At 47.3% G+C, this 57,671-nt stretch carries 44 protein-coding genes and 3 pseudogenes (2 of these 47 running past the window's edge); 19 read left to right on the forward strand and 28 right to left on the reverse strand.

Annotated elements, in window-relative coordinates:
* Positions 1 to 727: the 5' portion of a 2-hydroxyacid dehydrogenase gene (locus BGL48_RS01305; RefSeq protein WP_069360958.1), read on the reverse strand. It extends 287 nt beyond the left edge of the window; only the first 727 of its 1,014 coding nucleotides appear in the window; the start codon lies at positions 725 to 727; the stop codon falls past the left edge of the window.
* Positions 728 to 891: 164 nt separating this feature from the next.
* Positions 892 to 3,066 (reverse strand): annotated as a pseudogene (locus tag BGL48_RS01310) (TonB-dependent receptor domain-containing protein).
* Positions 3,067 to 3,218: 152 nt separating this feature from the next.
* On the opposite strand from BGL48_RS01310, the gene BGL48_RS01315 reads away from it, so the two are divergent.
* The 4 genes from BGL48_RS01315 to glpD all read left to right on the forward strand — a co-directional run bounded on the left by BGL48_RS01315 (position 3,219) and on the right by glpD (position 8,556).
* Positions 3,219 to 3,911 (forward strand): riboflavin synthase, encoded by a 693-nt coding sequence (locus tag BGL48_RS01315; protein WP_069360959.1) that lies wholly within the window; start codon positions 3,219 to 3,221, stop codon positions 3,909 to 3,911.
* Between the two features lie 287 nt (positions 3,912 to 4,198).
* Entirely contained in the window at positions 4,199 to 5,062 is an 864-nt protein-coding gene (locus BGL48_RS01320) for an MIP/aquaporin family protein (RefSeq protein ID WP_069360960.1), read from the forward strand.
* A gap of 121 nt (positions 5,063 to 5,183) precedes the next feature.
* Positions 5,184 to 6,707, forward strand: coding sequence for a glycerol kinase GlpK (gene glpK / locus BGL48_RS01325; RefSeq protein WP_069360961.1), 1,524 nt, complete (start codon positions 5,184 to 5,186; stop codon positions 6,705 to 6,707).
* Between the two features lie 307 nt (positions 6,708 to 7,014).
* On the forward strand, positions 7,015 to 8,556 hold the full coding sequence (glpD, locus tag BGL48_RS01330; RefSeq protein WP_069360962.1) for a glycerol-3-phosphate dehydrogenase: 1,542 nt from the start codon (positions 7,015 to 7,017) through the stop codon (positions 8,554 to 8,556).
* 88 nt (positions 8,557 to 8,644) lie between these two features.
* Here the strand turns inward: glpD and BGL48_RS01335 are convergent, their stop codons facing one another.
* From BGL48_RS01335 to BGL48_RS01345, 3 genes are all read right to left on the reverse strand, one after another.
* On the reverse strand, positions 8,645 to 9,496 hold the full coding sequence (locus BGL48_RS01335) for an EamA family transporter (RefSeq protein WP_069360963.1): 852 nt from the start codon (positions 9,494 to 9,496) through the stop codon (positions 8,645 to 8,647).
* Positions 9,497 to 9,666: 170 nt separating this feature from the next.
* Positions 9,667 to 11,304 (reverse strand): diacylglycerol kinase family protein, encoded by a 1,638-nt coding sequence (locus BGL48_RS01340; protein WP_069360964.1) that lies wholly within the window; start codon positions 11,302 to 11,304, stop codon positions 9,667 to 9,669.
* A gap of 126 nt (positions 11,305 to 11,430) precedes the next feature.
* Entirely contained in the window at positions 11,431 to 12,411 is a 981-nt protein-coding gene (locus BGL48_RS01345) for a rhodanese-related sulfurtransferase (RefSeq protein ID WP_069360965.1), read from the reverse strand.
* A gap of 402 nt (positions 12,412 to 12,813) precedes the next feature.
* Here BGL48_RS01345 and BGL48_RS01350 point away from each other — a divergent pair, with 402 nt between their 5' ends.
* Positions 12,814 to 14,196, forward strand: coding sequence for an alanine/glycine:cation symporter family protein (locus BGL48_RS01350; protein ID WP_201258644.1), 1,383 nt, complete (start codon positions 12,814 to 12,816; stop codon positions 14,194 to 14,196).
* A gap of 110 nt (positions 14,197 to 14,306) precedes the next feature.
* Here the strand turns inward: BGL48_RS01350 and BGL48_RS01355 are convergent, their stop codons facing one another.
* Complete coding sequence (locus tag BGL48_RS01355; RefSeq protein WP_069360967.1) at positions 14,307 to 15,302, reverse strand: chemotaxis protein CheV; 996 nt, start codon at positions 15,300 to 15,302, stop codon at positions 14,307 to 14,309.
* A 321-nt stretch (positions 15,303 to 15,623) separates the two neighbouring features.
* Here BGL48_RS01355 and BGL48_RS01360 point away from each other — a divergent pair, with 321 nt between their 5' ends.
* From BGL48_RS01360 to BGL48_RS01380, 5 genes are all read left to right on the forward strand, one after another.
* Positions 15,624 to 17,060 carry a coniferyl aldehyde dehydrogenase gene (locus tag BGL48_RS01360; RefSeq protein WP_069360968.1) on the forward strand — a complete coding sequence of 479 codons (1,437 nt, stop codon included), beginning with the start codon at positions 15,624 to 15,626 and terminating at the stop codon, positions 17,058 to 17,060.
* Between the two features lie 108 nt (positions 17,061 to 17,168).
* Entirely contained in the window at positions 17,169 to 18,488 is a 1,320-nt protein-coding gene (locus BGL48_RS01365) for an NAD(P)/FAD-dependent oxidoreductase (protein WP_069360969.1), read from the forward strand.
* Between the two features lie 11 nt (positions 18,489 to 18,499).
* Positions 18,500 to 18,841 (forward strand): hypothetical protein, encoded by a 342-nt coding sequence (locus tag BGL48_RS01370; protein ID WP_131825412.1) that lies wholly within the window; start codon positions 18,500 to 18,502, stop codon positions 18,839 to 18,841.
* Between the two features lie 126 nt (positions 18,842 to 18,967).
* Entirely contained in the window at positions 18,968 to 19,471 is a 504-nt protein-coding gene (locus BGL48_RS01375) for a hypothetical protein (RefSeq protein WP_069360971.1), read from the forward strand.
* A 372-nt stretch (positions 19,472 to 19,843) separates the two neighbouring features.
* Positions 19,844 to 21,427 (forward strand): S8 family peptidase, encoded by a 1,584-nt coding sequence (locus BGL48_RS01380; RefSeq protein ID WP_069360972.1) that lies wholly within the window; start codon positions 19,844 to 19,846, stop codon positions 21,425 to 21,427.
* 87 nt (positions 21,428 to 21,514) lie between these two features.
* On the opposite strand, the gene BGL48_RS01385 is transcribed toward BGL48_RS01380, so the two are convergent.
* Positions 21,515 to 21,718: a nucleoside hydrolase gene (locus tag BGL48_RS01385; RefSeq protein ID WP_369801929.1), complete on the reverse strand. Its 204-nt coding sequence runs from the start codon at positions 21,716 to 21,718 to the stop codon at positions 21,515 to 21,517.
* Positions 21,719 to 22,180: 462 nt separating this feature from the next.
* Here BGL48_RS01385 and BGL48_RS01390 point away from each other — a divergent pair, with 462 nt between their 5' ends.
* Complete coding sequence (locus BGL48_RS01390) at positions 22,181 to 23,428, forward strand: aromatic amino acid transport family protein (RefSeq protein ID WP_069360974.1); 1,248 nt, start codon at positions 22,181 to 22,183, stop codon at positions 23,426 to 23,428.
* Positions 23,429 to 23,715: 287 nt separating this feature from the next.
* Complete coding sequence (locus tag BGL48_RS01395) at positions 23,716 to 23,901, forward strand: DUF2798 domain-containing protein (protein ID WP_227486448.1); 186 nt, start codon at positions 23,716 to 23,718, stop codon at positions 23,899 to 23,901.
* Positions 23,902 to 23,904: 3 nt separating this feature from the next.
* Here the strand turns inward: BGL48_RS01395 and BGL48_RS01400 are convergent, their stop codons facing one another.
* From BGL48_RS01400 to BGL48_RS01415, 4 genes are all read right to left on the reverse strand, one after another.
* A complete protein-coding gene (locus BGL48_RS01400) occupies positions 23,905 to 25,308 on the reverse strand; it encodes a transporter substrate-binding domain-containing diguanylate cyclase (RefSeq protein ID WP_069360976.1) in 1,404 nt (467 codons plus the stop codon).
* A 249-nt stretch (positions 25,309 to 25,557) separates the two neighbouring features.
* On the reverse strand, positions 25,558 to 27,483 hold the full coding sequence (locus tag BGL48_RS01405; protein ID WP_069360977.1) for a RecQ family ATP-dependent DNA helicase: 1,926 nt from the start codon (positions 27,481 to 27,483) through the stop codon (positions 25,558 to 25,560).
* A gap of 159 nt (positions 27,484 to 27,642) precedes the next feature.
* Positions 27,643 to 28,251 carry a bifunctional 4-hydroxy-2-oxoglutarate aldolase/2-dehydro-3-deoxy-phosphogluconate aldolase gene (locus BGL48_RS01410; RefSeq protein WP_069360978.1) on the reverse strand — a complete coding sequence of 203 codons (609 nt, stop codon included), beginning with the start codon at positions 28,249 to 28,251 and terminating at the stop codon, positions 27,643 to 27,645.
* Positions 28,252 to 28,260: 9 nt separating this feature from the next.
* The gene (locus BGL48_RS01415) at positions 28,261 to 29,640 is read right to left on the reverse strand and encodes a GntP family permease (protein WP_069360979.1); all 1,380 of its coding nucleotides are present in this window, start codon (positions 29,638 to 29,640) and stop codon (positions 28,261 to 28,263) included.
* A 153-nt stretch (positions 29,641 to 29,793) separates the two neighbouring features.
* On the opposite strand from BGL48_RS01415, the gene BGL48_RS01420 reads away from it, so the two are divergent.
* Positions 29,794 to 30,315, forward strand: a complete 522-nt coding sequence (locus tag BGL48_RS01420) for a gluconokinase (RefSeq protein ID WP_069360980.1) — start codon at positions 29,794 to 29,796, stop codon at positions 30,313 to 30,315.
* Positions 30,315 to 32,120, forward strand: coding sequence for a phosphogluconate dehydratase (gene edd / locus BGL48_RS01425; protein WP_069360981.1), 1,806 nt, complete (start codon positions 30,315 to 30,317; stop codon positions 32,118 to 32,120). The genes BGL48_RS01420 and edd overlap by 1 nt, the downstream gene beginning before the upstream one ends.
* Before the next feature lie 161 nt (positions 32,121 to 32,281).
* Here the strand turns inward: edd and arfB are convergent, their stop codons facing one another.
* The 5 genes from arfB to hmpA form a co-directional block, all read right to left on the reverse strand.
* On the reverse strand, positions 32,282 to 32,695 hold the full coding sequence (gene arfB, locus BGL48_RS01430) for an alternative ribosome rescue aminoacyl-tRNA hydrolase ArfB (protein WP_069360982.1): 414 nt from the start codon (positions 32,693 to 32,695) through the stop codon (positions 32,282 to 32,284).
* A 101-nt stretch (positions 32,696 to 32,796) separates the two neighbouring features.
* Positions 32,797 to 33,492, reverse strand: coding sequence for a pirin family protein (locus BGL48_RS01435; RefSeq protein WP_069360983.1), 696 nt, complete (start codon positions 33,490 to 33,492; stop codon positions 32,797 to 32,799).
* A 152-nt stretch (positions 33,493 to 33,644) separates the two neighbouring features.
* The gene (locus BGL48_RS01440) at positions 33,645 to 35,513 is read right to left on the reverse strand and encodes a DUF4105 domain-containing protein (protein ID WP_069360984.1); all 1,869 of its coding nucleotides are present in this window, start codon (positions 35,511 to 35,513) and stop codon (positions 33,645 to 33,647) included.
* A 104-nt stretch (positions 35,514 to 35,617) separates the two neighbouring features.
* A complete protein-coding gene (locus tag BGL48_RS01445) occupies positions 35,618 to 36,100 on the reverse strand; it encodes a DUF3015 domain-containing protein (RefSeq protein WP_069360985.1) in 483 nt (160 codons plus the stop codon).
* Between the two features lie 184 nt (positions 36,101 to 36,284).
* Positions 36,285 to 37,466, reverse strand: coding sequence for an NO-inducible flavohemoprotein (hmpA, locus tag BGL48_RS01450; RefSeq protein ID WP_069360986.1), 1,182 nt, complete (start codon positions 37,464 to 37,466; stop codon positions 36,285 to 36,287).
* 108 nt (positions 37,467 to 37,574) lie between these two features.
* On the opposite strand from hmpA, the gene nsrR reads away from it, so the two are divergent.
* The gene (nsrR, locus tag BGL48_RS01455; protein WP_069360987.1) at positions 37,575 to 38,000 is read left to right on the forward strand and encodes a nitric oxide-sensing transcriptional repressor NsrR; all 426 of its coding nucleotides are present in this window, start codon (positions 37,575 to 37,577) and stop codon (positions 37,998 to 38,000) included.
* Positions 38,001 to 38,029: 29 nt separating this feature from the next.
* Positions 38,030 to 39,841 (forward strand): ABC transporter transmembrane domain-containing protein, encoded by a 1,812-nt coding sequence (locus tag BGL48_RS01460; protein WP_069360988.1) that lies wholly within the window; start codon positions 38,030 to 38,032, stop codon positions 39,839 to 39,841.
* Here BGL48_RS01460 and BGL48_RS16090 read toward each other — a convergent pair.
* The 4 genes from BGL48_RS16090 to BGL48_RS01475 all read right to left on the reverse strand — a co-directional run bounded on the left by BGL48_RS16090 (position 39,838) and on the right by BGL48_RS01475 (position 42,496).
* The gene (locus BGL48_RS16090) at positions 39,838 to 40,011 is read right to left on the reverse strand and encodes a DUF6435 family protein (protein WP_106406585.1); all 174 of its coding nucleotides are present in this window, start codon (positions 40,009 to 40,011) and stop codon (positions 39,838 to 39,840) included. The two genes, BGL48_RS01460 and BGL48_RS16090, sit on opposite strands and share 4 nt — an antisense overlap.
* A gap of 287 nt (positions 40,012 to 40,298) precedes the next feature.
* Complete coding sequence (locus tag BGL48_RS01465; RefSeq protein ID WP_218089789.1) at positions 40,299 to 41,234, reverse strand: LysR family transcriptional regulator; 936 nt, start codon at positions 41,232 to 41,234, stop codon at positions 40,299 to 40,301.
* 110 nt (positions 41,235 to 41,344) lie between these two features.
* Positions 41,345 to 41,947, reverse strand: coding sequence for a nitroreductase family protein (locus BGL48_RS01470; protein ID WP_069360989.1), 603 nt, complete (start codon positions 41,945 to 41,947; stop codon positions 41,345 to 41,347).
* Positions 41,948 to 41,956: 9 nt separating this feature from the next.
* The gene (locus BGL48_RS01475) at positions 41,957 to 42,496 is read right to left on the reverse strand and encodes a DMT family transporter (RefSeq protein WP_069360990.1); all 540 of its coding nucleotides are present in this window, start codon (positions 42,494 to 42,496) and stop codon (positions 41,957 to 41,959) included.
* 172 nt (positions 42,497 to 42,668) lie between these two features.
* On the opposite strand from BGL48_RS01475, the pseudogene BGL48_RS16430 reads away from it, so the two are divergent.
* Positions 42,669 to 42,845, forward strand: a pseudogene (locus BGL48_RS16430) (ISAs1 family transposase); the annotation flags it as partial.
* Positions 42,846 to 42,858: 13 nt separating this feature from the next.
* Positions 42,859 to 43,556 (forward strand): annotated as a pseudogene (locus tag BGL48_RS01480) (phosphoethanolamine transferase); the annotation flags it as partial.
* A 134-nt stretch (positions 43,557 to 43,690) separates the two neighbouring features.
* On the opposite strand, the gene BGL48_RS01485 reads toward BGL48_RS01480, so the two are convergent.
* The 6 genes from BGL48_RS01485 to BGL48_RS01510 form a co-directional block, all read right to left on the reverse strand.
* Positions 43,691 to 45,940 carry a TonB-dependent receptor gene (locus BGL48_RS01485; RefSeq protein ID WP_069360992.1) on the reverse strand — a complete coding sequence of 750 codons (2,250 nt, stop codon included), beginning with the start codon at positions 45,938 to 45,940 and terminating at the stop codon, positions 43,691 to 43,693.
* A 113-nt stretch (positions 45,941 to 46,053) separates the two neighbouring features.
* Entirely contained in the window at positions 46,054 to 47,013 is a 960-nt protein-coding gene (locus tag BGL48_RS01490; protein ID WP_069360993.1) for a siderophore ABC transporter substrate-binding protein, read from the reverse strand.
* 52 nt (positions 47,014 to 47,065) lie between these two features.
* Entirely contained in the window at positions 47,066 to 48,013 is a 948-nt protein-coding gene (locus tag BGL48_RS01495; protein WP_069360994.1) for an iron chelate uptake ABC transporter family permease subunit, read from the reverse strand.
* Complete coding sequence (locus BGL48_RS01500; RefSeq protein ID WP_069360995.1) at positions 48,010 to 48,951, reverse strand: ABC transporter permease; 942 nt, start codon at positions 48,949 to 48,951, stop codon at positions 48,010 to 48,012. The genes BGL48_RS01495 and BGL48_RS01500 overlap by 4 nt, the downstream gene beginning before the upstream one ends.
* A gap of 110 nt (positions 48,952 to 49,061) precedes the next feature.
* Complete coding sequence (gene basC, locus BGL48_RS01505) at positions 49,062 to 50,408, reverse strand: putative histamine N-monooxygenase (protein WP_141698048.1); 1,347 nt, start codon at positions 50,406 to 50,408, stop codon at positions 49,062 to 49,064.
* A 47-nt stretch (positions 50,409 to 50,455) separates the two neighbouring features.
* Positions 50,456 to 53,365, reverse strand: coding sequence for a condensation domain-containing protein (locus BGL48_RS01510; protein WP_069360997.1), 2,910 nt, complete (start codon positions 53,363 to 53,365; stop codon positions 50,456 to 50,458).
* Between the two features lie 261 nt (positions 53,366 to 53,626).
* Here BGL48_RS01510 and BGL48_RS01515 point away from each other — a divergent pair, with 261 nt between their 5' ends.
* On the forward strand, positions 53,627 to 55,507 hold the full coding sequence (locus BGL48_RS01515) for an AMP-binding protein (protein ID WP_083238376.1): 1,881 nt from the start codon (positions 53,627 to 53,629) through the stop codon (positions 55,505 to 55,507).
* A gap of 82 nt (positions 55,508 to 55,589) precedes the next feature.
* Here the strand turns inward: BGL48_RS01515 and BGL48_RS01520 are convergent, their stop codons facing one another.
* Both BGL48_RS01520 and BGL48_RS01525 read right to left on the reverse strand, forming a co-directional pair.
* Positions 55,590 to 57,179 carry an ABC transporter ATP-binding protein gene (locus tag BGL48_RS01520; protein WP_069360999.1) on the reverse strand — a complete coding sequence of 530 codons (1,590 nt, stop codon included), beginning with the start codon at positions 57,177 to 57,179 and terminating at the stop codon, positions 55,590 to 55,592.
* On the reverse strand, positions 57,176 to 57,671 hold the 3' portion of the coding sequence (locus BGL48_RS01525) for an ATP-binding cassette domain-containing protein (RefSeq protein WP_069361026.1). Its footprint extends 1,115 nt past the window's final position; only the last 496 of its 1,611 coding nucleotides appear in the window; its start codon lies beyond the right edge, outside the window — the gene reads right to left on this strand; its stop codon occupies positions 57,176 to 57,178. Before BGL48_RS01525 ends, BGL48_RS01520 begins: the two co-directional genes overlap by 4 nt.

Here is a 57,671-nt window from a genome sequence, read left to right on the forward strand (position 1 = left end):
CAACCGAGTCGAGTAGCTCGCCCCGACTGGTATTAATCACCATCACGCCATCTTTCATTTGCGCAAAGGCGTCGGCGCTAAGCAAGTGGTAGTTATCCTGAGACATCGGGCAGTGCAGGGAAATAATGTCGCTTTGGGCATACAGTGTTTCTTTCGAGACATATTCAGCACCAAGCGCCATTGCTTCGGGGTTTTCATAGGGGTCGTGGCAGAGAATACGCATGCCTAGCCCATTAAGAATGCGCATGGTAGCAATACCGATTTTGCCCGTGCCGATGATCCCAGCTGTCTTGCCATGGAAATTAAACCCAACTAAACCCTCCAGCTCAAAGTTAGCGTCTCGGGTGCGCTGGTATGCTTTATGGAAGCGGCGGTTGAGGCACATCATCATGCCAACCGTGTGTTCGGCGACCGATTCAGGCGAGTAAGCGGGGACTCGTACCACGGTGATGCCCAGCGATTTGGCGGCATCTAAATCGACGCGATCGTATCCCGCGCAGCGCAATGCAACTAAATAAACGCCTGAATCTGCGAGAATTTCTAAAACGGGCCGAGAAAGATCGTCGTTCACGAAAGCACAAATGGCTTGTGCACCTTGCGCCATCTTGGCGGTTTTTTCAGTGAGTAAGAAATCATGGAACTCAAACGTATAATCAAACGCCGCATTCACATGGGAGAAGGCGGATTTATCATACGATTTGGCACTAAATACGGCTATGGTCGTCATTAACTGGCCTCCGAAGCTGTCGAGGAGGAAATGTGATGTGTATCAATAACGTGATTTCCATCAAAAATAAACCCTTAAATTTGTCAGGATAATCGTGCCTGCTATGTATCAACGAACAAAGCCGAACCTATGTCCGGCTCTGACAATTGGGCTTTCCCGCTGGGTTAGAAACGCATCGTGGCATTAATACGGATATCTCGGCCAGCGGCTGGCACACCGGCAGACAGGTAGGGCGTGTAATACTGATCGGTAAGATTAACGATGGTCGCGCGAAGCACAAGATCATCGCTGGGTTTCCATTCACCGTACAGGTTTTGAAAAAAGTAGGCGTCACTGGCTACGTTGGCTGTATGCAAAGAAGGCTCGTCGGGAACTCGGTCCTGCTCATCCCAGTATTGGCCTTGCCATCCGAGTTGGACGGTATCCGTCAATTGGTGTCCAATCCCTAACTTGGCATTGAGTGGTGGGTTTTCATACCAGTATTCGTCCTCGCCGGTGCTATCGCGCAATGAACCTTTGTGTTTACCTCTCACCATGGAAACAGACGCGTCGGTAAACCACTCGCGAAGACGATATTGCAGTTGTGCGTCGAAGCCGTAAGTATAGCGCCCGTCCAGGTTGGTGTAATAGCCCTGTTTTTGTTTGGTCGCATTGACCCCCCGGCGCTGGGCAACATCATGAATAATATCATTCCAGAATAGTGTGACTTCGGAAGCGAGATGATCGCCTTCAGTCAACACATTTTGACGTGTATCAGACAGACCCAATAGATACGCGTTGATACGCGTGACGGAAAGATCGCGACTCGATTATGCCCGTTTTGAGGCCTTGGCATATTGCACCGTATATAACTCATCGATGGTTGGCGCTTTCATGCCGTAGGCATACGCGGCTTTGAGCTGCGTCGATGCGCTGACATCATAAGTTAAGGCAACACGCGGCTCCCAACCCTGATGACTTATCGCGCTATAATCATGACCTACCGATGGATCGTTATAATCAGGCGCCGGATTTGGCACACCTTGTGAACGAATATGGTTATAGCGCAGCGAGGCGGTAAGTTCGAGATCTGGGGTAATAAAGTACTTATCTTGTACAAACACACTGGCGGTTTGTTGCTCCCCTGATGGCTCAAAGTTGGGCGTGTAGTAGCCGTTGTTTTTCGCCGGCCTGTTACGATAAGTGTGATTGTAAACGTGCGAGTTTCTGTCCTGGTTCTGGTACTGCGCCCCCACCATGATTTCATGATCACCGATGTGACTGGTGTTGGTTAGCTCGGCAAACCAACGCTCATAGGACAACCAAACTTGGTGGCCGTATTGGCCTGATGTGATGTAAGACTGATAGGTACTATCTGGGCGCTCCCAATAGCGATGGTTTTGTGAATGCGCGATCACGACACGGGTGTCGATATTGTCGTTAAACGGTTGATAGTGATAATTCAACGTACTGGTGTATTCGCGATAATGATTATCTACTGAAGTGGCAAACACTGCCGCTTGGTAGCTACCATATTTATTGATTTTATAATCACTGATTGAAGGCATGGCACCGCGACGATTCGCCCATGGCTTTCTTCCCTTATCGTCATAGCGGGTGTGGCTGAGCATCATACTGTGCGCGTCTGACTGGTAGCGAATCTTACCCAACAAACTGTGCTGACGGTAACCAGAGAACGTAAAAACATCACCGTTGCCCAGTTCGATATCATCGGCATCACGTCGAGAGCCGTGCAACAGCACTGACCAGCCAGAGTCAGAGGCACCATAGGTGGTCACACTGCGTTTCCATTGTTCGTTGACACTGTTGAAGCCGGCTTGCGCCATCGCGCCAATCGACGAATCAGGATCAAGAAAGTCAGCCGCTTCTTTGGTTTCCATGATAAAGCTGCCACCAAAGGCCCCCACACTGGCACGTACATTATGATCGCCTCTGACCACGCGCACGGACCGCAGTAACTGAGGATCAAGGAAGAAGCTACCGTAGCGATACTGTTGAAAACCGACGGGGGCACCATCGACCCGGACAGAGAGTGCCGAAGGATGAGAAAAGCCCCACACATTGATACGTTCACTGCCTGGCCGTGCGCCAGCGTCGAGTGAGACGCCGGGCATCTTCATGACCAACTCACCGATGTTATGCGCCTGTTCACGTTGGATATCGTCCAGCTCTAACGTCGACTGTCCGGGGGATATAAGGGTGATAGGGTGGTTTAACTGCTCTCCTTGTATCTCAATGGTTTCAATGCTGTTGGATGAGGGGTTTGTGGCTGCACCGGCGGTATGGGCGCCCACGGCAAAGGCTGCCAAAACGGTAAAGCGTAGAGAGTGATACGGCATACTGATAATACTTTACTGACGTATAAAAGTGCGCACTATACGCCAGCGCTTGATAACTAGCAATGCTAATGAGATTGATTATCAGTTATGTGTGTTGGCCATTTTTGTTGCCAAGCAGTATGATACTGGGAAATGCTCAATAGGATATGCCCATGTTTACCGGAATTATTCAAGCGGTGGCAAATATTGAAGTTTGTCGCGATCATCAAGGTATTCGAACATTCGATATTCGTTTCCCTGATGGCTTTTGTGAGGGGTTGGCGGTAGGAGCCAGCGTTGCTATTGATGGTGTGTGCTTGACAGTGACTGAGCAGCTTGAACAGACGCTGGTTCGCTTCGATGTGATGGTACAAAGCCTCGCGATTACGACGCTAAACAGCATCAAAGCTGGGGATACGGTGAATGCTGAACGTGCCGCGAAAGATGGCGCTGAAATTGGCGGGCATCCGTTATCGGGGCATGTCGATTGCCGTGCGACCTTATCGGATGTGCTGGTACAAGAAGAAAATTATCGTTTGCGCTTTTCGGTACAGCCCGAATGGATGCGCTATGTCTTTTCCAAAGGCTATATTGCCATCAATGGTGCGAGTTTGACCATCGCCGAGGTGAACAAAGACCAAGGCTGGTTTGATGTTTGGCTTATTCCTGAAACGCGTCGCATGACAACGTTCGAGCGAAAGTCGGAAGGGGATCAAGTCAATATCGAAATTGAACGCCAGACGCAAGTCATGGTAGATACGGTGCGCGAAACGCTCAATGAGCAACTGGGCCCTTTACTTCCTGTCCTTGAATCGCTTGCGAAAGAGCAGGGAATTGACCTAGATGCAATCGGTATCTCTAAATAACGATGAGTTAACAAATAAGAAACACCCTCTCAAGTTGACTCATACCATAACAGACGGGGCGAACGACGCGCTGCCTGCCTTCCAAGCTGCTTAAACTCTCCTTGCTCACTTTGTGCGCGAACTTGCTCAAATGATGATGTGGTTAACAAAAATGTCAGTATTGCGACACAAAATTATGCTCGAACGCTCATTTTTGTTGTGAGTTTGTTTTCGAGATGCTGTGATTATGCAAAATGACAGTGTGGTTTTGAACGTGTAACCCTACTAACAGTGACAAGGATAATCATATGAAAAAAGCATCGTCGACTCTATTAGGAGAGTGCGTGTCCGAGTTTATCGGCACGGGCTTACTCATTTTCTTTGGTGTGGGCTGCGTGGCCGCTTTAGTGCTCACCGGTGCTGACTTTGGTCAGTGGGAAATCAGTATTGTATGGGGCTTTGGTGTCGCCATCGCCATTTACTGCACCGCAGGGGTGTCCGGCGCGCATATTAATCCAGCTGTTACCATTGCGCTTGCGGCTTTCCATGGCTTTGAGAAAAGTAAAGTTGTTCCTTATATCATCTCGCAAATGCTCGGCGCGTTTGCCTCGGCTGCACTCGTGTATAGCCTTTATAGTAACCTTTTTGTCGAGTGGGAAATGGCCAATAATGTTGTGCGGAGCAGTCCTGAAGCCTTAGCAACCGCAGGTATCTTCTCAACCTATCCGCATCAAGCCTTGTCTTTCATGGGGGCTATGGCGGTTGAGTTTGTGATCACGGCAGTATTGATGTTCGGGATTCTCGCACTGGGTGATGAAAACAATGGTGCGGCTCGTGGCCCAATGAATCCACTGCTAATTGGTATTCTTATTGCCGTCATTGGTGGCTCTTTGGGTCCATTGACTGGGTTTGCGATGAACCCAGCGCGTGACTTTGGTCCGAAACTGTTCGCCTACTTCGCTGGATGGGACTACGCCCTGACGGGTGCGCGTGACATTCCATACTTCATTGTCCCTATCGTCGCCCCTATTTTGGGTGCCTGCTTTGGCGGTTGGTTGTATCCGAAAGCGATTGCCCCGTATCTGCCACAGGCAGGCCATGGTTGTACGATTCCCAACCAGTGTGACGATGATGAGCTGGCTGAGACGGAAACGCGAGAAGTCAACGCATAACTCAGCACTGTACGCAACATGAAATCAAGCAATGCGCGACATTGAGCCTCGTCCAAAATGACACATGACGCGAAATGTCGCGATACAGACTAAAATAAGAGAGATAGAAGGAAACCCTATTATGTCAGCGAACAAGTATATTGTTGCTCTCGACCAAGGCACCACCAGCTCCCGTGCAGTAGTGATGGATCACGATGCTAATATCGTCGGTGTGTCTCAGCGCGAGTTTACGCAAATTTATCCGCAAGCGGGTTGGGTTGAGCACGATCCCATGGAAATTTATGCCACCCAAAGCTCAACGCTGGTGGAAGTGCTGGGCAAAACCGGCATTCGTAGCGATGAGATTGCTGGGCTCGGGATTACCAACCAACGTGAAACCACGATTGTGTGGAACAAAGAAACCGGTAAGCCGGTTTACAATGCCATTGTGTGGCAATGTCGCCGTACTGCCGACATTTGTCATGACTTGCGTGAGCGTGGGTTAGCATCTTACGTGCGTGATAATACTGGGTTAGTCCTTGACCCTTACTTCTCTGGTACCAAGGTCAAATGGATTTTGGACAACGTAGAAGGAGCGCGCGAAGACGCAGAAGCGGGCAAGCTGTTATTCGGTACCGTTGATACCTGGCTGGTATGGAAGATGACCCAAGGGCGTGTGCATGTGACCGATTATACTAACGCCTCGCGCACCATGCTGTTCAATATCAATGATATGTGTTGGGATCAAAAAATGCTCGATGAGCTTGGGATCCCTGCTTCAATGCTCCCTGAAGTGCGTCGCTCTTCCGAAGTCTATGGACAAACGAACATCGGTGGTAAAGGCGGTACGCGTATTCCTATCGCGGGGATCGCGGGTGACCAACAGGCCGCTCTATTCGGACAAATGTGTGTGGAAGCAGGCCAAGCGAAAAACACCTATGGAACCGGCTGCTTTTTGCTAATGAACACGGGGCAAGAAAAGGTCACATCGAGCCATGGCTTGTTGACGACTATTGGTTGTGGCCCGCAGGGTGAACCGTCCTATGCGCTCGAGGGCGCGGTCTTTATGGGTGGGGCCTCGATTCAATGGTTACGTGACGAGCTTAAGGTACTCGAAGATGCGCATGACTCCGAATACTTTGCCACCAAAGTTGATACATCGAATGGCGTGTATGTTGTCCCAGCGTTCACCGGTTTGGGGGCTCCCTACTGGGATGCCTACGCTCGCGGTACCATTGTGGGGCTGACCCGTGGTGTGAACTCTAACCATATCATTCGCGCAACCCTAGAAGGCATTGCCTATCAAACACGTGATGTATTGGATGCCATGCAGGCGGATTCAGGTATCAAACTTGAAGCCTTGCGTGTTGATGGCGGCGCGGTTGCCAATAACTTCTTGATGCAGTTCCAAGCCGATGTGCTCGACACCGACGTTCATCGTCCGGAAGTGACAGAAGTCACCGCGTTAGGCGCGGCATACCTTGCGGGTATGGCTGTCGGTTTCTGGGATGGCCTAGATGAGCTAAAAGATAAAGCCAAACTGAACCGAAGCTTTGAACCACATCGAGACGAAGAAAAACGTAATCGTCGCTATCGTGGTTGGAAGCGTGCCGTAAAATGTGCGCAAGCGTGGGCCGAGCTGCATAATGAAGAAGAAGATGTGTAAGCCTGGTATCATTCTTTCTTAATGAAAGGCGCGTTTTCGCGCCTTTTTTTCATATTACTCTTTCACCGGTCTATGGATCGTATCCCTCTCTCTTACTGCGCCTTTTCTCTGCCTATCACCGTGTCACGCTACTCGCTAGACGGCTTTTTAGTTCACATGAAGGCTTTTTTATTAACACTTATTCTACACTTGTCACACTCAATAATAATTTTTCGAACATAGATAGTGACCGAAAACGAAAGTTGATATACAGTTATACCCATCAGTAAATGTTCGTTCGCTCATATTTGAACAAGGTCGGCTAAAAATGACTACGCATAATTCTCATCAAGACGTACTTCTCGACATCCTCGTGGTTGGGGGCGGGATTAACGGTGCCGGTATCGCTGCCGATGCGGCGGGTCGTGGACTCAATGTGGGTCTGTACGATGCCAAAGATTTCGCATCAGCAACGTCATCCGCGAGCTCGAAGCTTATTCATGGTGGGTTGCGCTATCTCGAGCATTATGAGTTTCGTTTGGTCTCGGAAGCACTGGCCGAACGCGAGGTATTGATCAACAAGGCCCCCCATATTGCCTTTCCGATGCGTTTCCGCTTACCTCATCGCTCGTATCTGCGCCCAGCCTGGATGATCCGTTGTGGGCTCTTTTTATATGATCACCTAGGCAAGCGCTCAACGTTACCGAGCAGCCACAAGGTTGATTTACGCAAAACCGGCTACATGAACAAAGACATGAAAGTCGGGTTTGAGTACTCGGATGCATGGGTTGATGATGCGCGTTTAACCCTGTTAAACGCCCAGTACACGCGCGAGAAAGGCGGGGAAGTCCGTAATTACTGTCAAGTGGTGGCGGCAGAGCGTGAAAACACCATATGGCGGGTGACACTAGAGGATGCGCAGACAGGCGAGCGTTTTGAGCGCAAGGCCAAGGCGTTGGTGAATGCGACCGGTCCTTGGGTGAAGCAATTCTACGATGACAGCCTCCACGAAAAATCGCCGCGCGGGATCAAAATGATCAAAGGCTCTCACATTGTTGTGCCACGCATTCATCAAGATCCACAAGCGTATATTTTGCAGAATAACGATGGCCGTATCGTCTTCGTGATCCCGTATCTCGACAAGTTTTCATTGATTGGTACCACGGACGTGGAGCATAAAGCCGATCCCCGCGAAGCAAAAATTGATGAAGCTGAGATTGATTACTTAGTTGATGTCGTCAATCAGCACTTTACTCACCAAATTCAGCCGCAGGATGTGGTTTGGAGTTACAGTGGCGTGCGACCATTGTGTGATGATGAATCGGACTCGCCACAGGCGATGACACGCGACTACACCATAGAGTTGGAACAACAAGGCAATCAAGCGCCGTTGGTTTCCATCTTTGGCGGTAAGCTCACGACTTATCGTAAGCTGGCGGAGTCCGCGATGCGTAAACTCGAGCCATTCTTTGACAAAATGGGTCAGCCTTGGACAGCTGACGGCACACTGCCCGGCGGAGACTTTAGCTGTACACGTGAAGAATTAGCCCTGTCGATTAAGCAGCGCTATCCATGGTTGAGTGCCGAGACGGCGCAGCGATTTGTCGATACTTATGGCACTCGCACGCATCTGCTGTTGAAAGGTTGCCAGAGCGAGGCGGATATGGGCCACCCATTTGCCGAGGGTGTCTATCAAGTAGAAATCAACTATTTGGTACAGCATGAGTTTGTTCAACATGCGGAAGATGCGTTATGGCGACGTACTAAGCTTGGTCTCTATTTGACTGAAGAACAGGCTGATGCGATTAGCCAGTACATCGAGCAACAGCGCGTCAAGGTACATGCACTGCCATTGAGTGAAGCGAGCTAACACTCGGTAAAGTGAGCCCGTGTCGCTAACACAATGGGATGACAAACAAGAGCGCCGATGGTCGGCGCTCTTTTCGATCGACTGTCTTTTAACGCCTTTTGGCCGATAACGTGCTGCCTAGTGATGCGCTGATCACCATGCCAATGGCGAGCCATTGACGCAGGGCCAGTTGTTCATCGAGCACGAGCAGCCCTGCCATGGCGGCAACAGCAGGCTCTAAACTCATCATCACACTAAAGGTTTGTTTGGGCATGTTGCGTAACGCTATCATTTCCAGAGAATAGGGAATCGCACTTGAGATGAGTGCGACGGCGATTCCCAAGGGTATCAACTGCCATTGAAAAATCGCACCGTCAGTCGCAATATAGCCCGCGGGCACGAGATAGAGGGCCGCAACGCTCATTCCCAGAGCAACCGTCCCGCCGCCTGGCGCCAAATTCCCTGCCTTTTGCCCAAATAGAATATAGCCAGCCCAACAGCCGCCCGCTGCTAGCGCGTAAGCCACTCCTCGCGGGTCGAGCGCATCCACACCCGACAAATCGGGGAGAAGGGTAATAACACCGCCAACGGCGAGCACGATCCAAAGACTGTCTCTGGCGCGACGAATCGAGATTAAGGCCACCAGTAAAGGGCCGGTAAACTCAAGTGCGACGGCAATCCCCAACGGAATGGTCTCGATAGACAAATAAAGCAGCATCATCATGCCACCCAGGCACCCACCATATACCGTAATCGCTCGCCAATGTCGCGCGCGTGGCCACTGACGCCAAGGGCGAAAGACCAGCCACAAAATGAGGGCGGAAAAACCGACACGTAGGGCAGTGGTCCCAATAGGTCCCACCAGAGGGAAAAGCTGTTTGGCAAAGGAGGCGCCAAATTGAATGGCGCACATGGCACCAAAAACACTCAATATCGCCACCAAAAGCGCACGAGCCTGCATAATCCCTCCTTTTAGTAAAATAGGGTTATTACCTTAACATAGAGACAAAAAAAAGCCGCTCCGATGAGAGAGCGGCGAAGATTTTGGAGCGAATTGTCTCAATCCTATCGTATTCGCTAGAATTTTTGTTTGGCTGAATCGTAGGCATCTTTGAGGGATGTGAGTGCCGGTTAGTCGGTCTGATGAGCGTCGGGGAGAGAAGGTGAGAGAATCGCCAGTGATTGAGGCTGCGCGTCAATCGTCAACTTTCGGTCGCGATATAGCTCGCCGTCAATGACATAGTCAATGCCCGATGCGGCCCTTATCGAGACGCGCGTGACCTGTTGATGGTGTGTAAAGCGCCCTAGCCGTGTTTCAAACAGGCTTGCCAGTGCTAGTTCTATCAGGGACAGTGCGGTATCTGTTTTGGTGGAACTCGCAGTGAGCCATGTGACGTCGAGTTTGCCGTCGGCATAATTGGGTTGGCCTTGCCCTTGTGCTAATAAGGTTGTCATTGGCGCGGCATTGGCGACCACCATACTGGTGGTGCGGATCAGCTGAGGCGGGTGCTGGTCGAATTGAACGGTGAGATCGATGGCTTGATTTTGACTGGCGGCCCCCAATAAACCCTGCAAATACGCCCACTGGCCTAGTTGATTTTTTTGCTCTCGAGCGGCGTGGCGAATCATTTGTTGCTCAAAGCCAACGCCCACGACTAACAACGCCACTTTGCCGTTACAGCGTGCAGTATCGATGGTTTTGGGCGTGCCATCCAAAATCACATCGCAAGCGGCATCAATATTTAAAAACTTGGTTTTTATTCCCCACAGTGCATGGCACAAGGCGTTTGCGGTACCAAGCGGCAATACGCCTAAAGGGGTTGAGGTGTTGATCAGTGCTCGCGCAACGGCGTTCACTGTGCCATCTCCACCGGCGGCGATCACCACATCAGCCTGTTGTGAAACCGCGCGGCAAGCGAGTTGATAACTGCGACGATTATGGCGTGTCTGATGGACCACTAACCGATACCCATCACCTAAATAGGACTGAATATAGTCGCGGTGCTTACGCCATTTCTTTCCCCCTGCGGCAGGATTAGCAATGATCCAGGCAATGGGACGCGCCAACCTCAACGCACCGCTTTGCTGGAAACGCACTAAAGCGAGGCGCTGGCGTCGGTTTAAGTGTGCTTTAGGGCGTATCGTTTTGATGGCATCCAGCATCTCATCAAGCGTTTTTTGAGGGGAAAGCGCCCAAAGATAGGCGGCCACCACCATCACGGATCGCCCGCGTCCGAGTGCACAATGTACCACCACCTTGTGTTCGGCTTGTCGCTGTTGATGCAGCCATTGTAACGCGCGCATCAGTTGGCTACGCGAGGGATAGGCGTGATCCAGAACGGGTACTGAGAGATAGGAAACAGCCTGTGATTGGGTGAAGCGATCGATGCTTTCGAACTCAGCGGTAACATCTAATATCCCGTCAATACCTTGCGCTTGTAGATCGGGTATGTCTTTGTCGGTCAGACGGGCACCAACATAGAGCCCAGGCGCGACTTGCTGGACGGGCGGTGTGATATCACGTTTTCTCGCCCAACGGTTATACAGGTGGGTAAAGGCGAAAAATGGCGCAAACATCCACTGGCTGATGCGAGGCAACTGTCCGGATTGGCGCTTGCGAAAAAGGCGAGGCTGATTGCGCCAATAAGCGATGCTAACGGCGAAAAACGCTGCCGCGCACCATGCGAAAAGCAAGCTAAGAAGGAGGTTGGGCATCCACCAGCTGGCGGTGAATAAACACGCGGCGACCAAGCTATAAAAGGGACCCATCAACACGCTTATTCACTCCTTTTTATTCAGCACAGACGCCAGCGGTAAAACAATCCAGTTTTTACTATACGTTAGCCCTGCCCAATATCATAAAAAACGGCACGTCTGGCGTGCCGTTTTGTATTATTATTTATCTTGATTTTGACGTTGGCGCCGGAATTTTTTCATGGCGCGACGGTGTTCAATGATTTTTCTCGCCTCACCGCCGACGTGCTGTTCACCCCGTTCTCGTGCAAGACGGACTTGGTACTCTCGCTCTCGAAACGCTGCCTTTTGGGCGTCGGTGTGTTTGTCGATGCATTTAGGGCAAGAGACGCCTTGCTCATAGTGTTCGCTTTCCATGTCCGCTTGCGTGATGGGTAGGCGACAGGCATTACACATTGCGTAAGACCCTCGCTCCAAATCGTGATTAACAGCTACACGGCTGTCGAAGACATAACACTCACCGTTCCACAAGCTTTCACTCTCAGGCACTTCTTCGAGGTACTTCAGGATCCCGCCTTCTAGGTGATACACCTCATCGAAACCTTTCTCTTTCAAAAAAGCGGTCGATTTTTCACAGCGGATCCCACCAGTACAAAACATAGCCACTTTTTTATGCTTCGTCGGATCAAGCTGCTGTTCGACATAGTCAGGGAATTCACGGAAGCTATCTGTATGTGGGTTAACAGCCCGCTCAAAGGTACCAATCTCGATTTCGTAATCATTACGTGTATCGATCACTAAAACGTCTGGATCGCTGATTAATTGGTTCCATTCTGTTGGCTTGACATAGGTGCCCACGCTTTGGCGCGGATCAATGCCTTCAACCCCCATGGTCACAATTTCTTTTTTGAGTTTTACCTTGGTGCGACTAAATGGCTGGCTGTCTTCGAACGACTCTTTATAGTCAATATCCGCTAGGCGTGGGTCTTTTCTAAACCACGCAAATAGCGCATCCATGTTTTCTCTTGTCGCAGCTACCGTGCCATTTATGCCTTCTTGGGCGAGAAGGAGTGTGCCGCCGATTTGGTTGGCTTCCATGACTTCAAGCAGTGGTGCTTGCAAAGACTGATAGTCGTCGAGTGTGACAAATTTATATAAGGCACAAATGACATATTTAGACATCTTGTTTCCTCTTGCTGGCTGGAGCGTAAATCCAGTGCATGGGTGGTGTGTATACGTGAGCGCGGAGTATAGCGAATGCCACTGACGCAAAACACCGGATAAAAGTAAGGTTAAATGTCACGCTCGCTGATAGTAGAGCACGTCAAACACGCTACTTCGTGTTCAAATCAAATTGCATTGATAGTTATTCATTATTGTCTGGTTTTTGTGAGATCAGCATCACGTATAAACGGTGTTTTTATCGCCTGAAACCTCATTTGGACTTAATTTGAATGGGTTTTTAGTCACGCCAGAATGGTTTATTGCTTTATGGTCTAATTATTTTGTTAGTTGGCGTGTACCGGCTAGGCAGTGGTCTAGCAAGCAAAGTAATTAGCCAAGCATCAAGAAAGGATGCAAAACATGATTGAAGAATGGATTAATGCCTTTGTCGGCTTTATTTGGGGTAAGCCGATGTTGATCTTACTGGTTGGCGGTGGGGTCTTCTTTACCCTTTATGGTAAGTTCACCCCGTTTCGTTATATGGCACACAGCATCAAGCTGTTAACCGGTAAGGTGGACGATGGTAGTGGCCATGGTGATTTATCTCATCGCAAAGCACTTGCTGCCGCGCTCTCCGGCACTTTGGGTCTCGGTAATATTGCCGGTGTGGCTCTGGCGCTAAGTGCCGGTGGACCGGGTGCGGTGTTTTGGATGTGGCTCACCGCATTATTGGGGGTGTCGACCAAGTTTTATACCTGCACACTGGGGGTCATGTATCGTCACAAAGATGCAAATGGCAATGTTCATGGCGGACCGATGTACACGGTACGGCATGGTCTAGGGCCAAAATTTAAATGGCTAGCGGTGATGTTTGCCATTGCTGGTCTAATGGGGTTTGTGCCGTCTTTCCAAATTAACCAACTCGGCGCAGTGGTACAAACTCAGCTCTTTCCTGGGGTCGCTTGGCTAGAAAGCAGCGCGTTCTCTTGGGCGCTGGGTATTGTACTGGCGGTCTTCGTCGGTATGGTGATTTGGGGTGGTTTGAAGCGTGTGGCTGATGTTGCCGGTGCGCTAGTGCCCTTGATGGCGGGCAGCTATATGGTGATGGCGATCGCCGCCTTGGCGCTCAATGCCGAGCGCGTGCCTGGCGTCTTTCAGTCGATTTTCGCCAGCGCTTTTTCACCGGATGCCATGTTCGGTGGCCTGATCAGTGTGATTATTGTGGGGGTGAGTCGTGGTGCTTTCTCTAATGAGGCTGGGATTGGCACCGAAGTCATGGCGCACAGTGCGGCAAAAACCAATGAGCCCGTTCGTGAGGGCTTAGTCGCGAGCCTGGGTCCCATCATTGATACCTTGATTGTTTGTAGTTGCACCGCGCTGGTGATCTTGGTGACCGGTGTGCTTGATCAAGCCGAGGGCATGCAAGGCGTCAGCCTGACCATGGCCGCTTTCAAAGCTGCTTTTGGCGCTCCTGGTGCATGGTTATTGGCGGCACAAGTGTTAGTGTTATCTTTCACCACGGTATTTACATTCTGGTATTACGGCTATAAATGCTTTGTGTATTTATTTGGCGAGCAAGCGGGTCAGTATTATAAGTACCTATACTTATCGCTCGTGGTACTGGGGGCGGTATTATCGCTGGATGTGGTGTTCTTATTCCTCATTGGTGCGTATGGACTGATGGCGGTTCCCACCATGGTCTCAGCGCTGTTGCTGGCGCCTAAGGTAAACCAAGCGGCGAAAACGTATTTCGCCAGTCACCGCTACCGTGAAAGCCATCGTTCACAGGTAGCCGATAGCTAATGAACCGACAGTTAATGGCTTGACGACCCACCTTGGCGTCACGCTAAAACCCACAAAGGCTGCCAATGTGCAGCCTTTGTTGTATTCACCTTGCTCGTTTTTATCGTTGATCAATCGTCGAGCGGTGTGCCGAATACATAGGTATCCGCCAGGCTTACCATGCGACCGATCTCGGGTTTGGTGATGGTATCATTGGCACCCAATTGGAGGGCCTTAGCACGGTTATCCTCGCTCATGATCGACGAGAACATGATAATAGGCATGGTTTTATAGGTATCCATCTCTCTGAGGCGTTTGACCAAGTGCATGCCGTCCATGCGTGGCATCTCGACATCTGACACAATTGCATCGACAAACTCATTAATCGACACACCTTCTTCTTTGGAAATGCGTTCAAATTCGGTGAGTTTGTCAAAGGCCTCGCCACCATCTTTGGCCGATATAATATTAAAGCCGGCTGAGCGTAGCGTGTTTTCAATTAAGCTACGGATGAAAGCGGAATCGTCCACCACTAGGATAGTTTTTGCCTCGCGTTTTTTTGCGCTGGATTCGGAAATGTTGACGTTTCTATCCTGAGTGACATCGTATTTTTCCATGCTCAATTCAGGATTGATATCAGCGATGATTTTTTCGAAGTCTAAGATCATGATCAGGTTTTTGTCTTTGCGGACGACTGCGACCACACAATCTTGCTCGCCTGCCTCTAGGAATTGGCTCGGTGACTCAACGGCTTCCCAGGAAATACGATGGATACGACTAATGCTGTCAATCAAAAAGCCATTAGTCATGTTGTTAAAATCGGTGACAATCACAAATTTATTGTCTTTCTCTGGCCGCGTCGGGACGCCTAACCAGCCCGCCAGATCAATCAGAGGCGTTAGCTTGTCGCGTGACGAAAACACCCCAATCATGTGTGCCTGGGCGTTTGGATAGTCAGTGGTTTCCGGCACTTGGATAACTTCGCGAACCTTGGCAACGTTAATACCGTAATAGCAGGTTTTGGTACTGCCGTCAGGAAGTTGCTTGATTAAGTGAAACTCAATGATCTCTAGCTCATTCGTACCACTTTCCGTCAGTATTTCGTTCTTTGTTGGCTCGTCGTTCATGCCTACCACATTTCCTTTCGATATCAGCGAATAAAGCTGGCGTTAAACTGAGTTTGTTTCAGTATAAGCCTGAGATCAATAAAGCGACAATATTTGCTCAACAACCAAGCTGCTTTCTGTGGGCTATGGCGCTAAAAACGTGATGAATAACAGGGATGAATATACAAGGCTTTAACATGTCAAGACTCAGACGGGCAGCGTAAGCCTTGGTCGCTATACCCGCACAACGACGTGAAGCATGCCCAGTTGCGTTGTTGGTGAGACTATGTCATCAATGAAGAAGTGGTGTGTCGCGATCTTGTATCGACAGAGGAGGCAAGGATGACGGAGCCAGGCTCACAGTGGTTGGAAACGGTTAAAGAGATGCGTGAGACATTCGACGCACAAAAAGAGCAGGTGTCTCGGTGTCCTTTTTTAGAGTACAGCTATCGCCGTGACGCGCTGCTGCGCTTGCGTCAGGCCATCAAGCAAAAATCGTCTGCGTTACAACAAGCCTTGAGTGATGATTACGGCTATCGTGCGCCCGTTGATACTGAAATTGCCGACATCTTGCCCTTGCTGCACCAGATTGATTACACCCGTCGTCGATTAAAGCGATGGATGCAGCCGCAAAAACGGCGTCCAGGCATTACCCTGCTAGGCACCAAATTGGTCGTGCACTTTCAGCCAAAAGGGGTGGTTGGGATTATCGTCCCTTGGAACTTCCCGATTATGCTGGCCCTGAGTCCCTTGATTTGCGCGTTGGCCGCGGGCAATCGGGTGATGCTTAAGCTTTCGGAGTTCACCCCCAACACCAATCGGGTATTACGCGCGTTAATCGCTGAGGTATTTAGCCCAAACGAAGTCGCCGTGGTAGAGGGCGAAGTCGAAGTGTCGCGCCGTTTTAGCGAGTTAGAGTTCGACCACCTCTTTTTTACTGGCTCAACCCAAGTCGGACGCCAAGTCATGCTGGCGGCGGCCGATAATTTAACACCGGTGACCCTCGAATTGGGAGGCAAATCGCCGGTGATCATTGATGATCAAATTGATATGGATGTGGCCGTGTCGCGGCTCATTTACGGCAAGTGTTTAAACGCTGGGCAGATATGTGTCGCGCCCGATTATGTGCTTTGTCCTGAACATCGGCAAGAAGCCTTTATCCACGCCTATCAACGCGCGTTTCGTGCTATGTATCCTGACTTTGAAGCCAACCCAGATTACAGCCAGATCATTAACCAAACGCAAGCGACGCGGCTTGAAGAAACACTCAAAGATTCGCTCGATAAAGGTGCGCGCCGCTGGTGTGCACTCGACCAGCAAACCGTGCCAACCGCCGAAAATCAGCGCTGGCCGACCCAGCTGCTAACCCAGGTCACCGATGACATGCGGGTGATGCAAGAAGAAATTTTTGGCCCGCTCCTACCTATTGTCACCTATCAAGATCTCTCTGAGGCGCTGAGTTATATTCAAGCGCGACCACGGCCGCTCGCGTTGTATTTGATGAGCAATGACGCTGAGATACGCACGCAGGTTACCACACAGCTTCACGCAGGCGGCATGGGGATTAATGAAACCTTGTTTCATGTCGCTGCCGAAGATGCGCCTTTCGGTGGCATTGGTGACTCTGGCATGGGGCATTACCACGGAGTCGAGGGTTTTTATACCTTTAGCCACAGCAAAACCGTCCTCACCCGTGATCAATGGGACACCAGCTTTTTAGTCAAACCTCCGTACAACCGCTGGTACAAACGCTTAATGCGCTGGTGGCTGATGCGATAGTTACTCTTGATTGAATTGTGAATAAAACCACAAAAGCTATCCGGTAACGTTGCGCCCATTTTAATTCACTACTACTAATTAAGCATTATCTTAATTAGTGGGGTGGTCATGCCATATCAAAATTCGAACCAAGAGCGACGCCGTTTTTTAAAACTACTGGCAGGTGCGAGCGCGATAGGCTTGATGCCGGCAAGCTTACCCTCACGTGCTCAGACGCGCGCTAAGGTGGTTATTGTGGGTAATGGTGCTGCCGGTATTGCGTTAGCTAATCGCCTTGTGCAACACCTTTCCGCTGATCAGATAGCATTAGTGGGTTCACGTCAGCGTCACCTGTATCAGCCTGGACAAACTTTGGTGGCATCTGGGTTATGGAAAGTATCCCAAGTCCTATCAACAACAGAACAATGGTTACCTGCTGGTATAAAATGGCACCAACAAAATGCCAATGCGTTTTTACCTGCACAACAACAAGTTGTACTCGAGGATGGCACCAAGCTTAGCTATGACGTACTGGTCGTTGCCATGGGCACCCAACTTAATTACACCCTCATTGAGGGAATGGAGGAACGCCTTATTGGTCAGCATGGTATTGGTAGCGTTTATCCGGGGCCAGAGGGTGCATTAGCAACGGATACGGCGTTCAAACAGTTTATGAATAAAGGCGAAGGCAAAGCCATATTTACTCTTGCTGAAACACCAATCAAGTGCGCGGGCGCACCACTTAAAATGACCTTTACCTCGCTTGCACGTCTTGAGCAGACTGGCCATCGTCAAGCATATGATGTGAACTTCGCCACGCCGTTTAAAGACCGATTATTTTCGATTCCCGTTTATAACGACTTTGTCATGGAACGCTTTGGTGACCAAGGGGTAGACATTGCTGATCAGAAAACGTTGATTGGCATCGACCCGACCAATAAAAAAGCACACTTCTCACTCACAGCAACGGGGAAAACACGGGTCGAAGAGTATGATTATATCCACGTCGTGCCTCCAATGAGTGCGCCCGATGTGATCAAGCATAGTGATCTGGTTTGGAACCAAGGTCCTCATAAGGCTGAATGGATGGCAGCGGACCAATATACGCTACAACATCCCACTTTCCCCAATGTATTTGGTATCGGTGATGTGACTGGGATTCCGCTATCGAAAACGGCTGCAAGTGTAAAAAAACAAGTTCCCATCGTTGAGGCAAACCTCTTAAGTTATCTGAACGACAAGCCTTTAGAGGCTGAGTTCAATGGATATACCTCTTGCCCATTGATCACTGGGTTTGGCAAAGCGATTCTGGCTGAGTTCGGTTACGGTGGCAAATTACTCCCTTCTTTCCCGTTTATTAGTCCAACAGAAGAAACGTGGATGGCTTGGGTAATGAAAGAACAAATGTTGTTACCAGCCTATCAAGCGATGTTGGATGGAAAAATTTAATGGAGGCGGACATGACTCTTGACGCAATTTTTACCGTACTACTGTACTCAGCCGCTCCTTACTGGGGATGGTTATTATTTTTAGTGGGTGTGCCTATAGTGTCGTTAGTGATTTTTCGTCGCTTTTCTTTGCGCAGCGCCAAGCGCGCTTTTGTATTCAGTATTGTAGTCGGCCTTGTCTGTGCACTTTCAGCACCACCGTTAACGGGCTCCAAACTTGCGATGCTTAATGGTGTCGCAGACTGGGGGATGTTAATCATGGTTGCGATAGGTGCGACACTCTACACTATGATCGTGGCGGCGATCGTTTTGAAGCCACAATCAACGTCGTTGTTCGGCCAACGGGCACAATGATCGTATCGAGCGATTCATCAACATAGTGTGCGATCAAATCACTAAACTTTTCCGAAAAATTGATCTATATCTTTGGTTGTTACATAACTGTTAAAAATGGTGCAAAGCAACCAAAGGAGCGACACAATGGCGTTTTCAGTACAACCCGATTCCATGTTGCCAGACATTGGCGATCATGAGCGCGCGATGGTTGAGCAAGAGGTAAAGCTCTCGGTCACCGATGCCAATGGCAAATCACTGGGGTATTTAGCGATGGTGCCAGATGCGCAGCGCTTTATTACCTTAACCCAAGATAACGCAGAGGCGTTGAGTTTTATCAAAACCCCTTGCAGCGTCAATGCGGGCTATTATCAGTGGTCGTTTTTTTATGACGATATTGAGTATGGCCTGGACTGTTTAATTGAACCTGACAGAAACAAGTGTCGGCTATATGCCAATGATCATGCGGCAGCCGCGCCATCGTGGAAGCTTGTTGAGGAAGGGGAGCGTGGTCCTTTGATGATGGCAGCCCCCATCTCAGCGATTGGGCCGGGCACGCGTATTGCTGTTACCTCTGATGAAGCTGACGTTCCGAATGTATTAATTGGAGCGCTTGAAGGCGGCGTGTTGGTGCATGAGCAGCCAAGTTAAATTGGGTTGAACACCGAGTATCTTACCGGCCAGTGCTCTGTCACTGGCTTTTTTTGCCAATCAATCTCACGCTCTAACTGCATGTGTTAATTCACTTTCATTTTAGCTGTGAGCATTATCAAAGAACTGTTCATCAATCATTTTTAGTAAAAAAGTGTTAAGTGCTCACGGATGGCCTATATAAACACTTTGTAAACAAAAAGTTAAAAGTGATGCTGCTGATGTAATAGTAAATAATGCTGGTAGGTTGGACAAATAAAGCGATTTTCTCTGCGGAAAAAGTTGCTGTTGATGCATAGCTTTATAAACGTGCTTGTTGTTATTTGTAGGCAATCAATCTTTGATACGTTTAACCATTGTAAGGAATACAATATGTTAAAGCATGTTCTTAGCTGCTGTATTGCATCAGCATTAGTCGCTGCATCGCCTGCAGCGCTCGCAAAACAGGAAGAGGGTAAACAAGCGATCTCTCAGCAGCAAACGCTAGCGCCACTCGTTGTCGCGTCAGACAAGCAGGGGATTGAAGACCAATACATTGTGGTATTCAAACAACCGATGACGCTCAGCGACGATCCACAAGCGCGACAAACCTTCACGCAGCAGACCGTTTCAAGCATGGTCAACCAACACGCGGTTAAAGTTGAGAAAGTGTTTGATCGCTCGCTGAGTGGCTTTGTAGCTAAGCTTACGCCAGAGCAACTGCGCGCGTTGCGTATGGACGAGCAAGTTGATTTTATTGAGCAAGATAAGACGATTTCCTTGGACCCGGTAATCACCCCAAACGCCAACCAGAGTAATCCAGTTTGGGGGTTGGATCGCATTGACCAACGCAACCTGCCTTTGGATAACAATTACAGCACCAATTTTGATGGCACAGGTGTGACGGCGTATGTCATTGATACAGGTGTGACAACGTCACACGTAGAGTTTGGTGGTCGTGCTCGCTCTGGCTATGACTTTGTTGATAACGATAATGACGCGTCAGACTGTAACGGTCACGGCACCCATGTGGCCGGCACTATCGGTGGTAGCCAATATGGCGTCGCTAAAAATGTCGACATTGTTGGGGTGAGAGTGCTGAGCTGTAGTGGTTCGGGCTCGACGTCCGGTGTGATTGGCGGGGTTGATTGGGTGGCTGCTAATGCCAGTGGACCATCGGTGGCAAACATGAGCTTGGGTGGTGGCGTGTCTACAGCACTGGATCGCGCGGTTGCCAGTGCGGTGCAATCGGGCGTGAGCTTTATGCTGGCGGCTGGCAATTCCAATGCCGACGCCTGTAACAGCTCGCCGGCCCGTGAGCCAAGTGGCGTCACCGTGGGCTCAACAACAAGCAGCGATAATCGCTCTAGCTTCTCCAACTGGGGCAGCTGTCTTGATGTATTTGCACCAGGCTCGCAAATCAAATCTGCTTGGTATGACGGTGGTTATCGCACCATCAGTGGCACGTCAATGGCCACACCTCATGTTGCCGGTGTTGCTGCCTTGTATTTACAAGAAAACAATAGCTTATCGCCAGCACAAGTCGAGAGCTTAATTAGCAACCGTGCTAGCGTCAATAAAATCAGTGATCCTCGTGGTTCGGTCAACAAACTCCTCTACAGCCAAGCGGATAGCAGCTGTGAGCCTGATTGTGGCCCGACGCCAGGGCCAAAAAACGAGCTCAAAAATGGCCAGCCAGTCACGGGTATTGCTGGGGCTCAAGGTGCGCAGCGCTTCTTTTACGTTGATGTTGACGCGGGGCAACGTCTAACGGTCAATATTAGCGGTGGTTCAGGCGATGCAGATTTGTATCTACGCTATGGGGCGAAACCAACTTTAAATAGCTGGGACTGCCGTCCATACAACTACGGCAATAGTGAAGTGTGTACGGTACAAAGCACACAAAAGGGTCGCTATCACGTGATGCTTAATGGTTACACTGCTTTTAACGGTGTCAGTGTGACAGCGCGATACTAATGCGCTGTCATTAAGGCGGTCGCGTTATGACCGAAACCGTTTTATGACCCAAGATGACGTTAAAGCGCGGCGAAAGCCGCGCTTTTTCTAGTCGTATTGGCGTAAGCAATCGCATAGCAAGTTGAGAAAGCCCGCTCGATCGACGGCTATGGTCACCTCGGTATTTGCGAGATTGCCTGTGACGTGATAACGGTCAACCACCGTCATTCCAGTAGTCAACGCGCCTTGTGTCTCGACATCCATCCATACGGACTCACACTCAAACAGTTCAGGCATCACTAGCCTCGTCATGGCCGGGATCGCAGTCGATAATAATGGATTCACGCATAAACTGGCCTGTCGCTGAATTGGCGTGCATGCTGCTCAGCACAGGATAAACGCCTTGCCACTTGCAGCGTATGATCGTCCTCGCTAATTGCTCACGCGAGCGAAATGTAACAGGTGAATAATTTATCATCAAAAACTGAGAGATGAGCTGTTACACATTGTCAACATGTTGCGAACGAAAATGTGGTTGTTGCATTATTTTGCAAACAATTCAATCAATCTAACTTCGGTTAATAATTTGGTGTTTAATTCCATTTTATTAGCCATTATATAGTTATATAAACTGCCATTTTGAATTTAAACTAGATTATATGACAAGTTTTTAACAAAACAATTAGGACATATACCTATTACATTTATGTGATACTTTAAGTCGAACTCGATAGTATGCAACCGCACAAAATATTATAACTAAGAGAGTTTGACGTGAACCAGACTATAGATATCTCCTCAAAAAGAGTATCCCACCGTTGGACCCAACATGATACCCATTGGGCACTGAGCTTGTTCGGTACCGCGGTGGGAGCCGGGATCCTGTTCCTTCCGATTAATCTTGGGATGGGGGGCTTTTGGCCACTCCTAATTATGGCCGTACTGGCGTTTCCGATGACGTTTATGGCTCACCGAGGCTTAGCGCGCTTTGTGTTGTCGTCTCGCCACAAAGATGCCGATTTCACCGATGTGGTTGCCGAACACTTCGGCAGCCATGCAGGCCGTTTGATCTCCGTGCTGTATTTTCTTTCTATTTTCCCCATTTTGTTGATATATGGCGTTGGGCTGACTAATACAGTTGATAGTTTTTTGGTTAATCAACTCGGGTGGGCGTCGCCAAACCGTGTCATGCTGTCTGGTGTGCTAGTCGCAGGTATGATTGCGATCATGATGGGGGGCGAGCGCCTGATGCTGCGTGCATTTGCGGCGATGGTTTATCCGCTGGTTGCTATCTTGGCGTTTTTGTCTTTTTACCTAATACCATCATGGCAAGCACCGAACCTCGCTATGCCCGGGATGGGAGAACTGGGCATGAATCTATGGCTAGCGGTGCCTGTGGTGATCTTTTCGTTCAGCCACGCCGCGGCAATTTCGAGTTTTGCTAATATTCAACGCCGTCACTATGGTGATGACGCCCATGGCAAGTCAGAGCAAATTCTTAAACGCGCGGGCGTGATGTTAGTTGCCTTTGTGCTGCTGTTTGTGTTCTCGTGCGTGCTGACGCTCACTCCAGCACAAATGGCGGAAGCGAAAGCGCAAAATGTATCAGTGCTCTCATACCTTGCTAATGTCACCCAAAATCCATTTATTGGCACTTTGGGGCCATTAGTTGCTTTCATTGCGATCACCTCTTCGTTTTTGGGCCACTTCTTGGGCGCGCGTGAGAGCCTCAATGGCCTGGTGACCAAACACAGCACATTGACCTACAAAAAGGCTGATAAACTTGGCGTGATAGTGATGTTCTTTGCCATTTGGTGGTGTGCGGTGATTAACCCCAGCATCCTCGATATGATGGGCGCATTATCTGGGCCTGTGATTGCGATGATCCTATTTATTATGCCAACGGTTGCGGCCTATAAAGTCAAAGCACTGGCACAGTATCGCGGTAAAGCGGGGACGTACTTTATCTTTGTGACTGGCATGTTGGCGATTTCGGCATTGCTTTATAACTTGATAGGCTAATGAAGAACCCGTTATAACCTGTTAAAAGCGTCCAATGGGCGCTTTTAGGCCTCTAAGCGCAAGTAAAAAACGCGATCACGGCTTCATATGGTGAGTCGTCACTACTGAATTTTATGGAGAGTGACTGATAACCCTCCCTTAAACCCTCCCTCAATAATATACTAAGAGACCACTAACAGTACTTGCTATTTTTCTTTTGTATCACTAAAGTCTAAATATTAGCTTTTTCTTATGTAAAGGTCGCTATGCTGCCTAAACGATTTTTTCCTATTGTTGCGCCTTTTTTAATGTCAGTGTTAATGGTGACACTGATGACAGCGGTAATTACGGCTGTGAATACTGGGTTAAGTGATGGGTTTGTTTGGCGTTGGGTTGAGGCTTTTATCGTCGCTTGGCCGATCGCATTCACCATTATTTTTCTCTCGTCAAAGCATGTACAGCGTTTAGCGCAGTGGTTATGCAGTCGCGATTAAAGATCAATCGAACACGTTGAGAACGGCGCAGTTCTTACCTTGCTTTTTAGCTTGATACATAGCTTTATCGGCATCAACAATTTCACTGTGAGGCATACCATTTGGGTAGTAAGCCACGCCCAAACTGATGGTAACGGGCATAGACGGATGGTTAAATAACCCAAGGCTTTGTCTTGATATCTCGTTGCACAGTAGCTTACCTTGCGCGAGGGCGCGTTCAGCGGAGGAAAAATACTGTAGTACGGCAAACTCCTCGCCACCAATCCTCGCCACCACGGCGTCGTTGGTCAATAGACTCCGCGCTGTTTGGGCAACAAAGCAAATGACTTCGTCGCCATGGGCGTGGCCAAAGCCATCGTTAAAGGCTTTGAAATCATCAATATCAAACACCATCAGAGTTACCCCCTTTATGTCGCGCATTTGCCCATATAAGCACTGATAAAAATAACGTCTGTTGTGTAGCAAGGTGAGTGAGTCGGTAATGGCTTGGTCTTGCAATAAGTCGTTGGCGGCTTGTAATGCGCGGGTTTTTTGTTTAACTGTTCTTTTCAGTAACATGATATAGCTGATCGCAATGATCACGCCAAACACGAACAGCGTTGGCAATAAATACGCCGGATAGACGGTCTCGACATCGTAATACACCCAGCGGTTTAAGAGCTGCCGTTTGGTATCTTCGTCGAGCCAAGCAAACTTATTATCAATCTGGTTGAGTAATGCCGTATTCCCTTTTGCAAAACCGGCATACAACATTTCTGTATACAGGTGTCTGACAGGCACAAACAGATTTTGGTTAGTGGTGGTGTAAAGGTAATAATTGGCCACTTGTAGATCGGCGACGAAGGCTTGGATCTCTTCCGATAACGCCGCATCAAGCATGGCTTGGTTATTGCGGAAAAGCTGTAGCGTTACGTTTGGAAATTCCGTTCTCATAAACTCTTCTTCGTACCCACCTTGCACAACACCGACTGTGTGGTCGGTATCACCCGCTAACACATAATCCGCTGATACGCCCGTGAGCGCCTGGCTAAAGAATACTTGCGTATCGATGCTGAACAATGGAGTGCCGAAATCCATAAACGCTAGCCGTTCTGGCGACTGGAGTAAGCCGGCGTGAACATCGGCTTCACCGTTTCGCACAGCGTCAATAGAGTCTTGCCAGTCGGTCAAAACGAATTCAATTTGATAGCCATTGCGTTTGCCAAATTCTTTCCAAAAGTCAATCAAGATCCCTTTCGGTTGTTGATTGTCGTCAAGATAGGAAAATGGCCGCCAAGCGTGTGAGTTAGCGACTTTTAATACAGGGCTTTGTGGCTTGGATTGCTGATTCTGCTCTGCATTAAGCGCTAGGCTGATCGACAGGAGTACGCTGGCGCCCAAAACCACAATGATGTGACGAATCAACATACATAGCACCCCAGAATGACTCATAAACAACCCTTGAATCTGGTAATGAATTCAAATGACGCCGCCCAACGCATCACGTCATTATGATCAGTATATGATTAAAACCTCAGCGGCTGGGGATAAATGTCACTTTTCCCCGATACTGAGAGGATAGTATGTTGACGATGATGCAAAAAATTTCGGTAGTTTAGAGGCATGTGGGGGCGCACCGGGCGTTGCCAAGCTGCCGACGCACCACATTGTTATCCGTTAGTGTTTGGCTCCGTGCTCAGCGAGGACATGAGCGTTGACTGTTTGAAAGGGGTACGACGCGAGGGCGCCAAAACCGGGTATTGTCTTCGCTTTGATTTTGGTATGGAGCGGCGAAGATAGACCGAGTAAAAAGCGCGTGGTCGCCGCGTGGCTTGGCGTTTCATCGCAAGCGGCGGCAAAGTGCTGACACCATGATGATAATGCATGTACATCGATCGCGGGTAACTCTGGACGGGGAAGTAAATGAGCAATATGTCCTTGGCATACCGAGCAGTGACCACAGGTAGTTGGTGCGTCGCGATCTCCAAAGTAGTCGGCAAGGCGCTGACTAATACAGGTTGAAGAGGCCAATAAAGCCAGTAATTGGTTGATGCGGGCTAGTTCGCTCTCTTCCTTTTTAGCAAAAAGATTATGTAATTGTTCGGTCTGCGCTTGAACATCAATCTCATTGGGGCTGACCGAAAAGACTTGCGTAGCTTGTTGAGTGGCAAGTGACAGCCAACCTTGTTCATGAAAATATTCCAGTGCTTTTAACGCGCGCTTTCTTTCTGCCCCAAAGCGTTGCCACAGTTGTTGGAAATCCATCTTGTACCAGGTTTTGGCTTTGACCGCGCATGCAAATAGCTGGGCTACAAATTCGCGCCGCTCACCCTGAAATTTAGCCGTAATGGTGTCTGGCGACGCAACACATTGGAACTTCACATCGGCAAAGTAACTGTATTGGCTGGTGATCACGCCGGCCATTTCTAAATAAACCAGCAAGGTTTTTAGCGGTAAAAGGCGAATATTATACGTCCGTGACAGGCTGTGCAGCATAACTTCCCATTGTTGACCCGCTTGTTTTATTTCTTCCAGTACGCCCTGAATCGCTGCCTTGTCGGGTGTATCGCCGTAGATAAAATTTTCCAGCACATTCAGGCTAGATTGGTTGGCGAGCACTGTGCACGTTGCGTTTTCTCCGTCTCGTCCCGCGCGGCCAATTTCTTGGCTATAATTTTCGATTGATTTAGGTAAGTCAAAATGGATGACACGCCGGATGTCCGCCTTATCGACGCCCATCCCAAAAGCGATGGTCGCGACAATACACGGCGCACGGCCCGACATAAATGCCTCTTGTATTGATACACGCGTCTCGTGATTCATGCCGGCATGATAAGCGGTCGCGGGGATATGCTGGGTTTGTAGCCACTCGGCGATATTCTCCGCGGTCTGCTGCTGGGTGACATAAATGACAGTTGGCAAATGGGGGTCGGGCTGCAACTGCTTAATTAGCGCTTGCTGTTTGTGCGCCTCTTCCACGGCGACCACATTCAGGTGTAGGTTAGGACGATAAAAGCCGGTTAACGTGGTGTTATTTGACGGAATCGCAAACTTTCGCTGCATGTCTTCAACCACTGCCGGCGTCGCAGTTGCGGTGAGAAGCAACACCTGTGGAATACTCAACTGCTCTCGGTAGGCGGGGAGTTTGAGATAATCGGGGCGAAAATTGTGGCCCCACTCAGAGATGCAGTGTGCTTCATCTACGACCAATAAAGAGATCGGGATGGGGGCAATAAATTGGCGAAAGCGTTCGTTGTTTAACCGTTCGACCGAAATCATCAGGACTTTGATGTCGCCGCGACGGATCTGCTCCATCACTTGTTTAGTTTGCTCGGGAGTCTGTGTGGAATCAATGGTAGCGGCGGCAATGCCTTTGCGGCGCATAAATGCGATTTGATCATGCATTAATGCAAGCAAAGGTGAAATCACTAGGGTTAAGTGGGGCAGTTGTGTGGCGGGCAGTTGATAGCACAATGACTTACCCGCACCGGTAGGAAAAATCGCACAGGCCGACTCCCCTTGCATTATCTGAGAAATCACCGACTCTTGTCCTGTCCGAAATGATGAAAACCCAAAAACGTCCTCAAGTGCTTGTGCCAACATACCGTCTTTCCCCTATTTTTAACCCAGTGTCTGTTTTTGAACAGGCGGGAAAAGGTATCGGCTATGTGCCGAGGTTGCAAGCACAGGCGGTATGCGTGCGAGCGGCCCCATTATCTTCAATAAGTGGGGCCGATCTTTTCTTAACGGATGCGAGAGCTATCACAGCGCCTCAATCAGTGCCGCGATCTCATCCCACCTTTGCTCATCAATCAACTTGCCGGGCACCATCCAGGTGCCGCCGCATGCGAGCACCGAGGGCAACGCGAGATAATCACTCACATTCGCCTCACTCACGCCGCCGGTTGGCATGAAACTGACGGGGTAGACGGCAGATAACGCTTTTAACATCGCAATGCCGCCCGACGCTTCCGCGGGGAAAAACTTCAACGTATCAAGCCCAATTTCCATGGCTTGCTCGACTAAACTGGGGTTATTGATACCGGGGATGATAGGAATGCCGCGTTGCTGGCAATGTTTCACTGTGGTGGGGTTAAGCCCAGGGCTGACAATAAAATCGGCGCCTGCGTCAATCGCAGCGTCGACTTGGGTAGTAGTGAGTACCGTACCCGCACCTATGAGCATATCGGGATACGCATCGCGCATGAGACGAATAGCACGGGCAGCCGCGTCGGTACGAAAGGTGATTTCGGCGCACGGTAGGCCATTATCCACCAAGGTTTTGGCGAGCGGGACAGCATCATCCGCATTGTTAATCGCAATCACTGGCACGATGCGAATTGCCTTAAGGCGTTGATTCAGTTCAGTCATGGGGGTCCCTTACAGTAAAATGCTTAATAGCGCAACGATAACAAACGCGATGGTTCCGAGCAGGGTTTCCATCACAGTCCAAGTTTTAAGTGTGGTTTTTTCATCCATTTCGAGCAGGCGCGACACCAACCAAAAGCCCGAGTCGTTGAAATGCGATAAAACGGTGGCTCCACCTGCAATCGCGATGACAATAAAACATAAATCCAATTGAGATAAACCCACAGTGTGCGACACCGTAGGCGCGATGAGTGCTGCTGTGGTGGTGAGAGCAACGGTGGCAGAGCCTTGTGCAACGCGCAAGCAGGTAGCAATCACAAATGCTGCCAATATTATCGGCATGCCCGTGTCTGACAGCATGGTGGCGAGTGCTTGACCGATACCGCTCGCGCGCAAGACGCCACCAAACATGCCGCCCGCGCCAGTGACCAAAATCACCGCACAAATTGGCGCTAACGAATCGGTACACAGTTTTTCCATTTTACTCTTACCCAGTTTTTGGCCAAAGACCAACAAACAGGTCAATAGGGTGATGAGCAGTGCAACTGGAGTTTTACCCAGCATACGCAAAAAACCGACCCAAGTGCTTTCCCCGTTAACCATACCCGCGACACTGAGTGCGTTCAGACCCGTATCGAGGAAAATAAGCAGTACAGGGAGCAATAAAATCATCAACACAGTTGAAAAGGCGGGGTAATCCTTTTTGCTTTTAAACATGACCTCGGTGTTTAAAAACGCTTTCGCGAGTGGGATGTTGAATTTCTTGCCGGCATACAGGCCAAACAAGTAGCTACCCAAATACCAAGTAGGAAACGAAACCAGGAGCCCGACCACCAAGAGTAGGCCCATGTCTGCGCCAAGTAAATCTGAGGCAGCAACGGGGCCGGGATGTGGGGGGACAAAGGTATGCATAACCGCAAATGCCCCTGCGACAGGTAGGGCGTATTTTATCGGTGAGCCACCTAAGCGTTTTGCGACGCTAAACATGATTGGCATCATCACAATCAGCCCCGCGTCGAAAAAGATAGGAAAGCCAAACAGTAAAGAGGCAATACCGAGTGCTAGCGGGGCACGGGCTTCGCCAAACCGAGCGATCAGTGTATCGGCCAAGACATTTGCACCGCCGGTGACTTCGAGAATTTTGCCTATCATGGCACCCAGCCCGACGAGTAAGGCAACCGACGCGAGGGTATTGCCAAAACCCGTCATCATGGTTGGCACCACGTTATCGATAGGGATTCCGGTGGTGAGTGCTGTGGCCAAGCTGACCAACGTCAGCGATGCAAAAGCATGTACCTTAAGCTTCATTATTAGGAGTAATAACAACGCGATAGCGCCCAATGCTATCAAGAGTAAGGTGGTGGGTTCAGGGCTTTGTGCGAGTAGTTCCATGGCTCACCTCTTCATACCAAGATGTTTTGTGTTAAACGTCACAAAGTTAAAAGTTACCGGTAACATGTTACCGGTAACCACACTAAGATAAAGACAATTATTGAATGCATGACCAAAAATGAGATCTAGTTAAAATCTCGCTAAGGAGTCGGTATGGAAATGGGTAGTGTGATTGTGATGGGCGTGAGTGGTTGTGGAAAAAGTACCCTAGGTGCGAAGTTGGCACAGCATTTGGGGGCCAAGTTTATCGATGGTGATGACTTACACCCTCGCGCAAATATCGAGAAAATGGCATTAGGACACCCCCTCAACGATAAAGACCGGGAGCCTTGGCTTGAGAGGATCCGTGATGTCGCGTTTAGTTTGGAGCAAAAAAATGAATTCGGTGTCATCGTTTGCTCTGCGCTTAGACGTCAATACCGGGACAGGCTTCGAGAGGGGAATAAGAGCGTCATTTTTCTGTTTCTCGATGGTAGCTATGAGTTAATTCTTGAACGTTTGCGAGCGCGTAAAGGCCACTTCATGAGAACCGAAATGCTTGACAGTCAATTTGCTGCTTTAGAAAAACCGACGGGTATTGAATCAGACGTGATTTCTGTTGATATCAATCGAGACATCGAATCCTTAACAAAGTACGCCGCGTGTCTCATTACTGGTAACCAAGAGGTAGCTTGATGATGCATCCTAAAGTTGAGGCGGTGACTAACGAGCTACGCCAACGCAGCGAATCTGCGCGCACCGCATTTTTACGCCAAACCCAGTGGCAAGTCGAGGCAGGTAAGACGCGAGCAAGCTTGTCTTGTGGCAACATCGCGCATGCGGTCGCCGCATCGTGCCAGCAAGACAAACAGCAGATGCTGGATATGACCACTGCCAATGTGGCGATTATCAGTGCCTATAACGACATGCTTAGCGCTCACGCACCTTATGCTTACTACCCTGATCAGATCAAAGCCGCCTTGCAGCCATTGGGCCACACGGCGCAAGTGGCAGGCTGTGTGCCTGCGATGTGTGATGGGGTGACGCAAGGCCAGCCAGGGATGGAGATGTCGTTGTTTTCACGTGATGTGATTGCTCAGGCAACTGCGATATCGTTAAGTCATAATGTGTACGATGCCACACTGTTGCTTGGCGTATGCGATAAAATTGCGCCGGGGCAACTGATGGGCGCGCTTACCTATGCACACTTACCGACGTTATTTGTGCCCTCTGGCCCGATGCCCACGGGCTCAACCAACGAGGAAAAAGTGGCCGTGCGTCAAGCATATGCAGCCGGTGACATCGGAAAAGAGGCATTATTGGCGATGGAATGTCAGGCTTATCACAGCCAAGGGACCTGCACCTTCTACGGCACGGCCAACACCAATCAACTGGTGCTTGAAGCTATGGGATTAATCCTTCCCGGCGCTGCGTTTGTCGCCCCTAACTCGGCGTTGCGCCAAGCGTTGACTTGCTATGCTGCGACAGCGTTAGCATCCCAGTGTACGGGAAGTGCGACATTCCGAGCCCTCGCCGATGTGGTGACGGAAAAAAGCGTTATTAATGGCGTGGTCGCGTTGTTGGCTTCAGGCGGCAGCACCAACCATACCATCCATTTGGTGGCCATGGCGCGGGCAGCAGGGATTAAACTAACGTGGGAAGATATTGATGCGTTATCCCATGTGGTTCCCTTATTGACTCGAATGTATCCTAACGGCCCGGCTGATATTAATGCTTTTGAAGCGGCCGGAGGCGTCCCCACTCTGATGACTCACTTACATGCGCTAGGGTTATTGCATGCCGATACCTTGCCTGCCGTTGGCCAATTTAGCGACCAATTGACTACTCCACGATTAGATCAGGGGCAGCTTGTTTGGGAAGCCGCCACACCATCAAACGACACAGGGGTGATAGCTGCTCCCGGCTCGCATTTCAGCTCAACCAGTGGATTACGCATGCTATCTGGCAATGTGGGTAATGCCGTGATCAAGGTCTCTGCAGTAGCTCCGGAGCACCGTGTGGTTAGTGCGCCTGCGCGGGTGTTTGATTGTCAGCACGAGGTCGAGCAGGCCTATCAACGGGGTGAGCTTACCCAGGATGTGGTTGTGGTGGTGCGTTTCAATGGCCCGGCTGCGAATGGCATGCCAGAGCTGCATAAGCTCATGCCGATTCTTGGCAATGTGCAAAAAATGGGTTATCAGGTTGCACTGGTGACAGATGGTCGGTTGTCGGGCGCATCGGGCAAGGTCCCTGCCGCTTTGCACGTCTGTCCCGAAGCCATGCATGGCGGTGTGCTGGCCGCTATTAAAGATGGCGATCTGATCTCATTGGATGCCAATGCTGGCGTATTGACGTGTCATGCTGATTTATCTCTGCGCCCTGTGGCAGAACCGCCCCAAGCTACCCAAACGTGGGGACGTGATTTGTTTGTAGCGGCGCGTCAGCAGGTATCACGCACTGACGAGGGGGCGACGTACTTACTTCCTTCATCGCGTGCATAAGCCATAGTGTGTCATCGCACGGTGCATTTCGTTGATGCGTTATGTCACGTGAATGGGCGAATACTTGGCTAGATAATGAGGGCAGTACATTACCGGTTGTGGTAAAGCAAGTGAGATGGTGGCTTCGTAAACGCCTGGACTTAGCCGTGGAATGCGAGGTGTTAAGGGGCGACCTTGCCACGCAGGGCTTTGGTTTGGCTTTTGCGTTTCTTGGCGTCTACGCGGCGACGTTGTGAAGCCTTGGTGGGTTTAGTGGGTTTACGTTTTTTCTGCTCTACCATCGCGCCTTTGATCAATGCTTGCAAGCGCTCTAGCGCGTCTTCTCGGTTTAGCTCTTGGGTGCGGTAGTTTTGCGCTTTTATCACCACGACACCGTCTTTAGATATACGCGAATCAGACAGCGCCATTAAGCGGGCTTTGTACGCATCAGGCAATGATGAGGCTTGGATATCAAAGCGCAAATGAATGGCGCTCGATACTTTGTTGACGTTTTGCCCGCCTTTCCCTGCCGCGCGGATAGCCGTGAGCTCAATCTCAGTGTCAGGAATCGCTACCTTATTTGATAGGGTGAGCATACAACCTCTCATGCGTGAAGAAAGAGCGCAGTGTACACAGAGTAAGGCCTGCGGCGCAAATAGACCGGCAGGCCAGGGCGGCTGGTTGGTGAGTCATCACGTTAGGGGAGATCAAATACCAGTGCTTGACTGGTTTCGTTGCCCTTATTACTGAAGGTCACATGAAGGACATCTTCAATTTTTGCGCCATCGCCGGGGCCCAGAGATGTCGTTTCAACGTCGAGCGTGCCCGCGATCTCATGCACATAGGCATGGCGTCCTGCCTCCAATGCTAAGGTAACCGATTCACTGGGCGGTAGAATCAGCTGTAGCAAACGCGCATCTTGTTTGATGCGTAAGGTGCCATTTTCTCCGGTTGGGGTCGCGATAACGGTAAAGCCAGCCTGCTTACCAAAATCTTTTTGCTGATAACCCGGCTCCCCGCCTTGTTCATTGGGCTCAATCCAAATTTGTAGAAAGCGCAAGGCTTGGGTTGATGAGGCATTATACTCGCTATGATAAATACCACGCCCCGCCGACATCAGTTGGAACTCGCCAGCGGGTAGAGTTTGTCGGTTGCCTTGGCTATCTTTGTGTTCGATTTCCCCTTCCAGCACCAGACTGATGATTTCCATATCACGGTGTCCGTGGGTATCAAAGCCTGCGGCGGGCGAGACGATATCATCATTGATCACACGCAGTGCAGAGAAGCCCATGTGCTGGGGATCGTAATAGCTACCAAATGAAAAAGTATGGCGGCTTTGTAGCCAGCCAAAGTTGGCCTGACCGCGATCGCTGGCATGACGGACGGTAATCATAATGCTTCTCCTCACTGATTTGATGTTGAACAGCGGTGACGCTGAACAATAGCTGCAGTGTATAAACAAAAACGCCGTGCGAACACGGCGTAAGATTGAGCATCTTGTTCTAAAAAGCTGAATGATCATGGAGAGAACGGTAAGCGATGAAGCTAGAAGTAAAAGTAGCTAGTAAGATGGCCACTGATCTCTTCGCTGTCCCAATGCTGATAGCGCGCTTTACTGCGGATGGACCAATCTGAAGTCACACGCCAGTTCCATGTCATATCCACTTGTGAATGTGACAGTGAATCACGATTAAGCAGGGGAAGATATTGGGCTTGTAAACCGAGGCGGTGGTCATCAGCAAGCTGCCAAAGCAAGCCAGATTCAATCCCTGTTGAAAGATTTAGTTGGTCATCACTGGCATCGCCATGCGAGAGTGCCGTGGACCACAGAGCGTAAGTATGGAGACCATCGGCCTCGCCCCAAGACTGACCTATACCGCCTTGCGCAAACCAACGACTGGATGGCTCTCGCGCAGTGGGTAGACGATCAAAACCTGCGCGGATATTCCACGATAGGCTAGAAAAAACCGGCTTTTTGGGGGCGATTGTCATGGCATCGATCAGATAGAGCTTATCCAATTGTGTATCGCCGTCTTCATCATGGCTCACTGCCACATCGACAAAACTGATTTGCGCGCCGGGGACAAAGCCATCTTGAGGATCCAATAAATCATGATAAGCCGCGCGCCATTCGAGTGTTAACGCATCCGGACGATACCTCGATGCCCTTGCGCCAATTCCAACGCGTGCAGATCCGTGTCCTTTATCCGGTGCGACACTGGTATTAGCGACGGGTTCAAATGGAGAGACGGCGCTGACTTGGCTCCTTAGTACGAGTAGCTGAGTAAGACGCTGTGCATAAGGGTCTCGAGGAAGCCCTTGATCATAGAAATCAAAATTGAGCCATTCGTACGCAAATTCATAAATAGCTGCCAGCTGCTCCGCACTATATTGTTTGTGGTCAGGAAAATCGCCATTTTTTGCTTTTTGTGCTGCTTCAAACACGATTGGAGACGTCTGCTGCGACATATTTAACAATCTAGTGCCAAATGACGCGCGGAAGTTGGGCCTTTCAATCAAATCATTATTGGCGAGCGTTTTAACCGTATCTGAAGGAATGGCTTGAAAAGGAAAGTCACTGACTAGTCGCAACTCTTCGCGGGCCAGCTGTAGCAAGGCAAGTAGTTGGTATGAGCAGTTTTCATCGAGAAAGTAGTAATCGAATGTTGCGCGCTGCATTTCCCATAAGTGCAGGAGTACCCGGTTAACCTCTTGTTCGGAGAGGTTAAGGGCATACTCCCAAATATCGCGAGACTCAATGTCATTGTACTCTCGGACCTTACGGTAATAAGGCATGACGGTAAACTGTCCCGGATAGGCGCCAAACAAGCCTTTTGCGGCATACAAAGCAGCGTTATCGTTTTCGCTTGGTTCGGCAGCAAAGTTGACGGCGAAGGCGACTAATTCTTTGTTGCGGGTCTGATCCCTAGCATCAATGCGTAGTAGGGTGTGGCCGAACATGGATGACGGGTTATTCATAAATGCTGTCGGGAACACTAACGTCATGGCCTTGGGGTCAAGCACCTTTTTCCAGCGTTCAAGTTCGGGGCAATCGAGTTTGGCAGTACGACCTGCTTGAGATTCGAGCCACGTATATCGTGCTGGATAACGGCACCGTGTGGCCTGTGCCACAGCCGTGTCGGCATGATAAAGCGCGTCAATGGTCGCCGTGAGCTCTTGCTTTGGCTGTGTCTTTCCGTGAGGAGAAAGGAAGAAGGTTTGAGAATCGATCGTACTCTCATAACCAGAAAATGTTTGGGGTAAATAGTGACCAAGTTTAAGCCAGTACGTGTGCTTAGCTAAATTGGGAATGTCAAAGTCACTTTTCTCGGCAAACGTAGGCGCGCTAAACAAACAGAGAATAATGAGACTAATAGAGGAAGATAGAGAGGCGAAAGCGTTGAGAAGTCTCATATCAGTACAACGAGTTATATATGAAAACATGAAAGTGCCCGAGTAGGGCACTTTCGTACTCTATCCTGACCAAGTTGGAGAGGATATTATTAGCGTTTCATCACTTAGATTTTATACGCTGCAAGCTGCTCATTTTGAGCAACAACCGTGTTTAGGTTGGTCAGTACTTCCTGTGAAGTTACTTGCTCTGAGGTCATGATAGACGCAAAGTTTTGCTTAGCAACGTCGTTAAATGCTGCTTTGTCTGCATCTTTGATGCCCCATACTTCAGAAAGCGTTGCCAAGGTTTCACCTTCACCACGTGCGATATCACGAGCTAGGTTGTCCATATTTCCATCGATGAACATAGCTAGTTTCTGCTGTGAATCAATGGTGCCAGTACCGTCACAGCCCAATGTACCAAAGGTAATACCAAAGGTTTGGTTACCTGAAGTACCGTTAGTGGTGGCGCCGAGAACTTTGTAAACTTTGCCTTGTTGGCCATCAAATACCATTGTACCCAGACCACAACCGATATCAGAGTCTGCCATTGCAGCGCCAGAAAGAGGAAGAGTCGCAAGAGCAGCGATTGCAATTAGTTTTTTCATGGTAATCCTTTTGATAAAAAATGTTGGCATTCAGCGTTTCTCTCCCCGTATTCGTTCTCAAATGTGAGAATAATAGACAGAGCGACGCCAAAAATTTGGTCTGACGATTCTATTGATTGTTTTGTATAATTTCAACTACACCCAATAAACTTGGGGGAAGCCACCCAAAAATAGAAAAAACGCACTACAAGGTTTTGTGTGGCCCAAAGCACTCATAGTGGAACTGTTCGTCAGGCACGCCAAGCTCGCGAAGTTGTGCTTGAGTATGGCGCATAAAGCCAACTGGGCCACAGAGATACACCTGTACCTCTGAGCTGAACGTATTGCTCACCGCAGTGAGATCCATCCATCCGGTATGATCAAAGTCTTGTCCAAGCGTATCCGTGGGTTGAGGTTGGTTATACCAAATGTGCGTCTGAATATGCGCGTGCTGACGCGCGAGGGTGCGGACAGGATGATTGAAAGCATGCAGTTTGCCGTTCTCGGTAGCATGCAGCCAAGTGACGGGCGCGTCATGTTCGGTCAGGCTTTGTAACATCGCCAACATTGGCGTTACGCCCACCCCGCCAGAAATTAATACCACGGGTGTATCTTGATCCACGTTCAGTTTGAGATCGCCGGCCGGTGGGGTGAGCATCACAGTGCCACCAACGGCCAACTCATCATGTAAGTAATTGGAGACCTGACCTTGTGGTTCCCGTTTTACCGAGATCTGATAATGCTGGCCGTTAGGCGCATGTGACAAACTGTATTGACGAATTTCTTGATGTTCAAAGCCGGTATGATTAACGACAATGCCAATGTATTGCCCGGCCGTAAAAGGCGCGACGGGCTGTCCGTCTTGAGGGGCAAACACAAAACTGGTGACCTGTTCACTCTCGGGGCGTTTTTCAATCAAAGTAAAGGCTCGCTGCCCTTGCCAGCCACCGATTTGGGCGTGGCTATCTTCATAAAGCTGCTGCTCTTTGGCGATAAATACATCCGCGAGCACTTGGTAGGCTTCAGCCCACGCATCGAGCACGGCTTGTCCCGGCGAAAGTAGCTCATCAATGGTAGCCAATAAATGCTGACCGACAATCGGATAGTGCTCAGCTTGGACCAGCAAGCTGGTATGTTTGTGAGCAATCTTCTCTACCGCACCCAGTAAAGCAGGCAAGTTGTCAATGTTCTGTGCATAGGCACAAATAGCGTTAAACAGTGCTTCCCGCTGATCGCCATTTTGCTGGTGGCGGAGGTTAAAAATATCCTTTAACTCGGGGTGATGGTGGAACAGTCTTTGGTAAAAGTGGGTTGTCAGCTTCGGGCCAGTTTCGGCGAGTACAGGGGCAGTTGATTTAACAATATCAATGGTTTGTTGGCTTAACATCAGCATCTCTCTAAACATGTATATTTAATGCATGTTTTAAGTTGTATCTCAAATATATCTTTTAATCAATAGAAGACTTACAATTCGGCCAAGCAGCAAGAGGCGCACATGCAACTAACCAGCTTTACAGATTACGGACTTCGCACCTTGATTTTTCTGGCTTCCTTGCCAGAGGGTGAGCTCACCAACATTACCGAGGTGACACGCTTGTTTGGGGTGTCGCGCAATCATATGGTGAAAGTCATCAACCGTTTAGGGCAGTTAGGCTATATTCAAACGGTGCGCGGGAAGAACGGGGGGATTCGTCTACTGCAAGCGCCGACCGCCATCACGGTGGGGCAAGTGGTACGCGACCTTGAACCGTTGGAACTCGTCAATTGCTCGGTTGAGTTTTGTCATATCACCCCAGCGTGCCGTTTGAAAGAGCGCTTAGCAAAAGCCAAGCAAGCCTTTTTAGAAGAGTTGGATGCATGCACCATCGATGCGCTTATCAACGACAATCGCGAGTTAATGATCCTGCTCACCCGCCCCTAAATGTGCAAGGACAGCACTAAGTAGAGCTTATGGCCAATTCCGCTTCAACACACACAGCTTCGACACCATCTGCTTCAAGTCGCAACAGTAAAAACCTGACCGTTTTGTGGGAGCTGATTGCGTTTATTCGTCCTTATCGCTGGCAAGTGAGTGCGGCCTTGTTGGCCTTGGTGTTTACTGCATCGTTAACGCTGTCGGTCGGACACGGCGTTCGGCTTTTGATCGACCAAGGCTTTGCACAGCAATCACTGGTTGAGCTGGGGAATGCGGTACAGTTTATTTTGCTGATCACGGTATTAATCGCGATTGGCACCTTCTTCCGCTTCTATCTGGTGTCGTCAGTGGGTGAGCGGGTTAGTGCTGATATTCGCCAAGCGGTGTTTGATCATGTGATTGGCCTGCATCCGAGCTATTTTGAAACCCATGGCAGTGGCGAGATCATGTCGCGTATCACCACAGATACTAGCTTGCTGCAAAATATTATCGGCTCTTCCTTTTCCATGGCAATGCGCAGTGCGTTAATGTGTGTGGGCGCGATCATCATGCTGTTTGCCACCAATATTAAACTGACGTTGATTGTGTTGGCCTCCGTGCCTTTTATTTTGGTGCCAATACTTATCTATGGCCGTCGTGTGCGGGCGTTGTCGCGGCAAAGCCAAGATTCGATGGCGGATGTAGGCAGCTATGCCGGCGAAGCCATCACCAATATTAAAACCGTGCAAAGCTTCGCGGTAGAAGATCACGCCAAAGCCGCCTTTGGGCAAGAGGTGGAGCGTGCCTATCACATCGGATGCGAGCGCGTGAAACAACGAGCCATTCTTATTTCCGGGGTGATCGTGATTGTGTTCAGCGCCATTACTGGCATGTTATGGGTCGGCGGGCGCGATGTGATTCAAAGCACCATGTCGGCAGGCGATTTGGGCGCCTTTGTATTTTTCGCCATCATGGTTGCCTCTTCCATGGCCACCTTGTCGGAAGTGATGGGGGAGTTGCAGCGCGCGGCAGGCGCAACAGAGCGCTTGGTGGAGCTTTTACACGTGCATAGCCATATTCGTACTCCCGCCAACTCGCTGAGTGTCGATGCCCAATCATTAAGCAACGATATTTGTTTTGAAGCGGTGCACTTTCATTATCCCACGCGTCCCCATCAACCGGCGATTGATACGCTGAACCTTGCTATTCAGCCCGGTGAAGTCGTCGCCTTAGTCGGACCGTCGGGGGCGGGAAAAACCACCGTATTTGAATTACTGCAACGCTTTTATGATCCGCAGTCAGGCGCGATTATGCTAGGCGGGCAAGATATTCGCCGCTTATCCCCGCAAGCGTTGCGCCAACAAATGGCATTGGTGCCACAACAACCCGCTCTGTTTAGCGATGATGTGATAGGTAACATCCGCTACGGCAGGCCAGACGCCAGTGACCAAGCCGTGAAAGAGGCGGCCATTCAAGCGCACGCTGATGCCTTTATTCAGCAATTACCGGATGGTTATCACAGCTTTTTAGGTGAGCGAGGCGTGCGGCTTTCGGGCGGCCAACGACAGCGAATTGCGATTGCCCGCGCAATTCTCAAGGATCCGCGTATTTTATTGCTCGATGAAGCGACCAGCGCGCTGGATAGTGAAAGTGAGCATGCGGTGCAGCAAGGCTTGGCGGCTTTAATGCAGGACCGTACTACCTTGATTATCGCTCACCGCTTATCGACCATTCAGCATGCTGACCGCATTGTAGTGATGGATCAAGGTAAGTTGGTGGATGTAGGCAGCCATACCGACTTGCTGGCGCGCTGCCCTCTGTATCAACGCTTGGTAAAACGGCAATTTAGTCAGCCATCGCATTCCTAAGCGTTGTTTTCCAATTCTTTGATTTGTTGGTCAATCTTTTCCGCTTCTTCGGTGAGTAGTGAGTAACCTCTGATATCGCCATTGCGCTGGGCCTCAAAGGCTTGTTGTTGTTTGGCGTCGTACTGTTTTTTTAGCTTTTTAACCGGATTCGGCTTTAGAAACGAGAGCATAGTGGATCCCTATAAATAAATGGTCGTTTTCACTACGACGTCAACCTCCACTTAGATGACCGATTTATTGGTTGTATGTAAGTTGATTGCATTCAGCATCACGCTTTTTCTAGCGGGTTAACACAATGTTGGATTCAAATAATGTCAATCATTAGTATATGCTAATATTTTGATGGATTATAAAAAGGAGTGCATCATGAACAAGAAACAAATGATCGGTGTGCGAGAACATCAAATGCGATCGATGAAACTGTTGGGTCAGTTATGCGAAGCGGTTTATTCCTAAATTAGGTGCGAAAACTCGGGTTTAGTACTCTACCGACCATTTTTCTCAGCCAAATATGAGCCGGATCCGTCGCTTTTCTTCGGTGCCAAATCATATCGAAGTCAAAGGTATCAATGTGGAAAGGAGGCCGAAAAATAGTCAGTTTCTGATTATTTTCGCCCGATTCCAATGCTCTGGCTGCTACCGTTAGGATGAGATCTGTTCCGGTCACTAACTCACCGGCCGTTCTCCAATGTGGCAAGACCATACTGATATTTCTGTTGTGGCCTATTTTGTTTAGTGATTGATCAATTTCGTTGTCAGTACCTACTCTCAACGCCACAAGCACATGAGATCGCGCCAACCAAGCGGATAAATCTAAGTAACCGCACTCGGGCATCGTTGAACTATCGGCGACACAGACAAACTCTTCATTGAAAAGTGTTTCGACTTGTAACTCTTTACCCACTTCAGGAAATACGCCAAACGCAAGATCGGTTTCCCCATCAATTATACTAGCGATCATTGCATCTCTACTACCTTGTGTAACAACAAGCTTAATATTGGGAGCTATGGCTCTAATTTGACGTGAAAGTTCAGGCAGAATAACTTTCGCACCGTAATCCGACATAGCTACGTGGAAAGTACGACTGGTCAGATTAGGATCAAACTCTGGCGGTTCAAAGAGCGTTGTCAGCTGGGAAAGCGCTTCGTCTAGCGGTTGTAAAAGCTCCTCTGCTTTAGGCGTCAGTTCAAGTTTGCCAGACTTCCTAATCAGTAAAGGATCATCAAATATTCTTCTTAGATAAGCCAGCGAATGGCTAACTGCGGGCTGGCTTTTATTTAGCCTTACCGCTGCCCGTGAAATGTGTTTTTCAGACAACAAAGCCTGTAAGGTAACCAAGTGATTAAGATCGATTCGTCTCAGATAATTCATATTGTGCATTTGAATGAGCATGATAATTTAACTCATTGTACAGAATATAAATTTCTAGACAAATCTATATTCTTTACCATCTGCTAGGTTAGTTTATGAGCTAGAACCGATAGCCCTAGCTCGTATAGCGTTTATTCAAACACAATCTGTCGTTGCTGATCGGAAATAAACTCTTTATCATCAGGACTTTTTTCTATCGTGCCAAATGGCATTTGGGCGATAAGCTTCCAACTTTTAGGTAACTGCCACTCATCAGAAATTGCGGTGTCAATTAATGGGTTATAATGCTGTAGCGTCGCACCAAGATTCTCTTCAGCAAGTGCAGTCCAGACAGTTAACTGCGCCATGCCATTCGCCTGTTCAGACCATTTTTCAAAGCTGTCTGCATACAGAGGATAAGCTTGCTCAAGCTCTTTAATCACGTCTATCTCTTCAAAAAACAATACAGTACCAAAACCAGAAGAAAAACATACGTCAATTTTCGACACGCTGATATCTAGCTCACTTGGAGTCAGCAATTTTGCCAACTCGTGTTTCACTAATGTCCAAAGTCTTAAATGGTGATTACCAAATAATACCACCACACGCGTACTTTGAGAGTGAAACGCGGAAGGTGTCAACTTGACGGCATGGTTAATCAGCTCTGAGATATAATCCTTAGCTAAAGTAACGTTGCTTCCTAGACTATAGATAGAGCGTCTTTTCTCTAAAATTGACAAAAATTGATTATTCATAGTTATCCCCTATTTGTTATATTCCGCAATTGATATTTCTTGATCATTATTGTCAGCGCTGACTGAGATTGTTGTATTTCTTACCGTAAAAAACTGTACCATCACCATTCCTGAAATAATGAGTATGACGCCCATCACTCGTCCTAAGTTTATCTCTTTTTCTGGCAACCCCATTAATCCAAAATTATCAATAAATAGTGAAATAATGACTTGCCCAGTAATGACACAGACAATAAAGGTCGTAGCACCTAGCTTGGGTGTCAGGACTAACGCTGCAGTCATGTAGATAACACCAGCCAGCCCACCCAACCAAGCCCACCAGGGTAACCTCCCCACACTTTCAAGATTTATTTCTGGAACTTTCAATGCAATTAAAATCGGTACTACTACAGCCAAACTTACAACAAGCGACACAACTGTCGCCCATAAAGGATGCCCTAGCTCTTTACCAAGAAATGCGTTACTCCCCGCCTGAAAAGGCACCAATGCACCAGCAATAACAGCAACAAGTGAAAAAAGAAAAAGAGTAATTGAAAAGTTGTAATGCATATTATTAATCCCTTATATAGTTTCTAATTTTATTGTTTCATGATTAACTGTATTTATGAAATTCTAAAAAATTATCTCTATTATTCGCCATGCGAATATATTCCATTAAATAACCTGACTATAACTAAGGATAAAGACCAATGCGATTCTTGAGCAAAGTGGCGATTACTTAATTTATAAAGACAATGAGTTAGTAAACGTTGGCTGCTTGTGACACATGGCCTCAAACATGGTGCAGGCTGAGCCGACCAAGATCAGCTTGGTGGCCAAACAGAAGCGCTGTCTCATGAATCCCAGCTTCTTAGAGAAAGTTTTAGCCGCAGGCATACCGACGATGGTTGAAAAGTGAACACTCATGCGCTCGCCCTGGGGTAGATATCTTATGGAAAGAAAATAATGGCGGTGATAAAGGGGTAGCTAAACATGTCAAAAAAATAGAAATCGATAGACGAAGAAAAGACGCATTTTGTAATGGAAGTACATGTTACGACATGGCCTTGATTGAACACATCAATAACGATATCGATGAAATGCAAGGCAATCGGATTATATTCTTGCATCTGATTGGTAGTCATGGTCCAACGTACTTTCAGCGTTACCCTAAAGACATGGCGTATTTTCAACCTGACTGTGCGCGTTCAGATATCGAAAACTGTGAAAGAGAAACTATCATCAACAGCTACGATAACACCATCCGTTATACGAACTATGTGTTGAGCAAAGTGATTGAAACACTTAAAGATAAAAGTGATGAGTATAATACCGCGATGATGTACGTCTCTGATCATGGTGAATCATTGGGTGAAAATGGCGTTTACTTGCATGGCCTTCCCTATCGCTTTGCCCCTGATTACCAGAAGAAAGTACCGTTGATGGTATGGCTCTCCGATGGTTTTAAGCAAGCCAAGTCTATCAACGCCTCGTGTTTGCGTGAAAAGGCGATGGAGATAGGCCATTACTCTCACGATAATATTTTCATTCGTTACTTGGCGTGATGGACATAGAAACACGTGTCTATCAGCCCGATAATGACATATTTTCTTCATGCCGGATGCAATAGCCGATTGATAAATCACTCCTCAAAATACGGCGAGCACTGAGACACTCCATACAAAATGAATTAGAAAGAGCGACACGAATCGTTCGTGTCGCTCTTAAATTGTGTTCACTTAACCCGTGGAACACGATAGTAGATTAAAAATCCACTGATGCTGATAGTGTGATTCGACGACCTTCTATGAGACTGAGATCGTTGTAACTTGCCGTTGTCCAAGCGTCTTTATCGGTCAGATTGCTGATGTTGGCGCGCACGGTAAAAGGAAGTTCGTTCACGGTGGTTGTATAGCGAGCACCAATCCCCAGTAGTGTGTAGCCAGGAATCGAACGTAGATTTTCATTTTCAATGTACTGCTTGGATAGAGCACTTGCGTTCGCAGTTAATGTAAGGTTTTGGATAAACAGCGGATCCCATTCAGCTCCGAGTTTAGCTTGCCAGTCAGGTACACCAGCGGCTTGATTGCCATTATTCCCGCCATCTTTTGTTTTGACTAATTCTGCATCGATATAAGCCAGCCCCCCAATTAGGCGAATGTCATCAAGGGGTGAGCCAAAGAAACTCCACTCAACGCCTCGGTTACGTTGTTCACCGTAGTAGCCAAACACATTGGTCTCACTGTCGGTATAACTACTTGGACGTGTGATTTCATAAAGGCTTAATGAATGAGTGAAAGTGCCGTGATCAATTTTTAATCCCATTTCTTTCTGCTTAGTTTTATAGGGCGAAAAAATTTCCCCAGAGTTGTTTGCCGTAGTCGGTGCTGTAGCGCCTTTATTAAGCCCTTCAATATAGTTGGCGTAAGCCGAAATGTTATCAGTCAGCTTAACGAGCAGGGCGAAGGATGGTGTAACTGCACTTTCGTCATATTCGGCACCGGTTGACAACATTCCTCCAGTTTGCTCTGTTTCGACTTGTTGATAACGCGCGCCCAAGGTAAATAGGTACTGTCCTTGGTTGAAAGACAGAGTATCGGCGAATCCAATGCTAGAAAGTGTGGTCTCAGTTGTGAGGAGCAAAGGATAGTTTAAGTCGAGTTCCGGTCGAGTTCCCCAATGAGGGTCATACAGTTTAGAATCCACGGTAATGCCGCGGAAGCGCGTAGCATAGAGATTGTACGCCTCGTCGTAGCGCGTGATGTTGGTGACAAGATCATGGCCGATGCTGCCTGTTTCGAAGCGACCGTTTAATCCTAAATCAAGTGCCCTTCTTTCGTTATCATCACTGACACCACCAAGTGTCGTTTTCATGTCACCGGCATTGTTATAAACTTCTGCTTTATCAGCGCTCAATCCGTGATAGTCCCATTCGGTAATGCCTGCGCTAGCATAGACGCTAACACGATCATTGATATCATATTCCGCTCGAGTTATTGCCCCTTTGGTTTCGGACTTGTAGAAATTCCAGCTCGGGTTCAACAGTGTCTCGTTTGAGGGGGGATTGAGGATATCGACTCCAGGAGCAAAAGTGATCCCACGCGTTGGGGCATCGACGGTTTCTTTAGTGTGGTAAAAGTCTGCTGATAAACGGATATCATCACTACGCCAGTCTAGTGCAATGGCACCCAATTGCGATTGGTTTTCTTGGTGGTTGATAGTTCCATCGCCCGATAAATAGGCACCGTTAACACGTATTCCAAACTGCTTATTCGTGCCATAACGTCGGCCAATATCTAAATGTCCACCAACTTGAGAGTCTGACATATACTTGGTGGTTAAACGAGTTAGTGGCTTCTCAGTTGCTCGTTTTGTCACTAGATTGACTGCTCCCCCTATTGATCCGTTTGGTGCCATGCCATTGAGCATTGCCGAGGGACCTTTTAATACGTCAACGCGCTCGTACATTTCTGTTGCACTGCGATAATAAGGCGCCATGCCAGCCAAACCGTTGACAGTTGCATCATTACTATTGGACGAGAAGCCCCGAATAGAGTAGCTTTCACGGCTCTCACCACTGTTATTACTAATATTGACTGCGGGATCGGTGACACTGATAACTGCAGATATGTCGCTTGCTTGATTATCTTTAATGTATTTTTCGGTGTAACTGATAGCACTAAACGGCATATCTAAAGCGTACTTATCACCTAAAAAACCCGCGCGGTTTGTTTCTAAAATCTGCCCGTCTGTACCGGGATAGACTGGCTTTTTGTCTTGTGAGCCATAGATAGAAATGACCTCCATTGAAGCAGACTTATGATTGGCGACATTCGCAGCCTCATTAGTGTCTGCGAGCACTGTAGGATGGTACAAATAAGTACTACTGGCAGCGATTGCAAAGCTAATGGCATTTTTACTAAATCGACGAGATCGTTGCGTAAATGAACGTTTTGTTTGTTTACTACTTATATCGGCAGAGTGTAATTGCATATATGAGAAAAGATCTTGCATATAATATCCTATTGTCATCATTGTGGAGCTCAAAACCAAAACACGAGTTACTAATACATACGATAACCCAAACGCAAACGATACGCATTATCATTTGAGTTTTTTTTTGGTTTTTATCGATATCCTTTAGTGATGTCGTCAAGCATAATATTGATTGCAGTAGGGCTGGCAGCGGCTATATACCAAGCGTCTGCGTCCACGAATACCACACGATGATTTTTCCATGCTTTGGTTTGTCGTAGCAGAGGGTTGCTAACGTCGTCATAATTAATCTTTGAGCGACGCTCCATGACGGCTGTCCTATCAACAATGTAGAGAATATCTGGATCCGCTTGTTGGATAAACTCACTAGAAATCGGTTGTCCATGAAGCGAGTTTTCAGCTGCGGCACTGGCAGGGTTAACGCCTAGCTCTTCGAAGATAAAGCCATAGCGTGAGTGAGGGCCAAAGTTTCGAAATGCGCCATTATTATGCAGTACGACCAGTGCTTTTTCGGAGCGCGTGCTTGTTAATTTTTGTACTTCTTGTACCTTGCGCTGCAATTTCTTGACTTTTTGCTGAGCTAACGCTTCTTTATCGAAAATCTGTCCCAATGTAATGAGATGTTCTTCTACTTTTTCAATATGATTTTGGATACTGTCATCAAAATGTATAGTCGGAGCAATATTCGCCAGTTCCTTATAATTCTCTGTATGTAAAGGCGTCATCAGGATAAGATCGGGCTTTAGCATATATACACGCTCTATATTAGGTTGGACAATGGCACCTAAATCTTCAATGTTTTGATCAACCTTGTATTCGCTCAGATAATGAGGAACATAGTCTTTTACCATTCCTGCGATAGGAACTTCTAATTGATCGAGGAAATCCACTTCATTCATATCTAGCGCAGCGACTCGATTTGGGCGATATTCAATCACAGTGTTACCTAACTCATGAGTGATGGTAATTGGCGTTATAAATTTCTCTTTTTCAGAGATTTGAATAGGATCTGATTGATTATCACATCCTTGTAAAACAATAGCCATTATGCCCAAAGTAGAGATAGAAAAAATTTTTTTGCATAAGTTCATATTATTCTCCTGTTAATTAGATTGTTAGTAATAGCTCTGTAAATAGAACTCATTATTTTCCTCTGGACCGGATGATAAAAATAATAAAATAAGTGCCGCAAAAAAGGTTAACAAGGATATTGACACTGGTTCTGTAGTTAAATACATGCTCGATGAAGAACTGTGCGATAAGGAAGATGATGATCGATATAGCGCAGCCAAGTGGTAAGAGTATTTTGTGTTGATGCCGGATTGCTAAGGCATAAGTGATATTGGCAACAAATATACCCATAAAGGTAGTCGGGCCAATCAAACTGGTAGAGACTGCAACGAGAATGGCTATCAATGCAATAAAGAATTTTACATAGCGATGATAGTCCACCCCAAGAGAAATAGATTGTTCCCGCCCCAGAGCCATGACATCAAGCACGGGCAAAGTTTTATAGCCAACACATAGTGTTGCTAATACCACCATCGAACCATAGAAAAGCTCGTCAGGTTTAGAACGGTTGAACGACGTATAACTAAATCCTTGAAAAATCGAAAACTCACCTGGGCTGATACTAAGTTGAATATACTGTGTGAAAGTGCTGATGACCATAGTGAGCACGAGACCGAATAGCAGTAACTGAATAATGTCTTGTTTATAGCGGGATATTAACCAAGCATGAATTGCCCAAGAATATCCAAGCATTAACACCATAGAAATTGAGAAGTTACTCCCACTACTCAGTAGTGCTTGCCCTTGAGTGCCCAGAAAAAACAACAATAGGGCTTGCCACAAAAGATAGACCGCTTCATAGCCCATCACTGAGGGAACTAGAATACGATTACCAACGATGGTTTGGAAGATAATGGAGGAAACGGCCAAGCATATACTTGCTAGAATGATCGTAATCACTCGTGTTACTCGCTTTGGAATGAGATAGTCAAAGTCGAATCCAGAGCCTATAAATATAAATAATACTATTAATAAAATAATAATGCTTACTGTGCTTGACACTATAAATTTTTGGCTCATCGTATACCCTTTAAAATTAACACTAAAAAGATTAACCCGCCGATACCTCCTGCAGTTAAGCCAATTGGAATTTCATATGGGTATAAAATCAACCGACCTAAAATATCACATATTAGTAATAAACAAGCCCCTCCCAAAGCCACAATAGGTAGCGTGCGAGATAGGTTTTCACCATATTTCAATACTACAAGATTAGGGATCACCAAACCTACAAATGGTATAGCACCTACAGTAATTACTGAAGTTGCTACTGTTATTGATACAAGAATTAGTCCTAGTGCCGACATCCAAGCGTAATTGAGTCCTAAGCTGGCTGACACATCTTGGCCCATACCTAAAACGGTAAAACGATGAGCGTAGATATAAGTCAAAATGACTATAGGTATGATAAGGTAAATTAACTCGTAATGGCCTTGGATGATTTTTGAAAAGTCGCCTAGTAGCCAACCTTGCATGCTTTGTAATATATTGTTTTGGTAGGCATAAAATTCTGCGATAGAACTTAATACGCTTCCGTACATTATCCCTAAAACCGGTATCAATACTGTATTTCTAAACTCGATACGGCGAATGATGATAATAAAGATTAGACTGGTGACTAAGCAAAAAGACATAGCAAACAGTACCTTGCTTGCTGTGCTAGCGCTTGATAGTGTAGTCAGTGACACCAGTATACCTAGTTTCGCAGCATCTAATCCGCCGGACGTCGCTGGCTCTACAAATCTATTGTTCACAATATGCTGCAAGATGATCCCACTTATCGATAGGCCTATTCCTGTTAGAGCAATAGCGATTAACCTTGGTAGGCGGCTAGCGGTAAGTGTTAGCCATGCGGTTTGTGAACCATCTAATAATCCTTGCCATGAGATTGGTTGAGAACCGACCATGAGTGATACCACGCATAGTAGAGAAACTACTATAGTTAACCTTAATGTCATTATAAATATATCCACTTAATTTATTAGCTAAGATGGAATTCATGGCCTATTAATAAATAAAAAGCTTAAATCACCTTCTATGCAAAAGGATAATGTCTAGGGGGACTACTTTATAATTGGTCTAGGTCACAAAATACTGCATCTTTAGGAATGCCATAGTGTTGAAAAGAAGTTTCTTCTGAAATTCGGTAGTAAGGCTTATTAGTGATATTATTAATAATTTTTGCATTTCTATATGCACCTATGCCAAGATCGGGGCCTCCTACACCTTGCTGGTATATCTCAGGGTTCTGTATAAATATTTTTCCTCTACCTTTGTCACAGCGCTTGGCGCTGAAGTCATTGTTAACAATAAAATCATTATTTTCATCGGTATCCAGAACAGAACCTTTCAATTTTTCTAGCCAGGTAGGCCAGTGATGGCGATATCCAGTCGCGGCAATAACTGCATCTGATTCCAGAAAGTAGATTTTTTTTAGTTGTGTATGCTCACATTCCATTTTTAATCCATGCGTTAAACCTATTGGTTTAATCGATTTGACATGACAGTTTGGATTCAGCACTAACCCTGGTACACGACCACCGATAGAACGCTCATATAAAAGTTCGAAGATATCGTCAATCGTCGAGCAACTAATACCTTTGTATAATAGCCCTTGGTGACGGACTACGTCGCGGCGTTGGTTCCGCGTTAAGGTTTGGAAGTAGTCCATATAGGCTGGAGTAAAGCATTCCTGTCCTAGTTTGGAGGATTCCATAGGGTGATAGCCTGCCGACTGAGTCACCCATCTAATGGAAGCACCCCGCTCAACTTGCTCTGGCGTCAAAGAACGAAATAAACTAAGCACGCACTCTGCAGCGCTTTGTCCAGAACCCACAATGGTGACTTGTTGACATTGTGTGAGTTTTTTTTTCAAGTTGGCGAACTCAGAGGCATGACGTACTAACGGATGGTCACATTTTTCAAGCCATTGAGGAATATTGGGCTGAGTGCCAATCCCGATTGCTAGGTGTCGGCTAAAGTATGTCTTTTTTGGACCAGAAGCTAACTCGCTTTGGACAGAAAAAACATCGTGAGTATGATCATAAGAGATATGATTGACCGATTCTTCAAAGCGGCAATTATCTAGCTGTTTAACCGCCCAACGACAGTAGTGGTTGTATTCAATGCGCGGAACTAGAAATTTTTCATAGTAATAAAAATTATATAAGCGATCTTGTTTATGAAGATAGTTTAAATAGCTCAAAGGGTGACATGGGTCAGCCATAGTCACTAAGTCAGCAAAAAAGGGGACTTGTAGTGTCGTGCCTGATAATAGAAGGCCCTTATGCCAGTTAAACTCTTTATGACGCTCTAGGAATAAAGATTTTATATCACCATGTTTAGATAGTAATGCAGCTAATCCTAGGTTGAATGGGCCAAGACCAATTCCTGTAATAGTATTTACTGTATCCATATATTTCAAACTCTATAAATAAAATTAATCTATGGTTTTTTTAAACCTTAACTGTTTAATAGTTTTTCAACTTCTCTTGCGTTACGGCATTTTATGATATCCTTTGCCGGCATTTTCACAGAAAATATATTATTTAATTTTATTATTATACTTTTAAAATGTTGCGGCTTAAGTCCAATATCCATAAAGTTCATATCCCTATTGATGAGGCTGGACTCTTGTATTCCTATTACATCTAAATAAACCTTCATTATTTTATCTTGTGTGGATTTTTCTTCATCTTTAGACGTACTTATGCTTATGTTCGACGAGTTATCTTGTTCGGTTATTGAATGTTTGTAAATGTCAAAACAAAACTCTTTTCTAGAAACGATTTCTTGAATTGCGCCTTTTATGGATTCAAGGAGGGACATGACTATAGTCGAATTTACAGCATCAGTAACATAATCAACATCAAATACTAATTCATCTTTATTTTGCTTGGTGAACCGGATGTCTATTGCTACTTGGGGCGTTTGTGTCAATCCATTTTCTAAATACATAGTGTGACTCTCAGGGACCTCCGGCCAAGACAACCCATTAGTGATGACAATAGGTAGAATAGGATTGGTATTGCAGGTTTCAATCAACTGTCGAGCAATGTCTATACCAGAAAATTCTAGGTGTTGAAGTCCATGATGAATGTCATTTTGTAGTTTTTTAGCTTGGTTGATAAATTTAAGTTTGTTGTGTTTCCAAGTGACAGTAATAAATGTCGAATTATTCTCAAGCGCACCAGAATAAAGAGGTAGCACAGGAATTGCTGTATAGATAAAATTATCTTTAGACCAGTATGATAGTATTTCTAGAATAATAGACATTATAGCTGTGTTTTTAAACAATCCTCGTTTGGCAGACAATTTATAAAAATTCCGAAAGGTGCTGGCGTCAATGCATGTACTGAGGCGCTTGAATCTTGCACTTTTTATGCTGTTTAAAGGCTTAAGCCAAGGGACTTGAGGAGGGTTTTTAATATTCTCTAACTTACAACGCCAGTATTCTTTATCCTGTGCTCGAGAGAGTGTATTTGTTAACTTTTCCTTTTCTAAACACACGGTCTCTGAATAGCTTTCTTTTGATGAAAGAAAATCTGTAGGTATAAACAGTTCGTTCATGAGTGTGGCAATGGCACGACCGTCGAGAATTAACGCGTCGAAACGTGAAAATACAACGAGATTTTCATCGTGGATTTGGAACACAGTAATATTCCATGGCGGTCTATCTAGGTTGAATAGTGCATGTGTATAGCTCTCTCGGTAGCGGTTAATATAAATATAGGCCGCTTGAGTTGACATATCTCTCAGATCTATCTCAGTTAAATTGATAAGAGCTCGTTTTGAGACACTTTGCGTTAGCCTTTGGGTATCAATATAGGTTCGAAGGCTGTCATGTCGCTCGACCAGTGAGCCTAGACGTTCGCGTAGAATTCGGATACAGAAATGTCCAGTGTACTCACGAAATTCCTGCATAGCGACACCGCCGATGGGGAGCTGATTTGTGCGCCCTAGCAAGTACGCTTTTTGCAATTTCGACAAAGGCTCTTCGTTGGAGCATTGATTAAAATTATCATTTTTATTCTGTGAAATTGACTGGCCAATTGTATCAAGTAAGGCATGGTAATCACGATCAAATAGCGCCGGAGTTTTACTAAGCATTTTTAGGGACTGCATAAAAAAAGTGAATACTTCTTTGACCCAATGCAGTTCTAGGTAATCTAAACGAATATCCCAGTTGATTAAGGCGCCATCATGAATTCTCACTGCTTGAGCATCGAGTGCGACTTGAGGTCCTTGCGAAATACACCAGTCCATTGAACCAAACGTTTGTGTCACCCTTTCGGAAAACAGTGCTCCCCTAGGTAAATCCAACGCAGCGGTAAACACGACCGGTGCGACTTGAGTATTGCCACGGCGCCGAGATAGATCGCGAAGAATGTCAACGCCTGAATAATGTGAGTGTTCAAGCAGCTGTGCCATTTGGGTACTGATTTCTAGGGATAGAGAAGCTAGGCTACGATGCCTTTTAGTATTGAGGCTCAATAATACGAAGTTTGCAAAATCACCCACACAGCGTTCGGTTTCTTCTAAAACAGGTGCACGCCAAAAGGTTGGGACATTGAGTCTGAAATGACTATCTTGAATAAACTGACCAAGCGTAAAGGAAAATGTCCCCATAATTAAACTGGATAAGGTTATTTTATGCTGCCGAGCTAACCTTTCTAGCGATTCTACGTCGTTCAGTGACAGTTTATTAGTCAGGCAGTGGCTTTGTGCCGTTCTTGAAATACTAGTAGTAAAGGGTAAAGAAGGCGCAGGAGCAATATCGTCTAGATGGTCTTGCCACCAATGACGGTCACGAATAGAAAGCTTGCGGTAACTAGGATTACTTTTGAGCGCTGCATGCCATTCAAAAAAAGAGGGAACAACAGGAAACTGTGCGTCCGAATCGAGATAAAACTGAGCAAGATCTTCCATGAGCAATCGAAAACTCGAGGGATCTATTGCAATCATATCGCTGTCGATATGGAGGCGAACATGATTCTCGCCTACCAAACTTACCGAAAATCTAGTTACTTGACCATGACGTAACTCCAATTGTTGATGCGTCCATTGGTCGCGTTTTTGCAGCAGTTTAGATTGCCTCTCGCGCTCGCAGAGGCCAGTTAGATCTTCTATTTCGAGAACAGGCGTACGACGAGTAGAGACGTCACGAACGATGGCTTGACCGTCTGTTTGTAATACTAAATTAAGTATGGCGTGTTCTTGATGAAGGCGCTGAATTGCTGATTCAAGCTTATGTAAATCAAGTGATTGTGTATTGAATTCTATGTATAGATGGGCCGAGACACCATCCAGAAAACCTGAGTGAGTTTCACGCCCAAACCAGCATGCTGCTTGCATCGGGGTTAGATCGTTCATATGGAATACTCGGTTGACATGTTGATAATGATAGGCAATGCTACATGCAAATGATAATGATTAACAATATTTTTCTGCTTAATCTATCATTCTTTCGGCACAGATCAATAAAGAAGGGGGCTGTTGTCGATGATTGCTCATACATCGGCAAAGGCTAGTCAGCAGCACTGATGCCCAACTGATACTTTTGTATCGAAATTAGCCCCTTTGGCTTGATTGATTTCCTCAAGTTCAGATAGCGGATAGGCGACGTACGGATATATGACATATGTAGTGGAGAAAAATGAAAGACTTTGCTCTAGTGATGACCAAGAGCAAACGGGAATAGTAGCTCTTCCAGTTATGGAAGCATTAAGTGATTCGTTAATTGAGGACTACATTGCTCGCTTAGCACATCGCTTATTTGACGCTAGAGAAGATAAAATTGCGTTGATTTTTGATGGCCAGTTTATCTCTTATGCCGAGGTAGGAGAGCGAGTTTTAAGGATCATCGCGGGTTTTGAAGAAGAGGAACTGCGCGCTGGAATGGTATTGGCCGTTTGTTTAGGTAAGAGCCCAGATTTTATTTACACAGTATTGGCGTGCACACTGATGGGTGTGATCTGGCTTCCTATTGACATGGACTCTCCTGTTGAACGAACGACCTATTTATTAGCAAATAGCGGTGTGGACCGCGTGATTACTCAAACACCGATCGATGGACCAGTCAACCTATATATAGAGTCTTTGCTGAGTATGCCTAAGGCTGAGATAGAAGGACGTTTTCGCTATCGTTTGGATGAAACACCAGCTTACTATTTGTATACCTCGGGAAGCACGGGAACCCCTAAATGTGTGGTGCTTAATCATCGTGCGACGGCGAATGTGTTGCAGCAAACCATACGACGTTGGAACATAACTGAAAAGGATTGTGTGATGGCGGTTACGCCTTTCCATCACGATATGTCGGTATTCGATATTTTTGCGACGTTGTCTAGTGGAGCAACGTTGGTATTACCTAGTCAAAAACAGCAAAAAGATGCCCAAGCTTGGATTGATTTAGTTGCGCAACATCACATTACAATTTGGGTGAGTGTACCTGCCATTGTGGATATGCTGTTTACATTAGGCAATGCTGTTCAGTTACGTTCATTACGACTGATTGCTCAAGGTGGGGATTATATTAAGCCGTCGCTATTGACACGGATAAGGTCTTTGCTGCCCAACACTCGTTTATTTTCATTAGGCGGACCGACTGAAACGACTATTTGGAGTATTTGGTATGAAATTCGAGAATGTGATGTTGACTCGGTCCCCTATGGAGAGCCATTAGTCTATAATCACTATTATATTTTGAACGAACAACTGCAGCCCTGTGCAATCGGTGAAGTTGGAAAAATGTATATGTCAGGTATTAACCTATCAAACGGTTATTTAAAAAATGGCCGGTTAATCAAAAATGACTTCCTTCAAATTCGCAATGAACGGCAGCATGTTGAGACCGTATTTAGAATGTCTGATCTGGGCTATGTAAGAGATGATGGGTTGATTATCTTTGCAGGAAGAGAAGAAGGCTACTTGAAAATTAAAGGTGTCAGAATCTCAGCGGTTGAAGTCGAAAATACGCTGGCTCAGCATCCAAGCATTAAAGATGCTATCGTGGTTAGCTGTTCTCATCCCGGTAACGACTTGACTGAGTTGGTTGCGTTGTATACTAAACCTACCGAGATGTCTGCAATGATTACTAAGGCCGCTCTGAAAGAGCACATGAGTCGTTATTTGCCCTATTCACATATTCCCACGAAGTGGTTGTGTATTGAATGCTTGCCGTTAACAGCAAACGGTAAAGTAGACCGGAACGCACTGACTAAAAAAGCAAAAGAACACTTTTTCCCCTCATCGATAGACTCATCTCTCGTAGGATATGATATTGGTGAGGTAGTATTAAATAGCTTTAAAGGTGTTATCGAAGCTGAAAAATATTCATCTATCAGTGAAAGAACAGAGTTATCAACCCTTAGCTTACGACCCCAGCAGTTGATGACGGTAACCAAAAAACTGAGTGACGTTCTCCAAGTTTCAATTGAATTTTACAAGATTGCCAAATGTCGTACATTGAAAGACGTCATAATATATTTAAATAAACAAGGCTGTGCTGTTTAGAATTTTGGATTATGTCATTCAATTAAATGCGTGACACAAGAAAGAATGTATCACGCATTTAAGGGGTGAACGGAACAGCACTTTAATTCGTTAAATCAATCGTCAGATCCGGCCTCCAAAGCTCTACTTCGCGATGAGTTACAAAAATAACGGTGGCCTTTAGTGAGTGTATTGTTTTAATTATTTCCTCTTCCGTTGCACTGTCTAATGCAGAGGTTGCCTCATCCAGCACTAGAAGAGGTGCGCCTTTAAGTAACGCTCGCGCGATGGTGACTCGCTGGCGTTCACCGCCAGATAGAGCAGCGCCCTGCTGTCCGACAGGTTGATGAATGCCTTCTGGCGCACGCATGATTACGCTATCTAGAGAGGCCTTTCTCGCGGCCGATTCGACTTCTTTATCACTGGCATCGGGGTTACCAATGCGTATGTTATCGGCCAGGGTACCGGTAAACACGATGGATTCTTGTGGGACGTAAGCGATGTGAGTGGCTAGTTCTTCATAAGGCATATCGCTTAGTGCGACACCGCCCAAGGTGATCTTTCCTGATTCTGGGTCATCAAATCGCATCAAGAGTTCAAGCAATGTGCTTTTTCCACTTCCACTAGGGCCAAGAATACGCACTCGCTTTCCATATGGAATAGTGGCGTTGATGTCTTCTAATACAGGGGACTGAGTCACCTTTTCTATGTGCAGTGTGTAGTCTTGAGGTTCTGACTTAAGTTGCTCAGGCTCAGCCAATTGAGGTGCACTGGTTGTATTTTTAAAAGTCTCGAGGGAGGCTTTCAAATCGTTTAATCCAAGGCCCGCAGAAGTAAGCTCAATCAGTGGTGCGCAAGCTCGTCCAGTTAATATAATGATGGCTAATATCACTAAGGGGGGTATATCACCCATAAAGATCATAAGACAGGCCATACCAGCGATCGGTAAAACACTGGCTAGCGTTGAAATGAAAATAGCTGACGCTGAAGCTAAGTTGGTTTTAACCAACGCAGCCTCCTGTGTTTTCCAACGCCGTTCAATTCGCTCTATTGCACCAACTGGTCCTGCAGCACTGCGCAACAATTCAAGATGGTCGACAAACTCTAGTGTTGCAGCGGTTGTTTGGTTCTCGGTCTGATGGCGCTTTGCATCGGAGTGCTTTAAGGCTTGCTGTGAAAAAAACTGTGTTATCAAGGAGAGGGCTAATAAAACACTAGCACCGAGCGCTATCTCAAGTCCCGCGACATATCCCATTCCTAGAATTAAGAAAATGGGTAACAAGGGTGCATGGATAAAGCTTTGCAGTTGATGAGCGGGAACGCTCATAAAACCGGGTATCCCTTGGCCTGCTATACGAGCGACTTGTGCTCGTTGATCATGGTTAAACCAAGAGAGTTTAGTTCGTGCTAAGGCATGACCTAAGGCAAAATATAGATCACCTGCTAGCTTGACACCTGTTAAATAGCCCGATCGGTTAACTATTATTGTGAATAGCACTGCTACTCCGGCGCTTGCGCAAACCCAAAAAGGTGCTTCTCGATTGACGATACCGACAGCAAGCATGGTATACGCAAAGGCTTCTAATGCAGCTACTAATGCCCACCCTAGACTTACATTTATGATGCGCTGGCGGGCGGCGGTAGGTAAGGATGAGAACATCGTATTCAGAGAACGTTTAAGCCTGTCTTTCATTGTTGATCCTCCACTGCAATCATCTGTTTCAATTCAAGTTGTGTGGCGGCGTGTTCGCGTAAGGAATCATCATGCGTAATCATGATAAGTGTCTTGTGATGTTCTTCCGCTAGGCACTTGAGCTCAGTCATTAACGAAACGATTTTCTCCTTGTCTAAGCCGCTAGTCGGTTCATCCAATAGGATAACGTTGGCGTCGGATAAGAATGCTCTTGCGATTCCAAGTCGTTGACGTTCACCTCCCGAGATAGTGGTGGCTGGTGTTGCTAATGGCAGGAAAAGCTGGGCACGTTGTAGTGCGGCGCTAAGCTCTTCATCGCTAGCATCTGGAGCAGATAGTCGTAAATTATCTGCTATTGTTGCAGGCAGTACGTCCCCTCCTTGGGGGATGAGTAAGAAATTTTTATGTCGGGCCAATTCATGCAACTGTTGGATATCGGTCTGAGCTAAAACAAGTTGTCCTGATTGTAAGGTTTCTTGACCTGCAATGGTG

It is taken from the genome of Salinivibrio sp. SS3 (genome assembly GCF_001722105.1).
Lineage (GTDB): Bacteria > Pseudomonadota > Gammaproteobacteria > Enterobacterales > Vibrionaceae > Salinivibrio > Salinivibrio kushneri.

Excerpts from the sequence above, each read along its gene's own strand:
- BGL48_RS01420 (WP_069360980.1), top strand. The coding sequence starts at position 29,794 with ATGGAAATGGGTAGTGTGATTGTGATGGGCGTGAGTGGTTGTGGAAAA.
- BGL48_RS01315 (WP_069360959.1), top strand. The coding sequence starts at position 3,219 with ATGTTTACCGGAATTATTCAAGCGGTGGCAAATATTGAAGTTTGTCGC.
- glpD (WP_069360962.1), top strand. The coding sequence starts at position 7,015 with ATGACTACGCATAATTCTCATCAAGACGTACTTCTCGACATCCTCGTG.
- BGL48_RS16090 (WP_106406585.1), bottom strand. The coding sequence starts at position 40,011 with ATGCTCTCGTTTCTAAAGCCGAATCCGGTTAAAAAGCTAAAAAAACAG.
- nsrR (WP_069360987.1), top strand. The coding sequence starts at position 37,575 with ATGCAACTAACCAGCTTTACAGATTACGGACTTCGCACCTTGATTTTT.
- BGL48_RS01495 (WP_069360994.1), bottom strand. The coding sequence starts at position 48,013 with ATGAGCCAAAAATTTATAGTGTCAAGCACAGTAAGCATTATTATTTTA.
- BGL48_RS01440 (WP_069360984.1), bottom strand. The coding sequence starts at position 35,513 with ATGAGACTTCTCAACGCTTTCGCCTCTCTATCTTCCTCTATTAGTCTC.
- BGL48_RS01400 (WP_069360976.1), bottom strand. The coding sequence starts at position 25,308 with ATGTTGATTCGTCACATCATTGTGGTTTTGGGCGCCAGCGTACTCCTG.
- BGL48_RS01485 (WP_069360992.1), bottom strand. The coding sequence starts at position 45,940 with ATGCAAGATCTTTTCTCATATATGCAATTACACTCTGCCGATATAAGT.
- BGL48_RS01500 (WP_069360995.1), bottom strand. The coding sequence starts at position 48,951 with ATGACATTAAGGTTAACTATAGTAGTTTCTCTACTATGCGTGGTATCA.
- BGL48_RS01335 (WP_069360963.1), bottom strand. The coding sequence starts at position 9,496 with ATGCAGGCTCGTGCGCTTTTGGTGGCGATATTGAGTGTTTTTGGTGCC.
- BGL48_RS01520 (WP_069360999.1), bottom strand. The coding sequence starts at position 57,179 with ATGAAAGACAGGCTTAAACGTTCTCTGAATACGATGTTCTCATCCTTA.
- BGL48_RS01360 (WP_069360968.1), top strand. The coding sequence starts at position 15,624 with ATGACGGAGCCAGGCTCACAGTGGTTGGAAACGGTTAAAGAGATGCGT.
- BGL48_RS01490 (WP_069360993.1), bottom strand. The coding sequence starts at position 47,013 with ATGAACTTATGCAAAAAAATTTTTTCTATCTCTACTTTGGGCATAATG.
- edd (WP_069360981.1), top strand. The coding sequence starts at position 30,315 with ATGATGCATCCTAAAGTTGAGGCGGTGACTAACGAGCTACGCCAACGC.
- BGL48_RS01410 (WP_069360978.1), bottom strand. The coding sequence starts at position 28,251 with ATGACTGAACTGAATCAACGCCTTAAGGCAATTCGCATCGTGCCAGTG.
- BGL48_RS01350 (WP_201258644.1), top strand. The coding sequence starts at position 12,814 with ATGATTGAAGAATGGATTAATGCCTTTGTCGGCTTTATTTGGGGTAAG.
- BGL48_RS01340 (WP_069360964.1), bottom strand. The coding sequence starts at position 11,304 with ATGGGTCCCTTTTATAGCTTGGTCGCCGCGTGTTTATTCACCGCCAGC.
- BGL48_RS01470 (WP_069360989.1), bottom strand. The coding sequence starts at position 41,947 with ATGAATAATCAATTTTTGTCAATTTTAGAGAAAAGACGCTCTATCTAT.
- hmpA (WP_069360986.1), bottom strand. The coding sequence starts at position 37,466 with ATGTTAAGCCAACAAACCATTGATATTGTTAAATCAACTGCCCCTGTA.
- BGL48_RS01415 (WP_069360979.1), bottom strand. The coding sequence starts at position 29,640 with ATGGAACTACTCGCACAAAGCCCTGAACCCACCACCTTACTCTTGATA.
- BGL48_RS01435 (WP_069360983.1), bottom strand. The coding sequence starts at position 33,492 with ATGATTACCGTCCGTCATGCCAGCGATCGCGGTCAGGCCAACTTTGGC.
- BGL48_RS01385 (WP_369801929.1), bottom strand. The coding sequence starts at position 21,718 with ATGACGAGGCTAGTGATGCCTGAACTGTTTGAGTGTGAGTCCGTATGG.
- BGL48_RS01380 (WP_069360972.1), top strand. The coding sequence starts at position 19,844 with ATGTTAAAGCATGTTCTTAGCTGCTGTATTGCATCAGCATTAGTCGCT.
- BGL48_RS01515 (WP_083238376.1), top strand. The coding sequence starts at position 53,627 with ATGACATATGTAGTGGAGAAAAATGAAAGACTTTGCTCTAGTGATGAC.
- BGL48_RS01345 (WP_069360965.1), bottom strand. The coding sequence starts at position 12,411 with ATGTCTAAATATGTCATTTGTGCCTTATATAAATTTGTCACACTCGAC.
- BGL48_RS01355 (WP_069360967.1), bottom strand. The coding sequence starts at position 15,302 with ATGAACGACGAGCCAACAAAGAACGAAATACTGACGGAAAGTGGTACG.
- BGL48_RS01370 (WP_131825412.1), top strand. The coding sequence starts at position 18,500 with ATGACTCTTGACGCAATTTTTACCGTACTACTGTACTCAGCCGCTCCT.
- BGL48_RS01375 (WP_069360971.1), top strand. The coding sequence starts at position 18,968 with ATGGCGTTTTCAGTACAACCCGATTCCATGTTGCCAGACATTGGCGAT.
- basC (WP_141698048.1), bottom strand. The coding sequence starts at position 50,408 with ATGGATACAGTAAATACTATTACAGGAATTGGTCTTGGCCCATTCAAC.
- glpK (WP_069360961.1), top strand. The coding sequence starts at position 5,184 with ATGTCAGCGAACAAGTATATTGTTGCTCTCGACCAAGGCACCACCAGC.
- BGL48_RS01320 (WP_069360960.1), top strand. The coding sequence starts at position 4,199 with ATGAAAAAAGCATCGTCGACTCTATTAGGAGAGTGCGTGTCCGAGTTT.
- BGL48_RS01465 (WP_218089789.1), bottom strand. The coding sequence starts at position 41,234 with ATGCTCATTCAAATGCACAATATGAATTATCTGAGACGAATCGATCTT.
- arfB (WP_069360982.1), bottom strand. The coding sequence starts at position 32,695 with ATGCTCACCCTATCAAATAAGGTAGCGATTCCTGACACTGAGATTGAG.
- BGL48_RS01460 (WP_069360988.1), top strand. The coding sequence starts at position 38,030 with ATGGCCAATTCCGCTTCAACACACACAGCTTCGACACCATCTGCTTCA.
- BGL48_RS01510 (WP_069360997.1), bottom strand. The coding sequence starts at position 53,365 with ATGAACGATCTAACCCCGATGCAAGCAGCATGCTGGTTTGGGCGTGAA.
- BGL48_RS01475 (WP_069360990.1), bottom strand. The coding sequence starts at position 42,496 with ATGCATTACAACTTTTCAATTACTCTTTTTCTTTTTTCACTTGTTGCT.
- BGL48_RS01445 (WP_069360985.1), bottom strand. The coding sequence starts at position 36,100 with ATGAAAAAACTAATTGCAATCGCTGCTCTTGCGACTCTTCCTCTTTCT.
- BGL48_RS01395 (WP_227486448.1), top strand. The coding sequence starts at position 23,716 with ATGTCAGTGTTAATGGTGACACTGATGACAGCGGTAATTACGGCTGTG.
- BGL48_RS01365 (WP_069360969.1), top strand. The coding sequence starts at position 17,169 with ATGCCATATCAAAATTCGAACCAAGAGCGACGCCGTTTTTTAAAACTA.
- BGL48_RS01405 (WP_069360977.1), bottom strand. The coding sequence starts at position 27,483 with ATGTTGGCACAAGCACTTGAGGACGTTTTTGGGTTTTCATCATTTCGG.